This is a genomic window from Vibrio sp. B181a (genome assembly GCF_030248375.1).
Classification (GTDB): domain Bacteria; phylum Pseudomonadota; class Gammaproteobacteria; order Enterobacterales; family Vibrionaceae; genus Vibrio; species Vibrio campbellii.
In genome coordinates, this window is record NZ_JAHGAD010000020.1 from 1 (window position 1) to 57,671 (window position 57,671).

Genomic DNA, 57,671 nt, shown 5'->3' on the forward strand with positions numbered 1-57,671 from the left:
GATTCTCGATTCTCGATTCTCGATTCTCGATTCTCGATTCTCGATTCTCTTACAGCTTATCTGTCAGCTCGATAGCTTGACCGATGTAGTTCGCTGGCGTCATCTCTTTCAGACGTGCTTTCTCGTGCTCAGGAAGCTCAAGACCGTCGATGAAGTTACGCATTGCTTCACCGTCTACACGCTTACCACGAGTTAGCTCTTTTAGCTTCTCGTATGGCTTCTCGATGCCGTAACGACGCATTACTGTTTGTACTGGCTCTGCTAGTACTTCCCAGTTCTTATCTAGTTCAGCAAGAAGTGCTTCGCGGTTTACTTCTAGCTTGCTGATGCCTTTAAGCGTAGAAGTGTAAGCGATGATTGCGTAGCCAACACCAACACCAAGGTTACGTAGAACTGTTGAGTCAGTTAGGTCACGCTGCCAACGAGAGATAGGCAGTTTCTGTGCTAGGTGGCCGAATACAGCGTTCGCAAGGCCTAGGTTACCTTCTGAGTTTTCAAAGTCGATTGGGTTAACTTTGTGAGGCATGGTTGAAGAACCGATCTCACCAGCAATAGTTTTTTGCTTGAAGTGGCCTAGTGCAATGTAACCCCAAACGTCACGGTCGAAGTCAATCAGGATAGTGTTGAAACGAGCGATAGCGTCGAACAGCTCAGCGATGTAATCGTGTGGTTCGATCTGAGTTGTGTATGGGTTCCAAGTAACGCCTAGAGACTCAGTGATGAACTCTTCAGAGAACTTGTGCCAATCTAGCTCTGGGTAAGCAGAAAGGTGTGCGTTGTAGTTACCTACTGCACCGTTGATTTTCGCTAGGATCTCAACGTTTTCGATTTGCTTGAATTGACGCTCCATACGGTACGCCACGTTTGCCATTTCTTTACCCATAGTAGATGGAGAAGCAGGCTGACCGTGTGTACGAGATAGTAGAGGAATATCGCGGTATTCCACTGCTAGTGCTTTGATAGCGTCGATTAGGTTACGGATTTCTGGAAGAATCACGTTCTCACGCGCTTCTTTAAGCATAAGAGCGTGTGAAGTGTTGTTGATGTCTTCAGAAGTACATGCAAAGTGGAAGAACTCGTTTACTGCGTGCAGTTCAGGAACGTCTGCTACTTTCTCTTTTAGGAAGTACTCAACCGCTTTAACGTCGTGGTTAGTTGTACGCTCGATCTCTTTGATACGGCGTGCATCTTCTTCAGAGAAGTTTGCAGCAAGGTCGTCTAGGAATTGGTTTGCTTCTGCGCTAAACGCTGGCACTTCTGCAATTTCAGCAGTAGCAGCAAGCTTTTGTAGCCAGCGGATTTCAACGATAGTACGGTACTTTAGTAGACCGTATTCACTGAAAATTTCGCGTAACGCAATTGTCTTGCTTCCGTAACGGCCGTCTACTGGTGAAACAGCAGTCAATGCTGACAGTTCCATGATGTTCTCCTGAATTGGGTTTCTAAATTTCGTGAGCTTTATACCAATAACTGTGGCAATTGTCACGAATATTGCGCAAACGTTTGCGCGAGATTTGTTTTGGTCTAAAAAAATGAGCTCGCGATAAACGCGAGCTGCTTACTAGATACCTTATTACATTCGAGCAAGAAGGATTTGCGCTTGCTCTACCATCTTTTTGCGTCCGAAGATTAGGTGGCGACGTTTACCGCCAACTTGACGCCAAAGTACTGCACTACGAATACCCGATAACAACAGCGCACGAACTTTGTGCTGGTTAGAGGTTTGTTGCAGTACCGATGGAGTACCAGTTACTTGAATACGAGGACCAATAGGGCTGACTACATCCAAGTAAATGCTTGCTAGGTTGCTGATCATTTGATCATCTAGCAATTCAAAATGTTCCGTTTGACGCTGAGCCATTTGGATGCGATCACCAAGTTGTGACATTGCATCGTTACGACCCGATAGCTTGCGCTCTAATGCCATTAGGCTGATGATGTAGCGAGTGACTTCACTTCCCGATGGGGTGCTATCAATCCCTTTCACCAAGCATTCAAGACCCAGCTTAAGGTCGGCTTCGCGACCGAAAACACCAATGGTGTTCGCTGGGCTAGTATTCAAAATGGCGTTAATTGACGTTTCAAAGGCATCTTGATCACAATGTCCGTCTCTCGCTACCTGTTGAACTAGAGCAACAGCTTGGCAGATACCTGCAAAAGCGATAGTACGGTCATAAAGTGTATTCGCCACGTAACGACTCCTAAGCTTGAGAATATTTAATGCGTTGCTCGATGATGCCGCCACCTAGGCACACGTCATCTTTGTAGAACACAGCTGATTGACCTGGTGTGACAGCAATTTGTGGTTCGTCAAAGATCACTTTAATGTTTTCATCATCGATAGGGATGATTGTACAAGGAATATCTTCCTGACGGTAACGAGTTTTCACTGTGCACTTCATAACATCGCGAATTGGCTCACGATCTACCCAGTGAAGTTGTGATGCAAGTAGACCTTCTGATTTAAGCATTGGGTGGTCTTTACCTTGAACGGCAATCAAAACGTTACGCTCTAGGTCTTTCTCACCAACGAACCATGGGTCTTCGTTACCACCGCCACCTTTGCGGCCGCCGATGTGCAGACCTTTACGCTGACCTAATGTGTGGTACATCAAGCCTTGGTGTTGACCAATCACTTCGCCTTCAGGCGTTTCGATGTTGCCTGGTTGAGCTGGAAGGTAGCGACCTAGGAATTCCGTAAACTTACGTTCACCGATGAAACAAATACCCGTAGAGTCTTTCTTCTTCGCCGTGATCAGATCTTGCTCTTCTGCGATGCGGCGTACTTCTGGCTTCTCTAAATCACCGACAGGGAATAGGCTACGTGCAATTTGCTCGTTGCTTAATGTGTACAGGAAGTAGCTTTGATCTTTGTTGCTGTCTAGGCCACGTAGCATCTGTGGCTTTTCACCGTTCTCTGGGAAAGAGCGACGCACGTAGTGACCCATTGCAATGTAATCAGCGTCAAGCACTTCATCAGCGAATTCTAGGAATGCTTTGAACTTGATTTCTTTGTTACAAAGAATGTCTGGGTTTGGTGTACGGCCTGCTTTGTATTCAGCAAGGAAGTACTCAAATACGTTATCCCAGTATTCAGCAGCAAAGTTGATGGTGTGTAGGTGAATGCCTAGCTTGTCACATACTGCCTGAGCATCAGCAAGATCTTCTGCTGCTGTACAATATTCTTCGTTGTCATCTTCTTCCCAGTTCTTCATGAACAAGCCTTCTACTTGGTAGCCTTGTTGCTTTAGAAGATACGCAGAAACAGATGAATCAACGCCGCCGGACATACCGACGATGACTTTCTTTTGGCTGTTATCAGACATTACTAAACACCACTAAAATTAACGGGACGCAGATTCTACCAGAATCCACTGACCGGGGACAGATCCGAGATCGAAATCACACTTCGATTTTGATGTAAATTTCACCGAAAACAAACCGTGTGTGAGAATTCGATAAGTATAGAAGGGTTATATATGGCATAGTTGGCAAAAATCCAAGAGGAAATATCAAATGACCGAAGAAAACCAATTTATGCAAGAAGCTGAGTTGATTGAAATTGTTGAAAACCAGCTCGAAGATGGCAACCCAATAAAAGTAAAAGAAACCTTAATGCGACTAATGATGACAGGTACGTCACGTGAAGATGCCGTTGCAATGATGGCTTGTGCAATGTCGATTGAGATTTTTGACGTAATGAAAAATGGTGGTGAGTTCAATCTAAAACGCTATACCGAACACCTCGAACAGCTGCCAGATTTAGGTTTCATGGAAGGCGAATAGAGCGTTAGAAAATAAAAAGTAGGGTGCAAACGTTTGCTATACTCGCTTTTATTGCTGCTTTATTGTCAGCGGTATAGAATCCGTTCTCCTTTTCATCCCTTACTCAGACTAACAATATGAAATTTCCTGGACAACGCAAATCCAAGCACTATTTTCCTGTTCATGCTCGCGACCCATTAGTGAGCCAAGCACAAGAAAGCAAGAAGATGACGCGCACTCATATCATCGGCATTGATCAAACGCTGGTTGATATTGAAGCGAAAGTGACAACGGAAGTGATTGAAAAGTACGGTTTGAGTAAAGGACACTCATTGGTAATCGATGATGCGACAGCTGAAGCGCTTTACCAACAATTAAAAGAAGACTGCCTAATTACTAACGAGTATGCAGGTGGTACGATCGGTAATACGCTACATAACTACTCAGTATTGGCAGATGACCGTTCGACGCTTTTAGGTGTAATGAGCCAAGATATCAAAATCGGCAGCTACGGTTACCGTTACCTATGTAACACATCTAGCCGTATGGACCTGAACTACCTACAAGGCGTTGATGGTGCAATTGGTCGTTGTTTCGCTCTTATTACTGAAGATGGTGAACGTACTTTCGCAATCAGCGAAGGCCAAATGAACCAACTTCACCCAGACAATATCCCTGAGAAAATCTTCAAGAGTGCATCTGCTCTGGTTCTTACTGCGTACCTAGTTCGTTGTAAAGAAGGCGATCCAATGCCTGAAGCAACCATGCGCGCGATTGAATACGCTAAGAAACACGATGTACCAGTGGTATTAACACTAGGTACTAAATTTGTTATTCAAGACGATCCAACATTCTGGCAAGAGTTTATTCGCGACAACGTATCTGTTGTAGCAATGAACGAAGATGAAGCAGAAGCGTTAACGGGTGAATCTGACCCATTAGCTGCTTCAGATAAAACGCTTGAATGGGCTGACCTAGTGCTTTGTACAGCAGGCCCTGTTGGTCTATTTATGGCAGGTTACACTGAAGACAGCGCTAAGCGTGAAACGTCATTACCTTTGCTTCCTGGCTCTATTGCGGAATTCAACCGTTACGAATTTAGCCGACCAGCGAAGAAAGATTCATGCGAAAACGCAATTAAAATATATTCGCACATCTCGCCTTACATGGGTGGTCCTGAAAAGATTAAGAACACCAATGGTGCAGGTGATGCAGCATTGTCTGCGGTTCTTCACGATATGGCTGCAAATAAATACCACAAAGAAAATGTGCCTAACTCAAGCAAGCACAATAATGAGTATTTAACTTACTCTTCATTCTCTCAAGTTTGTAAATATGCAAACCGTGCGAGTTATGAGGTGCTAGTACAGCATTCTCCACGTTTATCTCGTGGCCTTCCTGAGCGTGAAGATAGCTTGGAAGAAGCATACTGGGAACGTTAATTTATTATGTTGAATTAGCCAACCTATCACATACGAAAAATGGCGCATTTTGAATGCGCCATTTTTGTATCTATTTATAAATAAAAAGGTTCCACTAGGGAACCTTTTTAAATTTCATAAATCTATTATTAGATTAGGAAATCGTCTAGAGATTTGCCTGCATCAAGTTGCTCTTGGATTGCAGAAGGTGTACGACCTTGGCCAGTCCAAGTTTTTTCTTCGCCGTTAGTATCAGTATATTTGTACTTAGCAGGGCGAGGAGCACGCTTAGATTTTGCTTTAGTTTTTGTTTCACCAGCAAGTGCACTAATTAGCGCTTCAACGTCGATACCGTCTTGAGCGATTTTTTCTGCGATAGCTGCTAGTTTCGCTTCTTGCTCAGCTTGTGCTGCGCGGTCTGCTTCTTCTGCTTCTTTACGCTCTTCAACAACGATAGTTAGTTTATCTAGAGCTTCTTCCAATTGCTCTAGAGTTAGCTCACGAGAAAATGCACGGAGGCTACGGATATTTAGAAGTGTTTTAGTCAGCTCAGACATAACGATTCCTATTAATAGGTTAAAAGTTTCTACATTGCTTATCGAGACGATAAATAAAATGCGAATCTAGATTTAAAAATTAGTGTCCTTATATTTAACTTTATCTTTCTCATATGTGCAAATGCTAATTCATGATTTAGATTAAATTTCTTTAGTTTTTTGGGGAGGAAACAATATTAATTAATCAATTTGAAATCTAATTAGTCATTTCCAACACTTTTCTCTTTATAGATACCATCTTTTTCTCGATCACCTTCATGTTTATTTATCGCTTGAATTTAATTTCTCTTTTTCTGACAGAGAAGGGTGAGATTGTGAATGTTGTTGTCGTCATATTTCTTTCATTTATTGTTACACGTAAAACTATGACGAATTTAATAGTAGTAATAAAGTTTCATAAACGACAACATAGAAGTGATTGCAGTTGCGTAATGTATGATTTGATCACATTCCATTTATAAATCGAAAGTGCGATTATTTATTCATTTAATTTAGTTTGATGTGTTGCATTGGTAGGCCTCATGAGTACAATGGCTGTCACCTGATGCAATATTGCAGACAAATTGTTGTTAATTTGTACAATTGACAGTTAAATGTTTGTTATTGCCGTAGAGGTGCAGTCTCGAAGAGTAGCTATTATTGGGGTGATGCCAATGAATAATAGTGGAAGGCGAGGATTGCCGAAGTAGGTGGCCTATCGAAGCCACTTGCTGGGGTTGTCTCTGAAAGGAACAACACTGCCATAGTATATTTACATTAAACTATGGAGCGCTACTGTAGGGTTGGGTGGAGTGTTCGCTTCCCTGTCGCTAAGTTCAACATGAGCACGTACCGTATGCTACGTGACTTGTCTGCAGTAGATCTCTAGCCAAACTTTGGTTTTTGAAGATCATGAATTTAATAGATTTTGCACATTCTCCTGTTTCGTTATTACCGCCTATTGTCGCACTGACGCTGGCGATTCTAACTCGACGTGTTTTAGTTTCTCTTGGTGTTGGTATCGTACTGGGTGCGGTGCTACTTAACGATTGGTCTATCGGTAACACGGTAGGTTATGTTAGCTCTCAAGTTTCTTCTGTCTTTATTGAAGACGGTGGTATTAATACTTGGAACATGAGCATTGTTGGCTTCCTAATCCTTTTAGGTATGACAACAGCACTGTTAACACTTTCTGGTGGTACTCGCGCTTTCGCTGAATGGGCGCAAACACGAGTAAAAAGTAAACGCGGCTCTAAACTTCTTGCAGCCTTCCTTGGCGTATTCATTTTTGTCGACGATTACTTTAATAGTCTTGCCGTTGGTGCGATCTCTCGCCCAGTGACAGACCGTTTCTACGTCTCTCGCGCCAAGCTTGCGTACATCCTTGACTCAACCGCTGCACCAATGTGTGTGATCATGCCAGCTTCTAGTTGGGGTGCGTACATCATTACCATCATCGGTGGTATCTTGGTGTCGCACGGCATCACTGAGTACTCTGCTCTTGGTGCTTACGTTCGTCTTATTCCTATGAACTTCTACGCAGTATTTGCTCTACTAATGGTATTTGCAGTGGCGTGGTTTGGTCTAGATATCGGTAAGATGCGTGAACATGAAATCGCAGCGTCTCAAGGCCGTGGTTTTGATAAAGATAAAGAGAACGACTCACAAGAAGCACACGACCTAAACGAAGAGCTAGATATTCGTGAAAGCGAGAAGGGTAAGGTTTCTGACCTAATTCTTCCTATCGTAACGCTTATTGTGGCGACTATTGCTTCAATGCTTTACACCGGTGGTCAAGCGCTAGCAGCAGATGGTAAAGAATTTGCGCTGTTGGGTGCGTTTGAAAACACGGATGTTGGTACTTCTCTAATCTACGGTAGTTTACTTGGTCTAGCAGTTGCGTTGTTCACTGTTATTAAGCAAGGTCTACCAATGGTTGAGATTGCACGCACGCTTTGGATTGGTGCTAAGTCAATGTTTGGTGCAATCCTTATCCTTGTTTTCGCTTGGACTATTGGTTCAGTTATCGGTGACATGAAGACGGGTTCTTACCTATCTACAATGGCGCAAGGCAACATCAACCCACATTGGCTACCAGTTATCCTGTTCTTGCTGTCTGGCCTAATGGCGTTCTCTACAGGTACGTCATGGGGTACGTTCGGTATCATGCTTCCAATCGCGGGTGACATGGCTGGCGCAACAGACGTGGCACTAATGCTACCAATGCTAAGTGCGGTTCTAGCTGGTGCAGTATTTGGTGACCACTGTTCACCAATTTCAGATACAACGATTCTGTCGTCAACAGGTGCACGCTGTAACCACATCGATCACGTATCAACACAGTTACCTTATGCATTATCAGTCGCGCTTGTTTCATGCGTGGGCTTTATTGCTCTTGGTATGACAGCTTCAATTGCGTTCTCTTTCATCGCAGCGTCGATTACATTCGTTATCGTTTGCGCGATTTTGTCATGGCTTTCAAAGTCAAAAATGGCATCTTGTCAGAGTGCGTAATTCACTGAATTAAAAAGTAAATTTATAGGAGGCTTCGGCCTCCTTTTTTATTTGTATTATACAATTCGATTTTTTTTAAAATTAAGGGTTGAAAAAAGTAATCAGCTTAGTTAGTGTGGTTACTAACAAAGCAAATGAGAAGAGCCTTGAAATAAGTATGCGTAATTTTGTAATGAACATTCATCACCATCATCACCCAATTTAGTCTTTCGGGAGATGCACGCATACCCGGGAGATAGGAAACTCCCGGAGGTGAAGATCAAAGTGAAAACAGATTTCAAACCCTCGGGAGACCAAAATCTCTCGAGGGTTTTTTAGTTTTACTGGTTTATAAAAATATTCAAATTACCGAATCTGGCACAGGGATAAAGCAATGCAAACACAACGCTTAAGAATTGCAATTCAGAAAAAAGGTCGTCTTAGCAAAGAGAGCCAAGCTCTACTTAAAAAATGCGGCGTGAAATTCAACGTGATGGGTGAGCGCCTAGTGGTTCATTCTGAAAATATGCCAATTGATTTACTTTTGGTTCGTGACGACGATATTCCTGGTCTAATTATGGATGGCGTTGTAGACCTTGGCTTTATCGGTGAAAATGAACTGGAAGAAGTTCGTCTAGATCGTAAAGCTTTGGGTGAACCGTATGAATTTGTTCAACTTCGTCGTCTTGATTTCGGTGGCTGCCGTTTATCTATCGCAATCGACAAAGACGAAGAGTACAACGGCCCTCAAGACCTCGCTGGCAAACGTATCGCTACGACATACCCACAACTGTTAAAAGCTTACATGGATGAAGCGGGCGTTCCTTTCTCAACATGTATGCTTACAGGCTCTGTAGAAGTTGCCCCTCGCGCGGGCCTTGCTGATGCAATCGCTGACTTGGTTTCTACAGGTGCAACGCTAGAGGCGAACGGTCTTAAAGAAGCTGAAATTATCTTCAAATCAAAAGCGACACTCATCCAACGCACTGGTGAATTTGATGCAGATAAAGTAGCGCTAATCGAAAAGCTGTTAACTCGTATGCAAGGCGTACAGCAAGCGAAAGAGTCTAAGTACATCATGCTACATGCACCAGCTGAGAAGCTAGACCAAATCAAAGCACTACTGCCTGGTGCGGAAGATCCGACTGTGTTACCTCTGTCTGCCGACAAGCAAAAAGTTGCGGTTCATTTGGTAAGTACTGAAAACCTGTTCTGGGAAACCATGGAACAACTTAAAGAACTGGGTGCGAGCTCAATTCTAGTACTACCAATTGAGAAAATGATGGAGTAATCGCAATGAGAACAGTCGTATGGCAATCGCTAAGTGAAACGCAGCAAGACTCAATCCTAGAACGTCCTGCAATTACTGAAGGTGCGAATATCACTGCCGCGGTTTCTGAAGTAATCGCAAAAGTTCGCAAAGAAGGCGATGCTGCACTATTGGAACTGACGGAGAAGTTTGACCGTGTGAAACCGGAATCCATCCGTGTTTCCGCTCAAGAAATCGATGAAGCGTCAGCGCGTCTTTCTGAAAAGATGAAAAGCGCATTAGAGCAAGCGTATGAAAACATCACTAAGTTTCACAAAGCGCAAAAGCCACAGCCAATCAAAGTAGAAACTCAACCGGGTGTACTTTGTGAGCAAGTAACGCGCCCAATTCAAAAAGTGGGTTTGTACATTCCCGGTGGCAGTGCGCCATTACCATCGACTGTTTTGATGCTTGGTGTTCCTGCAAAAATTGCAGGCTGTCGTAAAGTGGTGCTTTGTTCTCCACCGCCAATTGCTGACGAGATCCTTTATGTAGCAAAACTGTGTGGTATTGATGAAGTGTACAACGTTGGCGGTGGTCAAGCCGTCGCAGCGATGGCTTACGGAACAGAAACCGTATCTAAAGTTGATAAGATCTTTGGTCCAGGTAACGCTTACGTGACAGAAGCAAAACGTCAGGTAAGTAATGATTTCCGTGGCGCAGCGATTGATATGCCAGCAGGTCCATCAGAAGTGTTAGTGATTGCCGATGAAACCGCAGACCCTGATTTCATTGCTGCAGATCTTCTAAGCCAAGCGGAGCACGGCCCTGACTCTCAAGTGGTACTTGTGACACCTTCACCTGTGATTGCGGATCAAGTGACGGACGCGGTTCAACGCCAACTTAAAGAACTGTCGCGTGCGGATATTGCCGAGCAAGCATTAGCTTCAAGCTTGATTATTATCGCCGAGTCTCTGACTCAATCGGTTTCCATCTCGAACTACTACGGTCCTGAGCACTTAATTGTTCAGACTAAGAATCCACGCGAACTTCTGCCTCTATTAGACAACGCAGGTTCTATTTTCCTTGGTGATTGGTCGCCTGAATCAGCAGGTGACTACGCATCGGGTACTAACCACGTTCTTCCTACTTACGGTTACACGCGTACTTATTCAAGCTTAGGTTTGGCGGATTTCTCTAAGCGTATGACGGTTCAAGAACTGTCTGCTGATGGTCTGAAGAACCTTGCACCAACGGTGGTCACTATGGCTGAAGCGGAAGGTCTGGATGCGCACAAACGTGCAGTGACTATTCGTACTGAAAAATTGACCCGCGTAGAAAAACTGGCAGCGAAGTAAGAGGACAATGAGATGGAAAAGCTAGCGCGTAAACAAGTCCAACAACTTACCCCTTATTTATCGGCTCGCCGAATTGGTGGTACCGGTGACGTATGGCTAAATGCCAACGAATCGCCATTCAATAATGAATACAAAACGGACTTCGCTCGTCTTAATCGTTACAGCGAATGTCAGCCGAAAGAATTGATTTCCGCTTATGCAGCCTATGCGGGTGTAAAGCCAGAACAAACGCTGACTTCTCGCGGTGCAGATGAAGGTATTGAACTACTGATTCGTGCATTCTGTGAGCCGGGTGAAGATGAGATTCTTTACTGTCCACCAACTTACGGTATGTATGCCATCAGCGCAGAAACCATCGGTGTAGAGCGTAAAACCGTGCCACTAACGTCAGATTGGCAACTAGACCTTGCAGGTGTCGAAGCTAATCTGGATAACGTGAAACTGGTTTTTGTATGTTCGCCAAACAACCCAACGGGTAACTTAGTTAAGCGCGAAGATATTGTCTCTCTGCTTGAGATGACAAAAGACCGTGCAATCGTGGTGATGGATGAAGCGTACATTGATTTTTGCCCTGAAGCATCAACGGTAGATTTACTGGCGCAATACCCGAATCTCGCAATTCTGCGTACTCTGTCGAAAGCTTTCGCGCTTGCTGGTCTGCGTTGTGGATTTACGCTTGCGAACGAAGAGCTGATTAATGTACTTCTTAAAGTTATCGCACCGTACCCAGTACCGGTGCCAGTAGCAGAAATTGCGACTCAGGCGCTTTCGGAAGCTGGCTTAGCACGAGCGAAGTTCCAAGTTCTCGATCTGAATGCAAACCGTGCCTACTTGCAAGTTGGTCTTTCAATGATTCCGGGGTTGGAAGTGTTTGAAGGGTGGGGGAACTACCTATTGGTGAAATTCCCAGATGGCGATGGGCTTTTCAAAGCCGCTTGGGAGACGGGGATTATTTTACGTAACTCGCCAATTGAGAACTGCGTACGTATCAGTGTGGGTAACCGTGACGAGTGCGAAAAAACACTTGGATTTATTAGAAACTACTACGCATAAGTAGAGAAAAATTTATCGCTCTTGCTCAATAGCGGGAGCGCCAAAAGAATAGCAATAAGGAAGTTCGAGTGAGCAAACAACAAAAAATCCTTTTTATCGACCGTGATGGCACCTTAATTGTTGAGCCGCCAGTTGATTTTCAAGTCGACCGTTTAGACAAACTAAAGCTAGAGCCATTTGTTATCCCAAGCTTGTTGTCGTTGCAGGATGCAGGATACCGCCTAGTGATGGTAACTAACCAAGATGGTTTGGGTACCGACAGCTATCCACAAGCAGACTTTGATGCTCCACACAACATGATGATGGAGATCTTTGAATCTCAAGGTGTGAAGTTCGATGATGTGCTGATTTGTCCTCACTTTGATGAAGATAACTGCTCTTGCCGTAAGCCTAAATTGGGCTTGGTAAAAGAGTACCTTCAAGGTGGCAAAGTGGATTTCCAAAACTCTGTTGTGATTGGCGATCGTCAAACTGATCTTCAACTTGCAGAAAACATGGCAATTCGTGGCATTCAATACAACCCAGAAGCCATGGGTTGGAAACAGATCCTAAAAGATCTCACGGTGAAGGCACGTGTTGCTGAAGTGGTTCGCACCACGAAAGAAACAGACATCAAAGTTGTAGTTAACCTTGATGAACAAGGCGGCAATGACATCTCTACTGGTCTTGGCTTTTTTGACCACATGTTGGATCAAATCGCGACGCACGGTGGATTCCAGATGGTGTGCAAAGTAGAAGGTGACCTGCACATTGATGATCACCACACGGTAGAAGATACCGCTCTTGCTTTGGGTCAGGCGTTGAAAGAAGCACTGGGTGACAAACGTGGTATTGGTCGCTTTGGCTTCAGCCTGCCAATGGATGAGTGCTTGGCACAATGTGCACTGGACCTATCTGGTCGTCCTTACCTTAAGTTCGACGCGCAATTCAGCCGTGAGCAAGTGGGTGACCTTTCAACAGAGATGGTGGTTCACTTCTTCCGCTCTCTGACTGACACCCTAGCGTGTACGCTGCACCTTTCTTCTGCGGGCAACAATGATCACCACATCATTGAGAGCCTATTTAAAGCGTTTGGTCGTACTTTACGCCAAGCAATCAAAGTAGAAGGCACTGAGCTACCAAGTAGTAAAGGCGTGCTTTAAGGCTCACGTTAGCAAGGAGAAAAACAGTGACAGAACAGAAAGTTGTCATTATCGATACTGGCTGTGCCAACGTCTCTTCGGTGAAGTTTGCCATTGAACGCCTAGGCTATGACGTAACGATTTCAAAAGATCCACAAGTTGTATTGGCAGCTGACAAGCTATTTCTACCGGGCGTGGGAACCGCCAGTGAAGCGATGAAGAACCTAGAAGAACGCGATCTTATCAGCTTGGTAAAACAGGTAGAAAAGCCATTGCTAGGTATCTGTTTAGGCATGCAACTGTTGGGCAAAGTGTCTCAAGAAAAAGGCCAGAAAGCCGACGAGTTAGTCGAGTGTCTTGGACTTTGTGATGGCGAAGTGAAGTTGCTACAAACCGGCGATTTACCGCTGCCGCATATGGGGTGGAACACAGTGTCTGCAAAAGCAGGTAACCCATTGTTCAAAGGCATTGAAGAAGGTGAGTACTTCTACTTTGTACACAGCTTTGCAATGCCTGTCGGGGAGTACACGATTGCTGAGTGTGAATACGGCAACCCGTTCACAGCAGCAGTACAAAGCGGTAACTACTACGGTGTGCAATTCCACCCTGAGCGTTCTTCAAAAGCGGGCGCGAAGCTTATTCAAAACTTCTTAGAATTATAAAAGGGATTTAGTGTGATTATTCCAGCTCTTGATTTAATTGAAGGACAGGTGGTTCGCCTTTATCAAGGTGATTACGGTCAAGTTACCGAGTACAAAGTCGACCCAGCAGAGCAGTTTAATTTGTACCACCAAGCAGGTGCTAACTGGCTACACTTAGTGGATTTAACTGGCGCGAAAGACACCACAGCACGTCAACTTGATTTGATTGCAAAGCTATTAGCAAGTACGCCAGCGAACATCCAAATTGGTGGTGGAGTGCGTACAGAGCAGGACGTGATTGATCTGTTAGAAGCCGGTGCGCAGCGCGTTGTAGTTGGCTCTACAGCGGTAAAACAGCCAGAGCTTGTGAAAGGTTGGATGGAAAAATACGGCGCAGAGAAAATCGTTCTCGCGCTAGACATCAACATCGATCAAGACGGCACACGTAAGGTAGCGATCTCTGGTTGGCAAGAAGATTCAGGCGTGACTATCGAAGCTTTGGTCAACGATTATCTGACGGTAGGTCTACAGCATGTGCTTTGCACGGACATTTCTCGTGACGGTACGCTAGCAGGTTCAAACGTTGAGCTTTACGTCGACTTATGTAAACAGTACCCGCAAGTGCAGTTCCAATCTTCAGGTGGCATCGGTTCATTAGCGGATATCGAAGCACTAAAAGGCAGCGGTGTTGCTGGCGTGATTGTTGGTCGTGCATTGTTAGATGGTAAGTTCACAGCAGAGGAGGCGTTTGCATGTTGGCAAAGCGAATAATTCCATGTCTTGATGTTCGTGATGGACAAGTGGTGAAGGGCGTCCAGTTTCGCAACCACGAAATTATTGGTGACATCGTTCCTCTGGCGCAGCGTTATGCTGAAGAAGGCGCAGACGAGCTTGTGTTCTACGATATTACCGCTTCAAGTGATGGTCGTGTCGTCGATAAAAGTTGGGTCGCTCGCGTTGCAGAAGTGATTGATATCCCGTTCTGTGTGGCTGGTGGCATTAAATCAGCAGAAGACGCGGCGCGCATTCTTGAGTTTGGTGCAGATAAGGTATCTATTAACTCTCCTGCCTTGGCGAACCCTCAGTTGATTACTGACCTTGCTGATAAGTTTGGTGTGCAATGTATCGTCGTTGGTATCGATTCATACTACGACAAAGAGACGGGCAAGTATCAGGTTTACCAGTTTACTGGTGATGAAGAACGCACCAAAGCGACCCAATGGGAAACGCGTGATTGGGTGCAAGAAGTACAAAAGCGCGGCGCTGGTGAAATCGTGCTGAACATGATGAACCAAGACGGTGTACGTAACGGCTACGACATCGAACAACTGAATATGGTGCGTGAAGTGTGTAACGTGCCATTGATTGCATCGGGTGGTGCAGGTGCCATGGAGCATTTCGCAGAAGCCTACCAAAAAGCAAATGTGGATGGCGCGCTTGCCGCATCGGTATTCCACAAGCAAGTCATCAATATTGGTGAACTAAAGCAGTATTTGAAACAACAAGGCATTGAGGTACGACTATGAGTGTGAAAGCCGCCGAAGTAAGTTCGCTAGCTGAGCGAATCAACTGGGAAAAGGTGGATGGTCTGGTACCTGCCATCGTACAAGATTTCCAATCAAGCCAAGTGCTGATGATGGGTTACATGAACCAAGATGCGTTGGCAAAAACGGGCGAAACAGGTCAAGTGACGTTTTTCTCTCGTACCAAGCAACGTCTTTGGACGAAAGGTGAGACCTCTGGCAACGTATTGCAACTAGTGAACATGCAGCTAGATTGCGACAACGATACGCTACTGGTGAAGGTGAATCCCATTGGTCCTACGTGCCACTTGGGTAATACAACTTGCTGGGATGTGGACCCTCAAGAGGAGTCACAAATGGTGTGGCTTCATCAACTTGAGCAGCTATTGGCTGCCCGCAAGAGTGCCGACCCAGATTCCTCTTATACTGCCAGTCTTTATGCCCGTGGCACCAAGCGTATTTCGCAAAAAGTGGGCGAAGAAGGCGTTGAAGTCGCGCTTGCGGCGACGTCGGGCGATAAGGCGGAGTTAGTGTGTGAATCGGCAGATTTGATTTACCACTTAATGGTATTGCTTCAAGACCAAGGCTTATCGATGAATGACGTAGTGAACAAACTGAAAGAGCGTCATAAATAAGTTTGTTGTAGATAAGTGAAAGTCCCTATGCTCTCGAGCCTAGGGGCTTTTTTAGTTTAGTGTTCTTGGTTCGAGGTAAACCCTGACAACAGTGCTGGTGGCGATTAGATTCTGAATCACGCTCGTCCCTCGCTGTTCAGAATGACGGTATATTTTCTAATGGTGTTTGCAGTAGAGTTATTTACTTCAAACAGATACATATATTTACGTCATTCCGACGAGCCTAGGCGAGATCAGGAATCTAATCAAAGCGAGCTCAATAAGCTAAGCGTGGATGATCTTACCCACAACACTTCTTAAACTTCTTACCACTTCCACAGATACACGGATCGTTACGACCTACTTTTAGGCTACTCACTGGCTGGCTTAAGCGAGGATCTTGTTCCGACTCTTCTTCAGGAAATGTGCCTTCAATGTAGTACCAAAGCCCATCTTCTTTCACGAAACGAGAACGTTCTGTCATGCAGTAGCGTTTGCCGTCTTCATCAAAGTAAGCGTTGAATTCAACAAAACCTTCATTCTCGTTGCTACTCGCTTCGGCTTTTATCACCTCAAGCTTGCACCAGTCGCTGTCGATGGATTGGGCAATGCCTTCACGTTGCTCTTCTGCATTACAGCTTGGGTGGTATGTGTTCACCACGTAATCCACCAGACCTAGTACATGCGCACTGTAACGAGAGCGCATTAGCTGCTCCGGAGTGGTGACGTCAGCATGGTTATTGTGGGCAATTTCACAACACTGTTGGTAGGTGCGGTTAGAGCCGCAAGGACAAGAAGAAGCCATAAAATGAAATCTCGATTAATTAAGCGGTAAAAACAAACAACCTCACATAAGTGAGGCTGGAGGTATTCTTTGGGGCATTATAGCGATTTAGGGCGTTTGAGACAGCAGTTCTTGAGCCCAAGCTGTGGATTGGCTGAACGCTTTGGCTAATTGTGGCTCAGTCAGTTTAAGTGCGCTACCGTACTTTTCCGTTGTTTCCCAATCGGCTTTTTCGTAAGCGATGATCATCGAAAGAAGATAGCCTAATACGCCTTTGCGACTTGTGAGCGCTTGCTTGATTTCCTCATCAACTGGAATGTCACTGATCACGTCGCAAAGCGGTTGGTCTAATAGTGAACCTAATAGTGAGAACATTCCTGTTAAAAACGCTTGGCCGGGATCGTATTTAGTGTTCATCTGGCTGAGCAAAATTTCACACATACGCGCGCGCTGAATCGCTAAAGAGTACAAAGAGTCAGGTTTATCTTCGTGCACTGAAGCAATGGCAACAAGAGAAATAAAGCGTCTTAAGCGTTCTTCACCAAGATAAACCAGCGCCTGTCGGAAAGACTTAATCTTAGTGGTGAGCGTGTAACCCGAGTTTACATAAGTCATTAGCTTATAAGACAGGGTCACATCGATTGAAAACAGGCGTTCGACTTCATTGAAATTGATGGGTTTGTCTGCGATCTCTTTACACAGTTGAATAACCGTCAAAAACGCCGGGTTAAGGCGTTTTTTCTGAATCATCTCAGGTTTACTGAAAAAGTAGCCTTGGAAGTAGTTAAAACCAGCATCCATTGCCTGTTCAAACTCTTCATAGGTTTCGACCTTCTCGGCTAAAAAGTCGATACCAAAGTGGCCAAGTGATTGAATGTAAATCGCGGCCTTTTCGATAGGGACTAAGCGAATGTCGAACTTGATGATCGCAACATAAGGTAAAAAACGCTTCCAAGCTTTAGTCGGAACAAAGTCATCTAACGCAACGCGATAGCCAGATGCATGTAGATGTTTGATTGCATGAAGTAACTCGTCTGTTGGCTCACAATCTTCCAATACTTCAACCACGAGTGATTCATTGGGAAACAGAGTAGGGACGAGATTGACCAAGCTTTGGTATGGAAAATTAACAAAGCCGAGCTTATCACCCAGAGTACTGTAGTGCGTGGTGAGGAAATGGTCAGATAGAAGTCGACTAGTAGCCAGCTCAGGTTCTACTTCTGGAAAGGTATTTTTCGGACCGTCACGGAAGAGAAGCTCATACCCGATGGTACGCTTTTCTCTATCCAGTATCGGTTGGCGAGCTACATATGAATACTTCAATGCGGTACTTTGTTCTGTTTAACTGAGTAATACGATGATAGCGATTTTCTGTAAAATTTCTATGCTTTGCGCGTCAATCTTCTACACGCTCGACATGCTTTACTTCAATTCTGTGTCAAACGGTCGTGTTTGCAAGTCAAAATTGCCAGAATCTACTTTTAAAACCGAGCCTTGGCTATACCAATCACCTAAGACAATACGTGTTGTTTTAACACCATTTAATTCAAAAATATGTGTATTTGGGCGGTGCGTGTGACCGTGAATCATCAGGTTGACGCAGTTTTGAGACATAACGCGCTCTACTTCGCCTTGGTTAACGTCCATGATGTCGAGAGACTTGGTTTGTTTGTCGTCTCGAATGTCTGACTGAACTTTAGCGACAATTCTTTTCTTAACGAACCAGGGAATACGATTAAACAACCATTGAAGCCATGGCTTATGAACGGTTTTTCGAAACTCTTGGTATTTCACATCATCAATGCAAAGTGTATCGCCATGCAGAATCACGGCTTTTTGACCATAAAGATCAATTGTGCAGACATCATCAAGCAATGTCATACCGGTTTCTTTGCAAAAGCGTTTACCCAGTAAGAAATCTCGATTGCCTTGGATGAAGAAGGTTGGCACACCAGAATCCGTCAGAGCTTTAAATTCGCTACGGATTTGACTTGCAAAAGGGGTGTTGTCATCGTCACCAATCCAGAATTCGAACAAATCACCAAGCACGTACAGTGCGTCGGCATGGATTGCTTCTGAACGCATGAACGTAACAAAGCACTCCGTGATATCAGGACGTGATGGGGTAAGATGAAGATCAGATATAAATAATGTCGTCATAGAAATAAGGGGAAGCGACGCCTCCCCACAAACTTATCTCTTGGCAGCAATTCTAAAGAATTACTCTTCGATTGTTGTACCAGTGATCACTACGTCTTCTAGAGGTACGTCTTGGTGCATGCCGTAAGAACCAGTGCTCACACCTTTGATCTTGTTTACGATGTCCATGCCTTCGATTACTTCACCGAATACACAGTAACCCCAACCATCTAGGCTTTCGCTACGGAAGTCTAGGAACGTGTTGTTGTTTACGTTGATGAAGAACTGAGAGCTTGCTGAATGCGGCTCCATAGTACGAGCCATAGCAAGTGTGCCAACTTTGTTGCTAAGACCGTTGTTTGCTTCGTTCTTGATTGGTGCACGTGATGCTTTTTCACGTAGACCAGACTCCATACCACCACCTTGGATCATGAAGCCGTCAATAACACGGTGGAAAAGAGTGTTGTCGTAGAAACCGTCGCGGCAGTACTGAAGGAAGTTTGCGCTAGTCTCTGGCGCTTTCTCTTCGTTTAGTTGAATCTTGATGTCACCAAAATTAGTGTGAAGGGTGATCATGCTACTTTCCTTTACTGTGTTGTATTGAAACTGCGATTCTAGCCTAAGTTATTACGCTTTAAAAACTCAGGAAGAACAAATTAATAGTTTTGTGCTTGAAGTTTAGCCGATTATCGTTTTATCCGTGAATTGCTATTACCTAATAAGGTCTGAGTTGTTATACTCGGCCTTCTTGTTATCCATTCACAATCATAGATAGAGATCATGTTAAAGATATATAACACACTCACAAGACAGAAAGAGGAATTCAAACCAATTACAGCCGGCAAAGTTGGCATGTATGTCTGTGGAGTTACCATCTACGATCTCTGTCATATCGGTCACGGTCGTACTTTCGTTTCTTTCGATGTGGTTTCTCGTTACTTGCGTTACCTTGGTTATGACCTAACGTTTGTACGTAACATCACTGATATCGATGACAAAATCATCAAACGTGCAGCAGAAAACGGTGAATCTTGTGATTCATTGACAGAGCGCCTGATTGGCGAAATGCACGCTGACTTCGATGCACTGAACATGAAACGCCCTGACGTTGAGCCTCGTGCAACTCAGTTCATCGCTGAAATCATCGAATTGGTTGAAAAGCTAATCGAGCGCGGTTTCGCATACGTTGCAGATAACGGCGACGTAATGTTTGAAGTAGGCAAGTTCAACGAATACGGCAAACTGTCTAAGCAAGACCTTGAACAGCTGCAAGCTGGTGCGCGTGTTGATATCGAAACGGCAAAACGCAGCCCACTGGACTTCGTACTTTGGAAGATGTCTAAACCGGGTGAACCAACATGGGAATCACCATGGGGGCCAGGTCGTCCAGGTTGGCACATCGAATGTTCTGCAATGAACTCTTCAATCCTAGGTAACCACTTCGACATTCACGGCGGTGGCTCTGATCTGCAGTTCCCACACCACGAGAACGAAATCGCGCAATCATGCTGTGCACACGACACTCAATACGTGAACACATGGATGCACAGCGGCATGGTAATGGTAGACCGTGAGAAGATGTCTAAGTCTCTGGGTAACTTCTTTACTATCCGTGATGTTCTTGGTCACTACGATGCTGAGACGGTTCGTTACTTCCTAATGTCAGGCCACTACCGTAGCCAGCTAAACTACAGCGAAGATAACCTAAATCAAGCACGTGCTTCTCTTGAGCGTCTATACACATCTCTACGTGGTCTCGATCTAAACGCAGCGCCAGCAGGTGGTGAAGAGTACGTATCTCGCTATACTGCAGCGATGAACGACGACTTCAACACGCCAGAAGCTTACTCAGTACTGTTCGACATGGCGCGTGAAGTAAACCGTCTTAAGACAGAAAACCTAGAGAAAGCGAGCGAGCTAGGTGCGCTAATGCGTGAACTGGCTGACGTGATCGGTATTCTTCACCAAGATCCAGAAGCGTTCCTAAAAGGTGACGCTGGTAACGATGATGAAGTGGCTGAAATCGAAGCACTAATTAAGCTACGTAACGACTCTCGTGCAGCGAAAGACTGGGCTAACGCAGATATGGCTCGTGATAAGCTGACGGAGATGGGCATTGTTCTGGAAGATGGTCCAGAAGGCACAACGTGGCGTCGTAAGTAATTGAATCTTTTAAAAGGGCTGATGATTCAGCCCTTTTCTTTACAAGCTTTTATAAATTCTAAACTTTAACGAAGGTAGTGCTCTGTGGCTCAGATGTATTTCTATTACTCAGCAATGAATGCGGGTAAATCGACAACTCTTCTTCAATCTTCATTTAACTATCAAGAACGTGGCATGACGCCTGTGATTTTCACAGCAGCGTTAGATGACCGTTACGGTGTGGGTAAAGTGAGCTCTCGTATTGGCTTGCAATCAGACGCGCAATTGTTCCGTCCAGATAGCAACCTTTACCAAGAGATTGCAGCACTGCATGAGGTTGAAAAACGTCACTGTATTCTGATTGATGAGTGTCAGTTCTTATCTAAAGAGCAGGTTTACCAACTCACAGAGGTGGTGGACAAGCTGCATATTCCGGTTCTTTGTTATGGCCTTCGCACCGATTTTCAAGGCGAACTTTTTGAAGGCAGTAAGTACCTGCTATCTTGGGCAGACAAGCTGGTTGAGCTAAAAACGATTTGTCACTGCGGTCGCAAAGCAAACATGGTTATTCGTACTGATGAGCATGGCGTTGCAATCAGAGAAGGTGATCAGGTTGCAATCGGTGGTAACGATCGTTACGTATCGGTTTGTCGTCAACACTACAAAGAAGCACTTGGTAAGTAAGCCAATCTAGATAAGAGAAAGCCACCGAATTCGGTGGCTTTTTTATTGTCTGGTTGTTAGTCACTGAGCGAGGGGTTACGCGAGACCAAACTCGAACTTTTCTCGTAGGGCTTGATAAGAAGATTCAACGTGTGCAGGAATCTCTTGCTTCGTTTGAAAGCCTTTCTCTGGATAAGTCTTTACGCGAGAAAAATCTTCCATCAATGCTTCCAGTACCATCATCAGAGGCATCTCTTCGTTAATGTATTCAAAGAAAGGATGCGCAGTAGAGGTCACTTGCAGACGTGAATAAGGTGATTGCCACTGTTTTTCGAAGGTCGCGATGGCGCGTCGTTCCATAAATGGTTTTTGAACCAAGATGAGAGACTCGCAGCTAACCCCTTTTTCTATCAACAATTGTTCCGTGAATCGAACGTTCTCACCGCTGTTGCTTGATTGTGTTTCGATTAAGATTGCTTCGTTTGGTACACCAGCAAGTTTTGCTATTTCTGCAAAGGTTTCGGCTTCGCTTTTGTCAAACAAGCCATCCGTAAAACGGCCTTCACCGCCAGAAAATACAATCATAGGCGCAAGCTTTTGGTGGTAAAGCTTTGCGGCGTATTCGGCAACACGTAAATCATTGCTACACATAACAAATAAGCAGTCAGCAGGTGTGAGTTCCTGCTTGAGTTGCATGTAATCCCACAAGGTTTCAATGTGTTGATAAAGCTTCATAGTGCATCCAGCGTTGAGTTGAATTGGAACTGGTAGCCAAGCGCAATAAGCTTGTCTGCAAGGATTCGTTTATCGGCAGTTTCAGTGACTGGCGGAAGGGCAATATCTAAATCACTTCTCGTAATGGCCGCTTGGTAAAACTCGGCTTTGCTTACGGTATTTGGCGTTGTGGCGTTTACCACTTCGTTAGCAATTTGATTGAGCGCGAAAGCTGTCGCGGCTACCGCATCGTTTTGATGCACCATATTTGCTGGGGCTTTACGGCTCACTTGTTTTAATCGCAGTGCAAAGCGAGAAGGATGGCGGTCAGAGCCTATCAAACCACTGCAACGGACGATGGCGTAGTCGATGCAGGAATCAATGACGTATTGCTCGGCTTGTAGCATGATGCGAGCGTTGTCTGAGAAGTGTTCTTTCGTTTGGGCCAATGCCAGTGTGGCGTCTTCTTCTTTCATATCGACGGCTAGGTTTGGGTATACCGTCGTTGAGCTGACCATCAAAATCTTTTCAACGCTACTCGCTTTTGCCGCTTCAGTTAAGCGCTGCCATTGCTGTGCGTACTCTTGTCCATTCCCTTTACGAAAGCCAGGAGGGAAAGCGCCGACAATACGTTCGATATGGTGCTGTTTGATAATATTAATGAGTCGCTGCTCAGAGTTCGATTCATTGAGGTCGAGTAGAGCAGTTTTAACGGAAGGTATTGGAAACTCATCCAATCGAGTTTGACTACGTCGCGTGACGATAACTTGATGCCCTTGGTCAATGAGCGTTTGTGCAAGTGGGGTACCTAGCCAGCCTGCACCTATGATCAATGTATTTGCCATCGGTAATGTTCCTACTGTCAGCCCTGAGTTCATTCAAACAGGGTTTGTAATTCTAATCTGGCTTGTTGGTGTAGGGGATCGGAATGCCATTTCTGATGTTGTATCAAATCAATGTTGACTTGCCATGCCAGTTTTGTTAATTCTTCGCCAAGTTTCACTAAGGTGTTTGGCGCGTAAGACACCAAATGCTCAGGAAGAAAGCACCAGCCAAATCCCTTGTTCGCCAGTTCTAATAATATGTAGTAATCATCAGCGTACCAGATATCTGGGCTGAACGCCTGATTAAGACCACTCACATCTTCATTCTTTGAACGGATCACCAGTTGGCGATGCTGCTTAAGTTCATCGATGTTTCGGATGGGCTGTTTTGCTAAAGAGTGTTCAGATGATACAAACACGTCGAAACCAATATTCCCCAAGTTAGATAAATCAACATTCTTGGGCATTTGTAAATCACTTAGAATAATGCCTGTCGTCGCGCGCTCAGATTTGATGAGCTCGATAATGTCTGGGCTTGATGCCGTGAGACACTCTACCTGAAGGTTAGGGAATTTTTGCTCTAAGTTCTTCAATGCAATAGGGAGGCGAGTTAATGGAATCCCTTCATCAACAGCGAGCACTAACTTGTTTGCTGGCGCAGAGAAAAGTTGAGATGCCTTGTTATTCAGTCGATCCAGTTGACTGAGCGTCGCAAGTGCGTAAGGCATTAGCTCATGACCTTTCTCAGTTAGCTTGGGATAGCGGCCAGAGCGATCAAATAGATCGACACCGCAATCCAGTTCCATGTTCATGATGTGTTGGCTGATCACCGATTGTGCCCGGCCGAGCTTTCTGGCAGCGGCTGAAAAGGAGCCCGCTTCCGACGTGGTCACAAACGCTTGCAGTTGTTCAATAGTAAACATATCGCTTTTACCGATGGTATCTAACTTTTGATTATCTGAATGATAGATAAAATGCCAGTCATTGAGTAGAACTATTTAGGTAAAACATCATGACTCGCAACGAACGTATCTTTCACGCTGTACTATTTGAAATGATTGCTCTCGCGATCATTATCCCTGCTGCTTCTTTGATTACAGGGAAGGGATCCAGTGATTTAGCGGTGGTCGGTATTGGTTTGAGTCTTTACACTGTAGTTTGGAACTACATTTATAACCTGTACTTTGATAAGTGGTTTGGTTCAAACCGAGAGGAACGCAGTCTAGCGATGCGAATTGGTCACACGTTGGGATTTGAAGGTGGATTGATCTTCTTGTCTATTCCTGTGATTGCGTGGTTCTTGGAGAACACTTTGCTGCAAGCATTGGCATTAGAGGCTGGCTTTTTAATTTTCTTCTTATTCTACGCGACGGGCTTTAACTGGGCATATGATAAAATTCAGCCATTTGGAAAAGTGAGAAAACTGATCGCTTAATATAGTGAATCTAGATAAATTTAATTATCAAAAAAGCCACCATTGCGGTGGCTTTTTAAATTCAGATATTGATTTGTCTAAATATCATTATTCAGCAGAAAGCACTCGAAGGATCTTATCCGCGTGTTCTGCAACTTCGATCCCTTCGTCAGTTAGGTAACCGCCATCTGGCTGTGTGCATAGTTGTTTTTCGTACAGACGCGCAACGGCTGCCTGCATTTCTTCAGAAGCTTCTTTGTGGACTTTGATGCCAGTAGCTGCGCTGCTTAAATCGAATTGAAGAAGTAGGTTCAGTTCGGCGATATGGTCAGCTGAATATTTCATAGGTAATTCCTTCGTACTTTTTTAACCAAGCTAGTCTGAAAACTAAGGTTGAGCAATAGAAAAGCCTTAGAAATGTTAAGTGTAGCGCTATAGGCCTGATATAACGCGGAAATTTTATTCTACAGTAAACATTTGAACCAAATATTAATAATGGTTAGGACAATAACTCATTGTTGAATTTTATCGATTACTCTCTCAGCAACAACAAATTTGGTAAACATGAAAAATAGCCCTTGAAAAAGTCTGGAAATGGAGCGATTATCCGCGCCTCGTTAATTGTTTCTAAATGTTACACTTCCATGAACTTCAATCAGTTTGACTCACTATTACCACCTCAGGCTGCTGAACGTGCCGCCGAAGTAGGTGTTGGCAAAGCAACTAAAGCTCCGATGAAATCTTTCCTGCTGGCGATTTCTGCAGGTATCCACATTGGTATTGCTTTTATTTTCTACACAACCGTAACCACTGGTGCTGGTGATCTCCCTTGGGGTATTACACGCCTTATTGGTGGTTTGGCATTCAGCCTTGGCTTGATCTTGGTGGTTGTTACTGGCGGTGAGCTGTTTACCAGCTCGGTTCTTACGCTGGTGGCACGTGCAAGTGGCAAGATTTCATGGAAAGCCTTAATGAAGAACTGGCTGGTTGTATACTTCGGTAACTTGGTTGGTGCGGTCCTACTTGTTGTTTGTATGCTTATTACTAAGCAATACATGTTCGACGGTGGACAAGTGGGCTTGAATGCGATGGCAATTTCGCAACATAAGCTGCATCACGGTTTCTTCCAAGCCGTCGCGCTGGGCATCATGTGTAACGTTTTAGTATGTATCGCAGTTTGGATGACGTTTAGCGGCCGCACCCTGACAGATAAAATCGCAGTAATGATCTTGCCGGTAGCGATGTTCGTTTCTGCAGGTTTTGAGCACTGTATTGCGAACATGTTCCAAGTACCAATGGCGATTGGTATTAAATACTTTGCTCCAGAGTCATTCTGGCAAATGACAGGTGCCAACATTGCAGACTACGCGGATCTGAACATGATCGGTTTCTTGACCAACAACCTGATCCCCGTGACGATTGGTAATATTATCGGTGGTGGTGTCTTCGTTGGCATGTGGTACTGGATGATTTACCTGCGTGATGAAGATAAGCATCTGAAATAATTTTCAAAAAAGGCAAGCTACGTGGCTTGCCTTTCTTTTATCTGAATGTTTTAGCTGTTGCGCTAGACGAGCTCTTCGTTGATACCAAATTCATTTGGGATCCAGTGAGATGTCATTTCTACAGGCTCTTGTGTTAGCCAGTCTACAGGTACTTCTGACACTAAATCATCGAGTTTTTCTCGCGTGATTAACCTATCCATGATGAATTCTCCTTTCGTCGGTTAACTGCACTCTAGAGGCAGTCGATGACGCTTCTATGACCAATCTGTGATCGTTTGATTGATGAGGAGAGGTAAGTCTCAAAGTTGCTCTTATGTTTCTGGTTGCTTATGGGTTTTTGGGGTTTATCCACATTTTCTGTGGATAACCTGTCTCAAAGATCGTGAGTATCTTTTTTGATCGAGAAAAATTCATAAAATGAGACGCTTATGTGATGGCGAAGTGACCAACTTTAAGCTTTATCCTTGTTGATAAACTTCACTCTTATGCGGCCTTCTTTTGTTTGTACACAGCTCAGCGTCATCTCTAAGGTAATCGCCACAGACACACTGAGCATGACAAAAATCGCTAGCATGATGATTAATTGGTACTTGATGGCCACCATCGGGCTAGCGCCACCTAAGATTTGGCCTGTCATCATGCCGGGAAGCGTCACCAAGCCAGTCGTTGCCATGGAGGCGAGAATAGGCGCCAGAGATTTACGAAGCGCTTCTTGAAGGAAAGGGAAGGAGGCGTATTTGGGTGATGCACCTAAAGATATAGCGGCTTCATATTCAGATTTTCTTTGCTCGAAAGCAGTGAATAAGTTCTGCAGGGCAACGATGTTGCTGCTCAAGCTGTTGCCTAGCAGCATGCCTGCTAAAGGGATCATATACTGCGCGTTGTAAAAGGGCTCTGGCTTGACGAGGCCAAAAGCAATCGCCGCAAGCAAAGGGAATAAGCTGCTAGACAATCCTGCGATTAAAGGCCACATGAGAGGTTTTTTGGGTAGATTGGTTTTACTCACAATTGAGCTCGCCCCAACCACAATCATAATCGCTAGCCACAACAAATTTACTGCCAAGCTATTCAGCTTAAAAAGGTATTCCAAATACACACCGACAAGAACCAATTGAACGGTCATACGCACAACGCTAATGACAGTGTCTTTGGCAATGCCAAGTTTGTATCGTTTATTGATGGTGAGTGGAATGAGCAGAATCAAGCTAAAAAGGGCGAGTTCAAACCAATTAATATCCACAACTTGATTCATAAACTTTCTCCGGAAACAAACGTTTTGATTCTAACGAAGAGCGGTTGGTTTATGAATTAGCGAGGTCTGTTTTTTGCAATCTTACGTTTGAAAAAGCACGATGATTTAGTGAAGTTTTCTTAACAAGACGATCACAACTGCTTGTCTTTAGTCGGAAAAAGAGCGATTTAGTAGCACGAAAAAATCCAGAAAATTGTAAACAAAGTTAATCTTGTGTTGTATTCTTAACATGTCTGCAAAAGACTTATTTTTTCACATCCATTAATATTTTTTCACAAAGAATATCAATCAAACACATCTCTGGATGAGCTCAAAAAAGTGTTGGATAACAAGGGGAGGAGCATCAGATTTGATTGAACCTTACTATTAGTATGGTCTAACATTTTCCCATAGAGATTGTAAAAAACTTAAGCTTGGTGACGCGGGCTTTCCAATAACACTAGATACAAAATAGGCAAATGTATGAGTGATGTTAACAAAATTGAGAGTGGTGAAAAACGCTCACTGGAGTGGAAGTCGTTCCTCTTCATTGCAGTTGTTCTCTTCCCAATTCTGAGTGTGGCTTTCGTAGGCGGCTACGGATTTATTGTTTGGGCACTTCAAGTGTTCTTCTTTGGTCCTCCAGGCGCGCACGGCATGTAAGCCGGTGAGCTCATAACCACACTTTAGAAAAGATTTTAAGAGAGCAAATAATGAAATCATTAATCATTAAACTGTGGCGTACGATGACGCGCCCGGCAGTCCATATCAGCCTAGGCGTGCTGACTATGGGCGGTTTCATCGCTGGTGTTATTTTCTGGGGTGGCTTTAACACAGCCCTAGAAGCAACCAACACAGAAGAATTCTGTATTAGTTGTCACACAATGCGTGACAACGTATACGTTGAACTGCAAGACACAGTTCACTGGAAAAACCACTCTGGTGTTCGTGCTACTTGTCCTGACTGTCATGTTCCACACAACTGGACAGATAAGATTGCTCGTAAGATGCAAGCGTCTAAAGAAGTATTTGCACAAGTATTTGGCAACTACGACGAACCGGGTGTTTTCGAAGAGCGTCGTATCGAACTTGCTAAACACGAATGGGATCGTTTCTCTGCAAACAAATCTCTAGAGTGTAAAAACTGTCACAACTACGATTCAATGGACTTCGAGCAAATGTCTCCAACCGCTCGTATCCAAATGAAACAAGCAGCTGAGAAAGATCAAAGCTGTGTAGACTGTCACAAAGGCATCGCACACAAACTACCAGCTGGTATGGACAGCATTGGTGGTATTGTTGGTGACCTAGAAGGTATGACTTCAAACACTGATTACGGTGTAGGTCAGCAACTAGTAAGTGTTCGTCACTTACCAATCTACTTCGATGACAAAGGTGCTAAAGAAGCGGGTCTACTAAACCCAGCATCAACTGTAAAAGTTCTTGAAGACAAAGGCGACTACGTTGAAATTGAAATCGACGGCTGGCGTAAAGCGAAAGGCTTCGGTCGTGTAATTCAAGAAGACTTCGGTAAAAACATCGCAGTAGCATCTCTACTGAAAGAAGCATCAACAGACGCGAACATTGTTACGGCTGGTGAGAAGAAAGTTGATGAGCTAACTGGTCTTCCTTGGGAGAAAGTAGCTGCGAAAGTATGGATCAAGAAAGAATCTATGCTGAACGACATCAACCCTGTATGGGAAAAATCGAAAGAAGCTTACAAAACTAACTGTTCTGTATGTCACACACAACCAGCTGAAGCGCACTTCGATGCGAACACATGGCCAGGTATGTTCGACGGTATGCTAGCGTTCGTTAACCTAGATACAGACAGTGAAGCACTGATCTTGAAGTACCTACAGAAGCACTCTTCAGATTATGCTGAAGGTCACCACTAATAAGCGTCGGATTGGAGTAAAAATAAATGGCTATTACACGAAGAAGTTTTCTTAAAGGTGTAGCAACCACAAGTGCAGCGTCAGTTATCGGTCCAAGCTTATTGGCTTCAGCATCTGCAAACGCAGCTGAGTCTACTGGTACTTGGAAAGTAACAGGTTCACACTGGGGCGCGTTCCGCGCCCACATCTACGCGGGTAAAGTTCAAGAGATCAAACCGCTAGAGCTAGACCAGAACCCAACAGAAATGTTGAACGGCATCAAGGGCATCATCTACAGCCCATCACGTGTTCGTTACCCAATGGTTCGTCTAGATTGGCTGAAGAAGCACAAATACAGCGCTGAGACGCGCGGTAACAACCGTTTCATCCGTGTAACTTGGGATGAAGCTCTAGACCTGTTCTACCGTGAGCTAGAGCGTGTTCAGAAAGAATACGGTCCATGGGCTCTACACGCAGGTCAAACTGGTTGGAACCAAACTGGTGCGTTCAACAACTGTACAGCACACATGCAACGTGCTGTAGGTATGCACGGTAACTTCATCACTAAAGTAGGTGACTACTCGACTGGTGCAGGTCAAACCATCATGCCTTACGTACTTGGTTCAACAGAAGTTTACGCACAAGGTACGTCTTGGTCTGAAATCCTAGAGAACTCAGACAACATCATTCTTTGGGCAAACGACCCAGTGAAAAACCTACAAGTAGGTTGGAACTGTGAAACGCACGAATCTTTCAACTACCTAGCGCAGTTGAAGGAAAAAGTAGCGAAAGGCGAGATCAATGTTCTTTCTGTAGACCCAGTTAAGAACAAGACTCAACGTTACCTAGAGAACGATCACCTATACATTAACCCGCTAACAGACGTAGCATTCATGCTTGCTGTTGCGCACGTACTGTACAACGAAGACCTATACGACAAGAAGTTCATTGAAACTTACTGTCTAGGTTTCGAAGATTTCATCAAGTACGTTCAAGGTGAAACGAAAGATAAAGTTGTTAAAACACCTGAGTGGGCTGCACCTATCTGTGGCGTGAAAGCGGACAAGATTCGTGAATTCGCACGCATGCTAGTGAACGGTCGTACACAGATCCTTATGGGTTGGTGTATCCAACGTCAAGAGCACGGTGAGCAGCCATACTGGGCAGCAGCAGTAGTTGCAGCGATGGTTGGTCAAATCGGTCTACCTGGCGGTGGTATCTCTTATGGTCACCACTACTCAAGTATCGGTGTTCCTTCAACTGGTTTCGCGGGCCCTGGTGGTTTCCCTCGTAACCTAGATACAGGTATGAAGCCAAAGTGGGACAACAATGACTTTAACGGCTATAGCCGTACTATCCCTGTTGCTCGTTGGATCGACTGTCTGCTAGAGCCAGGCAAACAGATCAACTACAACGGTGGTAAAGTTAAGCTTCCAGACTTCAAGATGATGGTGATCTCGGGTTGTAACCCATGGCACCACCACCAAGATCGTAACCGTATGAAGCAAGCGTTCCAGAAACTACAAACAGTAGTAACGATTGAGTTCGCTTGGACGGCAACGTGTCGTTTCTCTGATATCGTGCTTCCAGCATGTACTCAGTGGGAACGTAACGATATCGACGTATACGGTTCTTACTCGAACAAAGGTCTGATTGCTATGCATCGTCTAGTGGACCCATTGTTCCAATCTAAGCCAGACTTCCAAATCATGAGTGAACTGACTCAACGCTTTGGTCGTCGCGACGAGTACACTCGTGGCATGAGCGAGATGGAATGGATCCGCAGCCTGTACAACGATTGTAAGAAAGCGAACGACGGTAAGTTCGAAATGCCAGAATTTGATGAGTTCTGGGAGAAGAGCGTACTAGATTTCGGTCAAGGTAAGCCTTGGGTTCGTCACGCTGACTTCCGTCAAGATCCAGAAATCAACCCACTGGGTACACCTTCTGGCTTCATCGAGATCACTTCTCGTAAGATCGGTCGTTACGGTTACGAACACTGTCAAGAACACCCAATGTGGTTCGAGAAATCAGAACGTTCACACGGTGGCCCTGGCTCTGACAAACACCCGTACTGGCTACAATCTTGCCACCCGGACAAGCGTCTGCACTCTCAGATGTGTGAATCTGAAGATTTCCGTGCAACTTACGCTGTTCAAGGTCGTGAGCCTGTATACATCAACCCAGTTGATGCAAAAGCAAAAGGCATTAAAGACGGTGACTTGGTACGTGTATTTAACGACCGTGGTCAGCTTCTTGCTGGTGCTGTACTTACTGATAGCTACCCACGTGGTGTTATCCGTATCGAAGAAGGTGCGTGGTACGGTCCTCTAAACGAGAAAGTAGGTGCAATTTGTACTTACGGTGACCCTAACACACTAACTCAAGACATCGGTTCTTCTGAGCTAGCACAAGCGACTTCTGCGAACACATGTATCGTAGACTTCGAGAAATTCACTGGTAAAGTTCCACCAGTGACTTCATTCGGTGGTCCGATCGAAGTTGCTTAATCAGAGCACTAAGCTATGAATGAAATACCAGCCCTCGGGCTGGTATTTTTTTGACCAAAATTCAGTGAGCATTCTCTCAATAACCAGTTTGAATAAATTGAGATGCAACGGATTCGTGACGTTGATAACGAATTGGGTCAGAGAAGGGGAGGATAATGCGCTTAATGAAACAATAATAATTAAGTGAGTAGATTCTCTATGGCTCAGACCATTCAATTGGCCAATCACACTGAGATTTCAGTGAGTGATAACGATCTTCAATTTGAAGTCGTAGGCAACCAAATCCATTTTTCTTTTGCCGGGATACACAATAAAACCTTCACCGATCGTGAAGTCTTGTTCCAAATGCCTTTTCTTTATGAGCAAGGTGCAACAGTGCTTGGCGACGGTTTCCAAATGTTGGCGCAGACCAGCGGTACCATTTCTCAACCTATCGATATTGGTCGCTGCCCAGATAACAATAATTCCTACCGTATTTACCCTGAGAGCGAACCTAAGCGTTACTACAACTACTTAGCTGTTGAAGATTCAGCAGGTTACACCTTGTTTGGCTTTACGTCTTGTCATCGCTTTGCAGGCTATTTTGAGGTGCAGACGCACGGTGAACATTGGGTTCTTTCTGCCTCTATTGATGGAGAACATACCCAAGTAGCGGATTGGGAACATAACACACTGGAATCTGTGGCCATATTACGCGGTCAATCTCTGTCTGAGCTTTACCAACAATACAGTGAGATGCTTGCCGAGCATCACCCAGTGCGCAATGGTGTCACTCAGGATGCGCCAATTGGCTGGTGCTCTTGGTATGCCTACTACGCGGATGTGACCGAAGACAACGTTTTAGAAAACGTGGAATGTATGCAAGACAACCTAGCCGAGCTCGAATGGGTGCTGCTAGATGATGGCTACCAAGCATTTATGGGAGATTGGCTAACGCCTTCGGATAAGTTCTCTGGTGGTGTGAAAGAGTTGATTCACAACATTCGCGCGAAAGGCAAAAAGCCAGCCATTTGGATGGCACCATTCATTGCTCAGCCAGAATCAGAAATCTTCAAAAAGCATCCCGATTGGTTTGTGCGTCACGATGATGGCAGCCTACTGAAAGCTGAAGATGTCACTTATGGCGGTTGGCGTTGTACACCGTGGTACATTCTCGATACTTCAAATCCTGAAGTGCAAGATCATCTAACCCACGTCGTGTCCGTCATGCGTCAAGAGTGGGGCGTTGAGTTATTCAAATTAGACGCAAACTACTGGGGCACGTTAAAAGGTAAGCGCAGTCAATCGGGCGTAACCGGTGTAGAAGCCTACCGTATGGGGATGGAAGCGATCGCGAAAGGGGCTGAAGATGCATGGCTATTAGGTTGTAACGCGCCAATGTGGCCTTCTTTGGGCTTAGTCGATGCAATGCGTGTCTCTGACGATGTAGAGCGCCATAGCCATCGCTTTGAACAAATCGCGAAAGAGACCTTTTTCCGCAGTTGGCAGCATCGCAAGTTGTGGCAAATCGATCCAGATTGCGCGACGTTCACTTCATTACCTAACCAAGCAGCTTCGCGTGAAGATTATCAGTTCCACCGTAACGTGTTACTTGCGTGTGGTGGCCTACTGCTTTCCGGTGATCCTCTACCAGAAATCACTCCATTTGCGAGTAAGACGCTAGCGAAACTGATGCTGCGTCAACGCCGTAATCAAGAATCGGCTAAGTTTACCGCGTTAGGTTTAAACCATGCGTTCTTACCACTAACATCTAAAAACGATCTGCACTGTTTGTTCAACTACGCGAACGATGAAGCGACAGAGTTTACGCTTACCGCAGACCAACCAACAGATTGGTATGATTACTGGAACGGGGAGAAGCTCAATCAAGAGCCATGTCAGTTATTGCTGGTCAGTTTGGATAAGGGTCTGAATGCTAAAGCTATCGTGACCGCATAGCCTGATTAGATTGAAAAAGAGCCTCGATTGAGGCTCTTTTTATGTCCATTTACATGTGTATCAGGCGATTAGTATTCAAATAGGAAGAAGTACCCGTAGCCGACAATCAACGCAGGGATGGCCGAGTAGACAGTCGCAACTAACGCCGCTTTCGGTGCCATAGCAATGGCAGGGAATAGGGCATCACCATCATTTGAAATAGCATTTGATAACTGTGCCGATAATGGTACCGCGCCTGAGATATACAGACTGGTAACCAGAATTTGTGGCCCACAGCCCGGCAGCAGGCCAATTGCAAGGCCAATCAGTGGCATCCAAATCCCCCAACCAGAGAACGTAGAGCCTAAATCCAGACCAGAGAAGTACGTGGTGAGCTCAAAAGCGAGGAAAGCCAAAATTACCCATGCGCTAACAAAGTTAGTATCTTGCGCCGCTTTTTGAATTGGGTGGGAGTCGATGATTTTGTCATCTTCCGATACGGTCGACTGGTAGTCGCCAAGTTCCTTGGTCATTGCCCACAGGAACATACTGATCACCGCAAACGTCGCCCCTAACCACTCCATGGTGTTGTCTTTCAAACCAAGCATTTGGTTAATATCGACTTGAAAAGAGCCAAGTACTGCAACGATAGTGACAGGCAAAAGCAACCATTTCCAAAACGCACCTTGCAAGTTAATCGCGCGCTGCTCCATTGGGGTATGTGTGTCGCCATGGCTGTTACAGCACTGTGCTTGAGGTGATTGTTCTTTCTGTTTTGGGCGCAGAAAATCATCGGCATGGAAAGCGTTCACCACCCAGCCAGACAACGTACCAACCACAATGCCCAAAGCGATGATACTAAAACCCGTCGCAGGCTTGGCCGCAAGCAACAAGAAAGCCGCATCGCCCATGGTTGAGGTAAGCACGGCAACGATAGCGCCAAAGCCAACACGTCCGCTGATAAATTGCGTTGTTACAACAATTGCACCACCACAACCAGGAAGCGCACCAAGCAGTGCAGCAAAGAACACTTGATGGCTACGAGAGCGGTGGTAAAGCGCGGTTAATCGATTAGTCTTCGACATGAAGTTCGACAGGTAGTGGTATATCGCGAGCGTTGCAGCAACATAACAAGAAACGGCCCAGAACGAATCCGATAGCGTGGCGACGGTGACATCTCTTGTCGCTTCACTTGCTAATAGCGCGAGCAACGCAACGGGTAGCAAAAGTCGCTTATAAGCAAGGCGAAATTGAGCAGGTTGCAGCAACGGGTGTGCTGAATTAAAAATCTTGGTTGCGTTCATAGTAAGCTTAAATGCAAATGGTAATAATTCTCATTATATGAAAGTGAGAATTATTCGCAATAGGCCGTAACAACTTTTCTTCGTGTCAATCTGCCCCAAATCAGGTAAAGTAAGCGCCTTTGTGAGCAAACCCGCTTCCTCGGTGTAATTCGTTATGCAATTCACCCTGTTAGGAAGCCATCAAATTGACTTGAATAGGAAGAGACATGATTCTAGTTGTAGGTCATAAGAACCCAGACAGTGACAGTATTTGTAGTGCACTAGTTGCAACTGAACTTCTAAAGGCGCGTGGCGTAGAAGCAATGCCAATTCGTCAGGGCGAAATTAACCGTGAAACTCAGCACATCCTAGAAGTAGCTGGCGCAGAAGTTCCTGAGCTACGCACTTCAGTAGCTGGCGAAACTGTTTGGCTAGTAGACTACTCAGATCTAGCGCAAGCACCAGACGACATCGCTGAAGCTGAAATCGCGGGTATCGTTGACCACCACCGTCTAGGTGACGTGATGACAGTGAACCCAATGGAAGCATGGATCTGGCCTGTTGGTTGTACTAACACAGTACTATTCAACATGTTCAAGATTGAAGGTCACGAGATCAAGCCTCAAATCGCTAAACTAATGATGTCAGCTATCCTATCTGACACAGTAGGTTTTGCTTCTCCAACTTGTACTCAAAAAGACAAAGATGCTGTTGCTGAGCTAGCGGCTATCGCAGACGTACAAGACGTTGACGCATTCACTAAAGACCTTCTAATTGCTAAGACAAACATTGAAGGTCTATCTGCGGCTGAACTTGTTGAAAAAGACCTTAAAGGTTACCCATTCAACGGTCGTGACGTAGTAGTAGGTCAGGTTGAACTTGCAACTCTAGAGCAAGTTGACGGCATGATCGAAGCACTAGAAGCCGATCTAGAAGCGCGTTGTGCAAACGACAACCTAGCATTCGCTGCTGTTATGCTAACAGACATCACTACAGCTCAGACTCGTCTTCTTTACAAAGGTGAGTGGGCTGAGAAGCTTGTTAAGCACGAGAAAGACGGCATGCTAATGATGGAAAACACTCTAAGCCGTAAGAAGCAAGGCTGGCCTTGGCTTCAAACTGAGCTTGTGTAATTTCATTATTACCGACGTATACTGTAAATGCCCGCCAATAGGTGGGCATTTTTCTATGGGAATAGGAGACGAACATGTCTGAAGCATTAACCCAAGAGCAAATGGACACCATCAATCGCTACAACGAAGAGCAGCGTTTGAAATACTGTGTGAAGGAAATCGTAGCAAACCGCAAAGTGTGGATTCTGAAGGACGAACACGGCTGCGTGATGTTAAACACAGAAGACGACGATTGTGTACCAGTGTGGCCAAACGAAGAGTTTGCACAGCAATGGGCGACAGGCGACTGGGAAGAGTGTGAGCCAGAGGCTATCTCTTTGAACAAATGGCACAGTCGTTGGACGTCGGGTCTAGAAGATGATGAGCTGTCTGTTGTGGTTTTCCCGAACCAGAATGAAGAAGGCGTGGTGCTGTTTCCAGATGAGTTTGATTTCGAACTGCGTAAGCAAGCGAGCCGTCGTTAAGCATTACCAATTGCGTTCTGAAATTCAGAGACTAAAAAGCCTGCGCTGATGCAGGCTTTGTTGTTTTTAGAGGAAGGCTTTCAGAGGAAGCGAATACTAGAAACTTACTACTCGCTCAATCTTTAGTGGTTTGGCGCTTTGTAGAAGTGGCTCTCTACCAATCGCTGAGTAATCGCATGCTCTGGGTTGGTCAGCACTTGGTTTGTTTCGCCGAACTCCACCACTTCGCCTTCATGCATCACCATTACTTTGTCGGTAATGTGTTTCACGATGCCAATATGCTGAGACACGTAAACAAACGACAAGCCCATCTCTTCTTGCAACTCTAAGAATAAGTTGATGATCTGAGAGCGCATCGCCATGTCTAGACCGTTTAGTGCCTCATCAGCAACGATGATGGAAGGTTGCAGGATAAGAGCACGAGCAAGACATACACGCTGCTTCTGACCTGCTGCAAGCATTTGCGGATAGAAATAAGCATGCTCTGGCAGTAAACCTACGCGCAACAGAGTATCTTTTACACGCTTCATACGTGCATCCGGCGGCATGTTAGTGTTTCGTTTTAACGGACCTTCCAAAATGCGGCCAATCTGAATACGCGGGTTCAAAGAGGTGTTTGGATCTTGGAAAATCATGCGAATTAACTTACAACGCGTCGAGTAATCTTCGTGTTCAAGGCGCTCACCGTTTACACGAATCTCACCGGAACTTGGCTCAACCACACCCGCTAACATTCGTGCTAGGGTTGATTTACCTGAGCCGTTTTGGCCAATAAAGCCAATAGTTTGACCCGGCTCCAGGGTAAAACTAACCGGTTTAACCGCTTCTTTGACTGTGCGTTTAAACAGACCTGAGCGCGTGACAAACTGTTTCGATAGGTTATCGACTTCAAGCAACGCACTCATGAATGTTTCTCCGTGTTCAATGGGAAGTGACAGCTAAATTTATGAGTCTTGATACGTCTCGTATGGGGTATCTCGACACATTGTCTTTGTGCATAAGGGCAACGAGGCCCTAAGCGGCAGCCGATTGGCAAGTGCTGCAAAGGGGGGATTGACCCCGGTAGTGATTGCAGTTTCTGCTTATGAGGAATCCAATCATTAAAGTCGGGCATTGCTTTGAGCAGTGCCGCAGTATATGGATGCTTCGGAGCCTCAACCAACTTCTCGGTGTCAGCGGATTCAACTGATTGGCCGCAATACATTACCGTAATACGATTCGCCCATTGAGTAATTGTGGTCAAGTCATGGCCAATCAACACAATCGTGGTGTTGTTGAGCTGATTCATTCGGCTCAACAAACGCAGGATTTGTGACTGCGTGATTGGGTCAAGGTCGTTGGTAGGTTCATCGGCAATCAAGATTTTTGGCTTGGTTGCAATGGCCATCGCGATCATGACTTTCTGACATTCACCGTCGGTTAGCTCGTAAGGGTAGCTGCCCATCAAGCGTTTGTGATCTTTGATGCCCACTTTGTGGAGTAGGGCAATCGCTTGTTTTTTACGCCATTTGAATCGTTCCCACCATTTTCCTTCGAAAGAGCGAGAAGGGATCGATTCGATCAATTGACGTCCTACTTCTTCAGAAGGATCTAAACAGGTCGAAGGCTCTTGGAAGATCATCGCGATATCGCGAGCTATCACTCGTCGGCGCTCTTTCGGTGTCAATTGAAGCAAGTCAATGTTACCAAGGCGCATTCGGTCCGCGGTGACTTTCCAGTTGTCCTTACAAACGCCAACAATTGCTTTGGCAACCAGACTCTTACCTGAACCTGATTCGCCCACTAGACCACGGATTTCCCCTTCATTTAGGGTAATGCTCATGCGGTCGACGGCTTTCACCAAACCTGATGGCGTTTCAATTTCAATGGTTAAATGTCGAATATCTAGTAACGGCATTATTCGATCCCCGCATTGAGCGCTTGGCGTACACCTTCACCCACTAAGTTTAGAACAACCACGGTAAACATAATGGTGAGACCCGGTAGCGTCACAGTCCATGGTGCGATGTAAATCAGCTCAACGGAGTCGCCAAGGATTGCGCCCCATTCAGTACTTGGTGCTTGAGCACCCAAACCAAGGAAGCCTAGTGCTGTGATATCTAAAATTGCTACAGATAGTGCCAGTGTGATTTCTGCCGCGATAACAGTGAGTACGTTTGGCAGAATCGAGTTCCACAGTAAGTAGAAGTCATTGGCACCATCTAGGCGAGCCGCCATGATGTAGTCTTTTTCTACTTCCGTATGGACCGCGATGTACACAGAGCGAATAAAGCGCGGAATCAAAGCCAAGCAGATAGCCAGAAGGATGTTGAACTCACCAAAGCCAAGGAAAGCCACGAAGATTATCGCCAGTAGTAGAGATGGGATCGACATTACGGTATCGAGCAAGTGGTTCAAAGTACTCGATAACAGACCTTTAGTCATGCCTGCCAAAACACCGATAAAACAGCCAATCAAACCAGCAATGACCGTTATGGCGACGGCTGCACCGAATGTCAGCTGAGAACCCATAATCAGACGCGAAAGGATGTCACGACCCAAGTCGTCTGTGCCAAGAAAGTAGTCCACGGCACCTGCTGGTGCCCATGATGGAGGCACAAGTAGTTCGCCCGATTGAGCTTGTGGATCATAAGGCGCAAGTAATGGCGCAAAGATGGTGATCAGGATGATGAAAATCAGACACCACAAGCCAAACATTGCCAAGCTGTTGGCACGGTAGCTACGCCAGAATCGTTCGAACTGAGTTGGAATGCGTTCTTCCTGATAAACGTTATTTGTTAGCATACCATTCCTTTCTCACCAGAGGGTTAATCATGGCACCAATCAAATCCGAAAGGATGTTGGCAGTTAAAACAAGGGTTGCTAGCACCATTACGCCTGCCTGAATGGAAGCGTAATCTTGATTTGAAAGTGCATCCAACAACCAACGACCAATACCCGGCCAGTTGAAGATAGATTCAGTAATGATCGCTAGCGTGATCATGCTAGAAAGCTGAACACCAACTTTTGGCACAATAGGCGGAATGGCGTTACGTAGCACGTGTTGTGTCACGATCTCGCGGTTGGATAAACCTTTGATTCGTGCAGCACGGATGTAGTTTTGGCTCATCACTTCTGCCACTGATGCGCGCATTAAGCCGATAACTTGGGTAGTAGGAGCAAGCGCTAATACCAAACATGGCAAGATCATGTGTTCGATAACACTTTGCAGCGCGTGTGCTCGGTATTCACCCTTTGCCATGAATGCATCAATGATCGCGAAACCCGTTACGTGGTCAATCTCGTACAGTAAGTCATAGCGGCCAGCAACGGGGAACACGTGATACTGCAACGAGAACATCATGATCAACATCAGCGCAACCCAGAAGATAGGCGCCGAGTAACCAGACATAGAGATAAATGAGATGCTGGTATCTAACCATTTACCCTGTTTCATGCCTGCAATCGTGCCCAGCGGGATGCCGATAAGCAATGAAACGACAAAGGCAAAGAAACACAACTCGAGTGTTGCAGGGAAGACAATGGCTAACTCATCGTAAATTGGATGTCCGTTCTTGCTGATACCAAAATTGAGCTGTGATAGCTCAACAAGGTAGCTTTGCCAACCTGCCCAAAATTCAACGTTTGCCCAATGAGAACTCGGATCCAAACGCAATAGCGAAAAGCCCACTAACGTGAGAATCATCAAAGTGATGACAAATAGATTAAGACGTCTTACGGCGTACCAAAACATTAATGGATTCTCTCAACTCTATCAAAAGGTTGTGCATTGAAAGGGCTCGATTTAAAACCTTTCAGCGATTTGTCGTGGACACGGAATTGAACGCCGTGAGCCAATGGAATAACTGGGAATTCTTCATTGAGAATATTCTGCGCTTGGCGATATAGGTTCAAGCGGTAACGTTGCTGTTGAGTTTCTAGTGCAAGATCCAACAAGAAGTCAAAATCATCGTTACACCACATCGAAACGTTCAAACCAACGCGTTCTGATTCACAAGACAGCAGAGGGCGGAAGAAGTTATCCGGATCGCCCGTATCCCCAATCCAACCAGTGAGCAGCAAGTCTACATCATTGATGTTTTCCAGTTGGGTACGTTCAAAGCGGTCATCAGTCAGCAGTCGTAACTCGACGCCAATGTCTGCGAAGTTTGCTTGAATCAGCTCTGCGGTCTTACGCGGACTTGGGTTAAAGGCGCGTGGTTCCAATGGCACCCACATAGTCAGTTGCAGACCTTTCTCGTAACCCGCCTCTCGAAGAAGGGCTAGAGCATAATTACGGTCATAACGTATTTTCACGCTGTCTTTTTGGTAAGCCCAAGAGTTAGGTGGAAGTAGGGTGTAAGCTTGAGTACCAGTGCCGTAATAAACTGAATCAAGAATGTTCTGGCGGTTGATCGCTAGGTTCAATGCTTGGCGAACACGAGCATCGCGCAGAGCTGGGTGTTCAGTGTTAATCGCGATAAATGAGACGTTATTAGCAGGCGTTGCGGTTAACTCTAGCTCTTCCGTTTCTTGAATGATTGGAATCTGACTCGAAATTGGTGATGCAAGCACATCACACTCGTTTCTCAGCAGCTTAGCGAGCGTGCCAGTACCGCGGTGAGAAATGTCGAACACCACCTGTTCCATCTTGGCTGGTGACTTCCAATATTTAGGATGGCGCTCAAGACGAATCAAGTCGTTCACTTGGTACTCTTTTAGTTGGTAGGGACCAGTACCGATAGGTAACATATCGATCTGTTCTTTCTCATCTTTTACTGCGAGTTGCTGGCCATATTCGGCAGAAAGTAGCACGGCATGACTGGTCGCAATATTGGCTAGAAAGGCAAAATTAGGTTGAGAGAGCACAAACTTCACTGTGTCGTTATCCACAGCGACAACATCTTTCACCAAGTTTTGGAAATCCAAACCTGCAAACCATGGATAAAAACCACCACCGACGTCGTGAAACGGATGGTCTACATCAATGATTCGCTTGAAGCTGAATACCACATCTTGTGCATTAAAAGGTCGGGTAGGTGTAAACCATGCTGTCTTTTGAAACTGAACATCCTGTTTAAGATTAAACGTGTATTCGGTGCCTTCTTCATTAACGGACCAATTTTCTGCAAGATTTGCAACGGGTTGATGGGTTTTGGGATCAAGTGTGAGCAGCGTATCGTATAGCTGAGGGCTAAGTGCTTCGGCAGTGATACCGCTGTCAATGAGCTGAGGGTTAAACGTGGTTGGCTTACCTTGCCCACAAAACACAAAGCCATTCTCTCGAATATCATTGTGATCGATTTCATCACCACATGCGGTGAGTAAGCTAATACCAATCAGGCTCAGCGATAGTCTTATAAAAGCTTTCATAATATGAAATGGTCATTGGACTTTGCTTGCTCCCTCAGCTTTTTGCTTCAAGGATGACAAGCGAAAATGATCTCGCTAATTTATCACCTTTGCCAACTCGCTCCAAACATAAAATCGTTGAGTCGCGGGGTGTTAGATCAAATTACCGTATCATTGTCTGGTTGTTGACCTTATTTGCCTCTCAAATTGCTCACTAATTTGTGTAAAACACTCGCGTTTACTAAAACCGCTTGTTTTCCTTCAGTATAGTGAGCCATTACTCGAGTGAGAGGGCATGTGGCAATTATCCTTGACCGACTAAGCCATATTTTCTGACCATACCTCTAAGCTGGTGGTAGCTTAACCCCAATAATTCTGCGGCTTGGCGTTGGTTAAACTTCGCTTCTTCTAGTGCTCGGTTTAGCAATTCAATATCTTGATCTTCTTGCCACTGCTTGTAGTCCAGAGGGAAGTGGATTGCGGAGTGCGGAGTGGCCTCTGTTGTCTCGGTTTCTTCCTGAGCGGCAGTGTGGCCGAGTGAGTTATCCCAACCAGTTTGAAATGGGTTGAAGATAAGGTGTTCGATAGGATCTGAATTGAGACCGTGACGATAGATTGCTCGTTCAATCACATTCTTTAATTCACGAACGTTGCCCGGCCATTCGTAATCGAGCAGTGACTGTTGTGCCTCTTCCGTAAAGCCAACAAAGTATTCCAACTGCAATTCACGGCACATCTTGATCGCGTAATGCTCGGCAAGGGAAAGAATGTCCTCTTTTCGCTCCCTCAGTGGCGGAAGCATAATGACATCAAATGCCAAACGGTCGAGCAAATCCGCACGGAAATCCCCTTGCTCTGCCAGTTTTGGTAAATCAGCATTGGTTGCACAAACCAAGCGAACGTCTGCAGTTAGTGCAGTGTGTCCACCAACGCGCTCGTATTCGCCATATTCAATCACACGTAGGAGTTTTTCTTGAACGAGGAGTGGCGCGGTCGCCAATTCATCAAGGAACAAGGTGCCACCTTCGGCGCGTTCAAAGCGGCCTTTATGCTTGCCTTTCGACCCTGTAAATGAACCCGATTCGTGACCAAACAGCTCTGAGTCAATCAAACCCTCGCTTAATGTCGCACAGTTTAGAGAAAGCAGTGGCTTATCCCAACGCTTTGATAAATAGTGTAAACGTTGCGCGATGAGCTCTTTACCTGTGCCTCGTTCCCCAATAATAAGAACGGGCCGCTCAATCGGCGCAAGTTGTGATACTTTATCTAATACGGCGAGAAAGGCGGGCGATTCACCAATGAGGTTCTGCTTCATAAAATCCTTCTTATTTTCTGTCTGGCCAAGATTTACAGTATTGAAGTTGGTGAAATTTACCAACAGTTGGTAAAAACCATCATAGCATAACGGTATGCAACAACAACAAAATGCGTAAGCTATTGTTTAATATAGACAATAAAAGTTGGCACGCTACTTGTTATATGTAAAGGAAGACACAAGGTGAATCACCGCCTTGTCGAGTTTTAATAGGAAAAAAGAGGAGTTCCGTTATGGGTATTTTTTCTCGTTTTGCAGATATCGTTAACTCAAACATCAGTGCATTGCTAGACAAGGCGGAAGATCCTGAAAAAATGATCCGTCTTATCATCCAAGAAATGGAAGACACACTTGTAGAAGTGCGTACTAACTCGGCGAAAGCGATTGCAGACAAAAAAGAGTTGGCTCGCAAAGTCGAAGCACTAGAAGAGCAAATCACTGAGTGGGGCCAAAAAGCAAGCCTAGCACTAGTGAAAGAGCGTGAAGATTTGGCACGTGCTGCTCTGATTGAAAAGCAAAAGCTAGAGCAAGTGATTAAAGGTCTTCACACTGAACAAACACTTGTAGAAGAAACGATCGAGAAGCTAACAGGCGAAATCGGTAAGTTAGAAGCAAAAATCACGGAAACTCGTGCGAAGCAACAAGCGCTAGCAATTCGTAACCAAACGGCATCTAACCGTCGTGATGTACAAAAGCAGCTACATGCAGGTCGCACAAACGAAGCGATGGCAAAGTTTGAGCAATACTCTCGTAAGATTGACGAGATGGAAGCAGAAGCAGACCTATACGCGAAAACAGGCAACGCAAAGTCACTAGACCAAGAGTTTGCCGAGCTACAAGCACAAGACGAAATTGAAAAAGAGTTGGCAAAACTGAAAGAACAGATGTCATCGAACGATAAATAAGAAAGGAGCCATTTATGTCGACATTTTTTATTACTGGACCATTGATTGTCTTTTTAATCTTTGTCGCTCCACTATGGCTCTTCTTACACTATCGCAGCAAACGCAAAGCAGATAGTGCACTGTCGAGCCAAGATCTTGAGCGCCTTCAGGTACTGTCTGAAAAAGCGGAAGCGATGCAGTCTCGAGTTGAAACATTGGAGCGTATCCTAGACTCAGAATCCCCAACGTGGAGACGTAAGTATGATTAAACGAGAACTGTATCGTGACCCAGTAAATGGCAAAATCTCCGGCGTGTGTGCCGGAGTCGCAAACTACTTTGGCGCGGAAGTTTGGTTGATTCGTATCGTTGTGATTTCCGCTGCTTTGTTGGGCGGTACTTTCCTAGTCTTGTTGGCCTATATTGCGATGACCTTCATGCTAGAAAAGCAGCCGGTGACCTACACTGAAAACATTAAGTCTCGTCAAGAGCACACGCTGAAAAGTAAGCCTTGGCAGAAAGGACAAAGCCCAGATCAGCTGTTAAGCGTGTTGGAAAATGACTTTAACCGCCTCGATGGAAAAATCCGCAACATGGAAGCGTATGTCACTTCTGATACTTATCGCGTAAACAGAGAGTTTAATAAGCTCTAGTGATTAGTTACTAATTTATTGATAAAGCAGGCTTCGGTCTGCTTTATTTTTGTCTCAAATTGCTATTTTTAAAGAAATTTTTTGCTCTGATGCTCTAGAAGAACACCATAAATTCATCTACTTTAAAAGGAATGGATCTTAAATGGATGAATTAACATGAGAAAAGCGCTCATTCCAATCGCTGTCATGACGGTTCTCTCAGGATGTGGAAAAGAGCTACCACCAGTCCCTGAACCCGAATCTCGGCCCGCCAAACTCTTCACGGTCTCTGTAGGCAATGCTCAGTTTGAAAGACATTTTCCTGCCACCACAGAAGCCGGTGACCGAGCAGTACTCGCATTCCGAGTGCCAGGTTTACTTCAATCAATAGAAGTGAATGCTGGACAAATGGTTAACAAAGGTGATGTACTTGCCGTGCTCAACCCTGACGAGTACTCACTCCTAGAAAAACAAGCTCGCGCGAATTACACCTTAGCCGATGTTCAATACGAACGTTCGAAAAAGCTTCGTAAAGAGCAAGTGGTGTCCGAGCAAGATTTCGACGCAGCAAAAGCCAATCACAACTCGGCAAAAGCACAGTGGAATCAGGCTAAAGCTAACCTGAGATACACTAAACTTGTTGCCCCTTATGACGGCACAATTTCTTATCTTCCTGCTGAAAATCATGAATACGTGGCGGCCAAAGAAGGCGTCATGAACATTCAAACCAATCAAGTGATGAAAGTGCTGTTCCAGCTACCAGACCACTTGCTGAGTAAATTTACTCAAGGAGCCAATGCGTACGCGACGATGACGTTTGATGCGTTTCCTGAGCAGTCGTTTGACCTGACTTTCCAAGAAATTGATACTGAAGCGGACCCAAAAACCGGCAGTTATAAAGTCACCATGGTAATGGCACGCCCTGAAGGGGTAGGTATCTTGCCTGGTATGTCTGGGAACGTACATTTAGTGTCTGAAAATGCGGGCGCAACAAGAATCCCGAGTTCAGCGATCTTCACTGAAGATGGTAAGACGTGCGTTTGGCGAGTCACTGACCAAGGCATTGTCGAAAAAGCGTCTGTCACTCTAAATGAGAAACAACAAATTGAGGCGGGCTTGGATGATGGTGACCAAATCATCGTATCTGGCGTGAATGTCATTGAGCCGGGAATTAAGGTTCGTGAGTGGGTGAAGGAGCGAGGATTGTAATATGAAAGGAGTCTTAGCTTTAACCACTCTATGTTCGGCGATGTTACTTGCTGGCTGTGGTGATAAAGGGCCGGAAAGAGAATTAGAAACCCCTCGTGTTCGCGTTGCTTCCTTGGAAGGAAAAAAGGTTGATGACAACTTGTATTTCCCCGCTGTAGCGAATGCTGCTGATCGTTCACATCTGAGTTTCCGTGTGGCGGGAGAGGTAAGCCGGGTATTAGTCAAAGAGGGCGACAAGGTCATTAAAGGTGACGTGATTGCCACGCTAGACCCAACCGACTACCAACTGGATGTCGATAACGCATCGGCACGTTTTTCTGTTGTAGACAGTCAATATCGCCGTTCAGCGCCTCTAGTGAAAAAAGGCTTACTGGCAAAATCTCAATTTGATGAAATTGCAGCACAACGCCAAATTGCACTAGCAGAGCTGGAGCTTGCAAAACTACGCTTGTCATTTACGGAGCTGAAAGCGCCAGTTGACGGCATCATCTCTCGCGTAAACGTCGACCAGTTTGAGAACATTCAAGTTGGTCAATACATTGTGAACATTCACAGTGTGGACCGCGTTGAGGTTCTGATTCAGCTCCCAGATCGTTTGTATGTGAACCAGCCTCCGACAGAGGAGCTTTTATCGGGTATCAATGCTGTGGTTCGTGTACCTAGTGGTAACGAATATGAAGCGCACATCAAAGAGTTTACAACACAGCCTGATCCAGACACTGGCACCTTTACCGTGACGCTGTCGCTGCCAATGCCTAAAGATGAATATATCCTTGACGGTATGGCAGTGGATGTAACATCAAAAGATGAGAAAACAGGTCTCGATCTCAATATCGGCATCAACGTGCCAATTGAGGCGATCTTCAATGCTGATGGTGATGATCTGAGTCGCGAGAACAAGTTTGTTTGGGTCTTGAATGACGACAATACGGTGACTCGTAAGCAAGTCCGCGCTGGCAAAGCGTCGCAGACCTCGGTACAGATTCTCGATGGTTTAGAGCTTGACGACAAAGTGGTTGTCGCTGGTGTTTCCCGATTAAGAGATGGCATGAAAGTGGAAGTGGTTAAGCAGGAGGCAACTCAATGAGTGAACAAAACAATGTTGCGCCTCAAAAAGATGATGATGAAAACGTAACGGGTATCGCGGCGTATTTCATTCGTAACCGTGTAATCAGTTGGATGGTATCGCTGATCTTCTTGATTGGTGGTGTCTCCGCGTTCTTTGGTTTAGGTCGCCTAGAAGATCCGGCCTTTACGATCAAAGATGCAATGGTAGTGACTTCTTACCCTGGTGCAACCCCGCAACAGGTTGAGGAAGAGGTGACTTATCCACTGGAAAAAGCCATCCAGCAGCTCACTTATGTGGATGAAGTTAACTCGATTTCTAGCCGTGGTTTATCACAAATCACCGTGACCATGAAAAACAACTATGGTCCAGATGACTTGCCGCAAATATGGGATGAGTTACGCCGTAAGGTCAACGATCTAAAAGGCTCATTACCGCCGGGTGTGAACGAACCGTCGGTCATTGATGACTTTGGTGATGTATATGGGATCTTGCTTGCGGTCACTGGTGATGGTTACAGCTATAAAGAACTGCTCGACTATGTTGACTATTTGAGGCGTGAGCTTGAACTGGTTGATGGGGTGAGCAAGGTTTCGGTTTCAGGCCAACAACAAGAGCAAGTCTTCATTGAAATTTCGATGAAGAAGCTAAGCAGTCTTGGTCTTTCTCCAAATACCGTCTTTAACTTACTGTCGACCCAAAACGTCGTTTCTGACGCTGGTGCGATAAGAATTGGTGACGAGTACATCCGCATTCAACCAACTGGTGAGTTCCAAAGTGTTGATGAGCTTGGCGATCTATTGTTGACCGAGTCGGGTGCACAAGGGCTTATCTTCTTGAAAGACGTTGCCGAAATTAAACGTGGCTACGTCGATGTCCCAACCAACATCATCAACTATAACGGCCAATTGGCGCTGAACTTGGGTGTTTCTTTTGCTCAGGGTGTGAACGTTGTTGAAGTGGGCAAAGCATTTGACCGTCGTGTTGCAGAGCTGAAGTACCAGCAACCCGTTGGCGTTGAGATTTCAGAGATCTACAACCAACCGAAAGAAGTGGACAAGTCGGTTAGTGGTTTCGTTATCAGCTTGGCACAAGCGGTTGGTATCGTAATCGTTGTTCTACTCTTCTTTATGGGTTTGCGCTCTGGTTTGCTGATTGGTTTGATCTTGTTGTTGACCGTATTAGGTACCTTCATTTTCATGAAGTACTTAGCCATCGACTTGCAGCGTATTTCACTTGGTGCCTTGGTTATTGCTCTAGGTATGCTGGTGGATAACGCCATCGTGGTCGTGGAAGGGATATTGATAGGTACCCAAAAAGGGCGAACGAGACTGCAAGCAGCAACAGACATTGTCACGCAAACCAAGTGGCCACTATTGGGTGCGACGGTTATCGCGGTCACTGCATTTGCACCGATCGGTTTGTCTGAAGACTCGACGGGTGAGTACTGTGGTACCTTGTTTACGGTACTGCTTATCTCCCTAATGCTGAGTTGGTTCACTGCAATCTCGCTAACGCCATTCTTTGCGGACATCTTCTTCAAAGGCCAGAAAATTAAGAGTGGCGAGGGCGAAGACAATGATCCATACAATGGCATTGTGTTTGTCATGTACAAGAAGTTCTTGAGCTTCTGTATGCGCCGCGCATGGTTCACTGTTGTTGTGTTGGTTGCGGGACTGGCGGCAAGTGTCTACGGGTTTACCTACGTTAAACAAGCCTTCTTCCCATCTTCAACCACGCCTATTTTCCAATTGGATGTGTGGCTGCCTGAAGGGACAGATATTCGAGCGACGAATGACACGCTGAAAGAGCTGGAAGGTTGGCTCGCTGAGCAAGATCACGTTGATCACATTACCACAACGGCTGGTAAAGGCTTGCAGCGTTTCATGCTGACTTATGCGCCAGAGAAAAGCTACGCGGCTTACGGTGAGATCACCACGCGTGTTGAGAATTATGAAGCCTTAGCGCCATTAATGGATCGCTTTAGAGAGCACATCAAAACCAACTACCCAGAAATTAACTACAAGTTAAAGCAAATTGAATTGGGGCCTGGTGGCGGTGCGAAGATCGAAGCGCGTATCATTGGTTCTGATCCTACTGTGCTTCGTACTATCGCAGCGCAAGTGATGGACGTAATGTACGCCGATCCTGGTGCGACTAACATCCGTCATGACTGGCGTGAACGTACACAAGTGCTAGAGCCTCAATTTAACGAGAGCCAAGCTCGTCGTTACGGCATTACTAAGTCTGACGTTGATGATTTCCTATCTATGTCGTTCTCGGGCATGACGATCGGTCTGTACCGTGATGGCACTACACTAATGCCAATCGTTGCTCGACTACCTGAAGATGAGCGTATCGACATTCGTAACATCGAAGGCATGAAGATTTGGAGCCCTGCGCAGAGTGAATTTATTCCTCTACAACAAGTGACCATGGGCTACGACATGCGTTGGGAAGACCCAATTATCGTTCGTAAGAACCGTAAGCGCATGCTAACGGTGATGGCAGATCCGGATATCTTAGGTGAAGAAACGGCAGCAACACTGCAAAAACGTCTGCAGCCAGCGATTGAAGCCATCGAAATGCCACCTGGTTACTCGCTAGAGTGGGGTGGAGAATATGAATCATCAGGCGATGCGAAGGCGTCATTGTTTACGACGATGCCGATGGGCTACCTGTTCATGTTCTTGATTACTATCTTCTTGTTTAACTCAATCAAAGAGCCACTGATTGTATGGCTAACGGTGCCTCTGGCATTGATCGGTGTAACAACCGGTCTACTCGCCCTGAATACGCCGTTTGGCTTTATGGCATTGCTAGGTTTCTTGAGCTTATCAGGTATGGTGCTGAAAAATGGTATCGTACTGCTTGATCAGATTGAGATTGAAATGAAGTCGGGCAAAGAAGCGTACGACGCAGTTGTGGATGCAGCGGTCAGTCGTGTTCGTCCTGTATGTATGGCAGCAATTACTACGATTCTAGGTATGATTCCACTACTACCGGATATCTTCTTTAAACCGATGGCCGTAACCATCATGTTTGGTTTGGGTTTTGCGACCGTACTGACACTAATTGTCGTTCCAGTGTTGTATCGTTTATTCCACAGGGTGGCAGTGCCAAAATAACGGCTGAGTTTAAGTAACATTCTAAAGCGCCTCTGGCTAACGTCAGGGGCGTTTTTATAAGGATTGAATATGGAACAAAATACGTGTGCATGGGCGATGAACCATCCACTTGAGCGTGAATATCATGATGCAGAGTGGGGTGTACCCGTTTATGACGATAACGTGTTGTTTGAGTTCATCACGTTAGAAGGCGCGCAAGCCGGTTTAAGTTGGATTACGATTTTGAAAAAGCGAGAAGGCTATCGCCAAGCATTCGAAAACTATGACTTAGATAAGCTCATTCAACGTGATGAAGTACGTACTGAGTTTATCGTTGAAAATTTCGACGTGGTTAAGCACCGTGGCAAAATTAACTCGGTATTTAGCAACGCTAAAGCGGCAAAGCAACTAATCGAAGAATATGGCAGCCTATCTAATGCTCTATGGCAGTTTGTTGATGGCAAACCTATAGTGAATCATTGGACAGACATGAACCAAGTGCCGGTCTCTACGGAACAGTCCAAAGCAATGAGTAAGTTCCTTAAAAAGAAAGGCTTTAAATTTGTGGGTGAGACGATCTGCTATGCCTTCATGCAAGCAGTCGGTATGGTCGATGACCATATGGTAAGTTGCCCGAAAAAATCCCACTGAGCGGTTTTGCTTATTGAATAGCGAATGTTGAAGGAGGCTGGCATTAGTGAAAGTGTATTGTCTAGAGAGACTTAGCACCAAGTAAAGCCAGTTACCTTTTAAACATTAACTGGGCTGTATCCAAAGCTTGGAAAAGTTACACCAACCAATCGTATTGATTTCAACTCCTGCCACTCTGGAAGGAATCGTTAAGGTTAAATCTTCCGTCGCTAAAATCGATAAAATGTTTTGCTCTGCTAGTTCATGAAGCAAAGTATTGAGCAAGGCTTCTCTTTCCTCAGAACAAGAAGCGTATCGAGCTAGGTTGAGTATTTCTTCCAAACGGCTATGTTGGCGCCAAGTCATACATTGTTGCCAATAAGGGTAGAGTTTGAAAAAAGCGAACAAGCTGGTGCTCTGATCCCCCTCTAAGCGAATCCCACCTAGGGTGATATCTTGATTTGAGATAGCGCGCCCATACTCAACTTGATGTGACTTATTTTGGTCAGAAGATGAAGGCAACGCTGCTTGAAGCTTTGCTGAAAATTGGCGGCTTTCATTATTGTCTTCGTAACTAAAACTGATCGGGAATGGCAAAGCTAAACTGCATTTGTTATCACGACTCATTAGGGTAGAAAAGCCTTGTTTGATTGAGTCAGTTTGCAGCTCTTTATGATTAATAAGCACATAGAAGTGACCGATGTTTTGAGTGCTGACTAGGTAATTCTCCTCTCCTGATTCAAGAAAAAAGAAGTTTTCTGCGCATTTCTTATCCTGCTTCCACTCTTCATGGATCCAAATTTCAATGTGTTTTGTTAATGCAGTTTGTCCACAGTAGTGTTCATTTCGGTTGAGTCTCAAAACCTTATCTGAATTGATATCGACAGAAAATGGGCCAGAACCAATGGGTTGGAACGCCAACTTTTCACTGTGAACAAAACGACTAGGAAGGATAGAAGTTTCGGCTCGACTCAATAACGAAGGAAGTAATGGATCAGCTTCACTAAGGCTGATTTCAATGCAATAAGGTGTCACCGCAAAGATGGTATCAATGTGGTCATACAAACCACGCCAATAATGGGAGTTCACTAGTGCATTTAAGCTAGTTACCACGTCTTCAGCGGTCACATTCGTCTTGTCATGAAACATCGCACTGCTGCTTAAATGAAAGCGCCAGCAAGTGTGGAAGTGTGAACTAGACCAATGGTGTGCGAGATTGGGGTGAATGGCGCTTCCATCGTGGCTTACTAAGGTCTGAAATACCTCGTGGATTAAGTGGCGTTCAGTACGTCCCATCGCAAAGTGGGGATGAAGCCAATCCAGTTTACGATGAAAGGGTGCATAGATGGTGTTTTCGCTGTTGTGGGCGGTATGAGCCAAGTATCGTTTTAAGTTGGAGGCGACACTTCGGTCATGGAAACCAACAAGCTGGTGGGCGAGATCATATCGCTCTTGACCAATGGCATGGTCAACGGCTTGATAGCAAGCGGTGACTGGTTCTTGTAAGCAAACTAATTCACCTTTCTGACCGCGTCCTTTCATGGGAGTCCATGTCAGCCATTTATACTCGCCCATTTGTTTCAATAGCGTGCGAGCGTGACGATCACTGCAATGGAAAGCATCCGCAATCTCGCCAATGTGAATATGGGTTTTTCCGGGACCTACTTTCTTGAATAGATCCTCATACAATTCCAGCTTACGTTTATTCATTGTTTTTATCGTTGTTCTTTTTGAGCTTCCGGATGCGCACTGCCATTGTCTGACACGAGGGAGAGAGCCTCTTCGCTAAATTGGGTTGTATCAAAGACCTCGTCTAAACGTTGGATTCTCTCGGCAGGCGTTAAATAGAACATCTTAGCCAAGAGCCCACGCTTCATCTCGTAATTATGGCTGGTTTGAATAAAGTTTACGATATAACGGAATGCGCTCATTGTTTAGTACCTCTTTGTTTTGGGAACAAACAGGCTAAGTGACGAGATAAAAATAAAACCGGAACAGATTTTTAGTCTGTTCCGGTTTTATCGGATGGAGCACTCAAATTGTCTGTATGCGAAGGGAGTAGAGCGAGTGACTCTCACTAATAAATTGCACCTGACTCCTTGTTTTATCTTTGTTCGCTATCATGAATTCTTTCTAATGCTTCGATGCGACGCCACTGTTTTTCTTCAAAACTCTGTTCTCTTAGTCCGGCAATTTCTAATTTCTTTTCTTCCTCGCCGAGAAAATCGTTGTTCAAGATTTCCGCTCGCTTTTTTAAATAGTCATCGAGCGAGGTATTAAAAGCCGCTCGTTTGTCATCCAGCGCTTGGAGGCGCTGAGCACCTTCTTCACCGACTAAATCAACACGAGTCAAATACTTCTCTTGTGCGTCCATTCCTGAGGCTTGATTAAGCTGCAAGACCAGTGCGTTATTGCGCTCACTTTGTTGAATGTACTCAGGTTGTGCAGCGAGGGTTTCTTCTAGCATTTGTTGATGAGTATTCGCATCTAACTTGGCTGCTTGAATAGCAAGCTTATCAATTGCTAGTTGGCGTAGCCTGTTTTCTTCATCGAACAGTTGGGCAATTTGCTCGTCAGTAAAAAACGTTCTTTGCATCGCTAGGATCGCATCATCGAGCCGCTTTAATTCTTGTAATGATAATGACCCCCCTTCGAAAGGTTCCAGCTTAGAGAGCGCTTCTTTATAAGCGAGATAGGTGTCGAACAACTCTGAACTGATACCGAGGGCGTTTTTCTGTGACTCTCCAGCATTCACAGTCGCTTTTATCGCTTCAAGGTCTTTCTCTCCCAAACTGCTTAAAGAGTATTCGAAGAAATCTTTCTGGGAGGATAGGTCAACAGTGGTGTCTTGTTGTGATTTCGCCTTTATTAGATGTGATGATTGAGGTTGGTACAGGTAAGCCGCTCCTACACTAACCAGTGATACAACGGACAATGTGATAAGAGCGACTTTTTTCATGATGGCTTCCTTATTATAAACCCTGTAGTTTCAGGCGATTAGCATGCTGGCGATATAACGTCACTGGGTCAGTCTCGAAGAGGTGGTGGATACCAAGCAGTCCGTTGATTTCATCCAGATGATTCATCTTGTAATCATCACGAATAACTTTGCCGAGGTGAGTGCTACATGCATCGACAAGACCGTCGTTGGGCCCATCAAATGCCAAGCCTAAAACCACCATTGCACCGTCAGTTGGGTCAAATAGGTTGGTAAAGTTCGAAGAGCCTGTCCATGAATAGTAATACACGCCATTCGATGCCAATAAGTCGCCGTCTCCACATGCACTGGTTGGAATACCTTCAGGATAATATTGGTTGAACTCAAGTGAGCCCTCAGTGGTGAGTGCGGCTAAAGAAGCAAGCGGATCTTGGTCAAGATCGGAACCACCAGACAGTAGGTTGATCAAGGTTACGAGCCCTTCTGCCAACTTTACTGCTACGCCTTCACTGATGGAGCCTTCTGGAACGGTGTTTCTTACGATGTCCGCCACTTTGGAGCCTTTGTTTACACCACCAATGCTAGTAACGGATGCCACTAAATCGGGACGTATTGAAGCAACGTAGCGTGTTGTCGGGCCGCCATGGCTGTGCCCAATCAAGTTCACTTTTTCTGCACCTGTTGCGGCAAGTAGCGTTTCAACTTGAGCAAGAAGCTGCTCTCCACGTGCCTCGCTGCTGTTGGTCGCAGACACTTGCGCGACATAAACCGTTGCGCCATCTTTGGTTAGAGAGTGTGGGATGCCATAAAAGTAATCCACTCCGGCAAGGGTATCGAAGCCGAACAGTCCATGAACGAGGACAATGGGGTATTTGGTTTCTGTGTAACCACTGGCGTTGGCAGATGCAAAGGGTAAGCTGCTTAAAACGAAAAGCATTGTTGTTATGAATTTGAGTTTCAAAACTATCTCCTTGTGGTATGACCTCTTGTCAATTTTATAAATTAGAAGATAAGTTTTGAGGATGAGAAGTTCATTTGTAGCACATTTTCTTGTTCTGTGATTACTCAAAAGAAAATCAACAGATTCAATGAACATTAAACTGGTGAATATTAGAATGTTAGTTAATTCTAATTGAGACAATGACTTAGTTGAGTGATGGTAGAGGGAAGAAAAATAGCCTCGAAGTGCGAGGCTATTTGATAGATATTCTGAATGCTTATAAAGACGTTTCTTTTTCTAGCACTAGCGCGTTGTATCGTGCGAAGCCTGCTTCTAGGTCAGCAATTAAGTCTTCGACATCTTCGAGTCCGATGTGAAGACGCACCAGTGTGCCCTCGAAGTTTGGATTTGCAACGGTACGTAAGCTGTTAAAGCTTTTCGGCTCGTTGGCTAAAATCAAACTCTCATAGCCTCCCCATGAATAACCCATGCTGAAGTGTTTCATGCCATCCAACAATGCTGTAGTTGCTTTCGGGTACGAGCTTTTCAAGACGAACGAGAACAGGCCGTTACCACCGGTAAAGTCACGTTTAAAGAATTCATGGCCAGGGCAGCTCTCTAAAGCTGGGTGGCGAACGTGATCGACCTCGGGACGATTTTCCAGCCATTGCGCTACTTTTAGGCTGTTTTCTGCATGCTGGCGTAAGCGAACATCCAAAGTACGAATACCGCGCAGCCCAAGGTATGCATCGTCAGGAGAAACGCATTGACCCATCAGGTAGCTTTGCTCACGTAATTGGTCCCAATATTTCCCAGAGGCAACTGCTGTACCCAACATCACATCAGAGTGACCAACAATGTACTTGGTTGCTGCCTGAATAGAGATATCGACGCCGTGGTCAAATGGGGAGAAGTTCACGCCTGCGCCCCAAGTATTATCAAGCATCACGATGATTTCACGCTCATGGGCAATGTTCGCCATCGTTGGAACATCCATCACTTCCATTGTGATTGAGCCAGGAGACTCTAGGAAAAGGATTTTGGTATTCGGTTGAATAAGATCGCGAATACCTTCACCAATCATAGGATCAAAGTAAGTCGTTTCGACGCCCATCTTCTTCATGATGGTGTCGCAGAAGTCGCGGGTCGGTTCGTAACAGGTATCGACCATTAGGATGTGATCGCCCGTCTCAACAAAAGACAGGATCGCATTAGAAATCGCAGCGGTACCACATGGGTAAAGGGCACAGCCCGCACCGCCTTCCACTTCAACCATGGCATCTTGAAAGGCAAAGTGTGTGTTTGTGCCGCGACGCCCGTAGAACAGAGTTTTGTTAGTGCGATTGATCATCGCTTGGTTTTTTTCTGCAACGGTATCAAACACGATGGTGGAAGCTCGCTGAACTGGTGGGTTAACCACACCGTTAGTCCACTTCTTGTCACGACCAGCGGTGACGAGTTTGGTCTTTTTGCCTTCTGACATAAAAATTCCCTGTCTAAATTACGATTTTCAATATTTAAAACATGGAGCAAGGGTGGTTTGCAAGGGAAAAATAGAAATGAAACGACTTGTCCGAGCATCACTCGAAAAACAGTGGTATGGGGCGTAAAAAAGAAAACCGACAGCATGAATCTGTCGGTTTTATTGAGATTTAGCGGCTTTATCTTATTTATTACAGTAATGGATTAAATAGATAGAAAACGCGCTCTAAAAAGCGAGAAAAGATACTGCGCTTTGCCCATTCATCTTTGTCGACCGTATGTGACTGTTGGACGTAAGCATCTTGTAGTGATGACATTTGTTTGGTGAACTCTTCATCATCTACCGCAAGCGTCACTTCAAAGTTCAGCCATAAACTGCGCATATCCATGTTTACTGTGCCGACCAAACAGAATTGCTCATCAATAACGACGGACTTAGTGTGCAGCAAGCCACCATAGAACTCATAGATTTTCACACCCGCTGCCATCAGCTCACTGTAGAAAGCACGTGATGCCCATTGCACCATCATGGAGTCGTTTTTATGGGGAATGATAAGCTCTACATCAATGCCTCGTTGTGCGGTCATCTTCAATGTTTCAAGTAGGTCAGAGCTTGGAACAAAGTAAGGTGTTGTGATCCTCACAGATCGATTCGCTTGGTTGATTGCCAAGGTCAACACTTGGTAAATCAAGTACTCCGGCATACCCGGACCTGACGGCACGACTTGAATCGGGTGTTGAAACTCATCATTATCGACTCGGCATTCAGGGTGAGTCGGTAGTTGACGCTCGCCAGTTTCTACTTCCCAATCCCAACAGTGGATAGCACTCAATACGTTCACTGTCGGGCCAGTAATGCGCACCATGATGTCAATCCACTGACCGACACCGCTGCTTTGTTTAAAGAAAGCAGGATCGACCAAGTTCATTGAACCTGTGTAGGCGATCTCGTCATCAATAACGATAATCTTACGGTGCTGACGCAAATCAAGACGGCGCAGAAAGATACGCCACATTTTTACTTCTAATGCTTGCACCACATCGATGCCCGCATCTTTCATCATCTTGTACCAAGGGCTGCGGAAGAAGCGCGGGCTACCAGCTGAGTCGAGCAGCAGCTTAACATCCACGCCACGCTTCGCAGCTTGAATCAATGCAGAAGCAACAGAATCGGCTAAGCCGCCCGGATGCCAAATGTAGAACACCATGCGGATGCTGTGTTGCGCGTTTTCGATGTCTTTAATAATGGAGTGAAGGATCTCATCCGGTGACTGTTGAAGCGAAAGCGTGTTGCCACTCAGAGCTGGAAGGCCCAAACGGTTGTTACACAATTCATCAATGCGGTAGATATGACGCCCCATTGCTTCTGGAACATGTGCGTTACAATCATTTAACTGAGTGAACCATTGTTGGAACGGTGTGAACATCACTTTGGCCCGTTCTGCACGTTTTCGACCAAGGTTAAGCTCACCAAATAAGAAATAACAGGCAACACCTAGCACTGGCAGGATGTAGATGATCATCAGCCATGCAAGGGAGACGCTAACAGCACGACGCTTTAAAACGACGCGAATAGTAACACCAGCAACGAGAAACCAGTAAAGCCCGATGCCAGCGAGGGTGATAAAGTGATAGAACTTGTCCATATACGCCAAAAGTAATAAGCCCAATATGGATATTAAGCGTAAATGCCGGAACGGGAAACTATTTTCATAACCCTAGGGCAGAACGATTTTGTAATGTGAAATGAATTTTATAACGGGGG

Annotated in this window: 55 protein-coding genes, 1 riboswitch and 1 other annotated feature; of the genes, 28 read left to right on the forward strand and 27 right to left on the reverse strand. The window is 45.3% G+C overall.

The features are described from left to right. Positions 1-49: 49 nt before the first annotated feature. From purB to mnmA, 3 genes are all read right to left on the reverse strand, one after another. The gene (gene purB / locus KIO97_RS09240; protein WP_005378198.1) at positions 50-1,420 is read right to left on the reverse strand and encodes an adenylosuccinate lyase; all 1,371 of its coding nucleotides are present in this window, start codon (positions 1,418-1,420) and stop codon (positions 50-52) included. Positions 1,421-1,573: 153 nt separating this feature from the next. Continuing rightward, the gene (gene hflD / locus KIO97_RS09245; protein WP_005427511.1) at positions 1,574-2,191 is read right to left on the reverse strand and encodes a high frequency lysogenization protein HflD; all 618 of its coding nucleotides are present in this window, start codon (positions 2,189-2,191) and stop codon (positions 1,574-1,576) included. A gap of 10 nt (positions 2,192-2,201) precedes the next feature. Next, a complete protein-coding gene (gene mnmA / locus KIO97_RS09250; RefSeq protein WP_005427513.1) occupies positions 2,202-3,326 on the reverse strand; it encodes a tRNA 2-thiouridine(34) synthase MnmA in 1,125 nt (374 codons plus the stop codon). Positions 3,327-3,516: 190 nt separating this feature from the next. Between mnmA and KIO97_RS09255 the strand changes: the two genes are divergently transcribed. Next, positions 3,517-3,786, forward strand: a complete 270-nt coding sequence (locus KIO97_RS09255; RefSeq protein ID WP_285382126.1) for a hypothetical protein — start codon at positions 3,517-3,519, stop codon at positions 3,784-3,786. A gap of 116 nt (positions 3,787-3,902) precedes the next feature. Continuing rightward, positions 3,903-5,207, forward strand: coding sequence for an inosine/guanosine kinase (locus tag KIO97_RS09260; protein ID WP_005427518.1), 1,305 nt, complete (start codon positions 3,903-3,905; stop codon positions 5,205-5,207). A gap of 128 nt (positions 5,208-5,335) precedes the next feature. Here the strand turns inward: KIO97_RS09260 and KIO97_RS09265 are convergent, their stop codons facing one another. Then, entirely contained in the window at positions 5,336-5,743 is a 408-nt protein-coding gene (locus KIO97_RS09265) for an H-NS family nucleoid-associated regulatory protein (protein WP_005427520.1), read from the reverse strand. A 601-nt stretch (positions 5,744-6,344) separates the two neighbouring features. Further along, a riboswitch (Lysine riboswitch) is annotated at positions 6,345-6,525 on the forward strand. A 109-nt stretch (positions 6,526-6,634) separates the two neighbouring features. Here KIO97_RS09265 and tet(35) point away from each other — a divergent pair. The 9 genes from tet(35) (at position 6,635) to hisIE (ending at position 15,795) form a co-directional block, all read left to right on the forward strand. Further along, entirely contained in the window at positions 6,635-8,236 is a 1,602-nt protein-coding gene (tet(35), locus tag KIO97_RS09270) for a tetracycline efflux Na+/H+ antiporter family transporter Tet(35) (protein WP_010646127.1), read from the forward strand. A gap of 180 nt (positions 8,237-8,416) precedes the next feature. Beyond that, positions 8,417-8,555, forward strand: a sequence feature (His leader region). A 54-nt stretch (positions 8,556-8,609) separates the two neighbouring features. Beyond that, positions 8,610-9,506 carry an ATP phosphoribosyltransferase gene (gene hisG / locus KIO97_RS09275; protein ID WP_005427525.1) on the forward strand — a complete coding sequence of 299 codons (897 nt, stop codon included), beginning with the start codon at positions 8,610-8,612 and terminating at the stop codon, positions 9,504-9,506. A 5-nt stretch (positions 9,507-9,511) separates the two neighbouring features. Next, on the forward strand, positions 9,512-10,822 hold the full coding sequence (hisD, locus tag KIO97_RS09280) for a histidinol dehydrogenase (RefSeq protein WP_081234134.1): 1,311 nt from the start codon (positions 9,512-9,514) through the stop codon (positions 10,820-10,822). Between the two features lie 12 nt (positions 10,823-10,834). Then, positions 10,835-11,875: a histidinol-phosphate transaminase gene (hisC, locus tag KIO97_RS09285; protein WP_285382129.1), complete on the forward strand. Its 1,041-nt coding sequence runs from the start codon at positions 10,835-10,837 to the stop codon at positions 11,873-11,875. Positions 11,876-11,943: 68 nt separating this feature from the next. Then, the gene (gene hisB / locus KIO97_RS09290; RefSeq protein WP_285382131.1) at positions 11,944-13,017 is read left to right on the forward strand and encodes a bifunctional histidinol-phosphatase/imidazoleglycerol-phosphate dehydratase HisB; all 1,074 of its coding nucleotides are present in this window, start codon (positions 11,944-11,946) and stop codon (positions 13,015-13,017) included. A 26-nt stretch (positions 13,018-13,043) separates the two neighbouring features. Then, entirely contained in the window at positions 13,044-13,658 is a 615-nt protein-coding gene (gene hisH, locus KIO97_RS09295; RefSeq protein WP_017819522.1) for an imidazole glycerol phosphate synthase subunit HisH, read from the forward strand. 12 nt (positions 13,659-13,670) lie between these two features. Further along, positions 13,671-14,408: a 1-(5-phosphoribosyl)-5-[(5-phosphoribosylamino)methylideneamino]imidazole-4-carboxamide isomerase gene (gene hisA, locus KIO97_RS09300; RefSeq protein ID WP_285382133.1), complete on the forward strand. Its 738-nt coding sequence runs from the start codon at positions 13,671-13,673 to the stop codon at positions 14,406-14,408. After that, complete coding sequence (gene hisF / locus KIO97_RS09305) at positions 14,390-15,163, forward strand: imidazole glycerol phosphate synthase subunit HisF (RefSeq protein WP_004749837.1); 774 nt, start codon at positions 14,390-14,392, stop codon at positions 15,161-15,163. The genes hisA and hisF overlap by 19 nt, the downstream gene beginning before the upstream one ends. Continuing rightward, positions 15,160-15,795: a bifunctional phosphoribosyl-AMP cyclohydrolase/phosphoribosyl-ATP diphosphatase HisIE gene (hisIE, locus tag KIO97_RS09310; protein WP_005533681.1), complete on the forward strand. Its 636-nt coding sequence runs from the start codon at positions 15,160-15,162 to the stop codon at positions 15,793-15,795. The genes hisF and hisIE overlap by 4 nt, the downstream gene beginning before the upstream one ends. Before the next feature lie 280 nt (positions 15,796-16,075). Here the strand turns inward: hisIE and KIO97_RS09315 are convergent, their stop codons facing one another. The 4 genes from KIO97_RS09315 to KIO97_RS09330 form a co-directional block, all read right to left on the reverse strand. Continuing rightward, positions 16,076-16,579, reverse strand: a complete 504-nt coding sequence (locus KIO97_RS09315) for a YchJ family protein (protein ID WP_285382136.1) — start codon at positions 16,577-16,579, stop codon at positions 16,076-16,078. Positions 16,580-16,666: 87 nt separating this feature from the next. Further along, the gene (locus KIO97_RS09320; RefSeq protein WP_005533683.1) at positions 16,667-17,881 is read right to left on the reverse strand and encodes an EAL and HDOD domain-containing protein; all 1,215 of its coding nucleotides are present in this window, start codon (positions 17,879-17,881) and stop codon (positions 16,667-16,669) included. Positions 17,882-17,980: 99 nt separating this feature from the next. Further along, complete coding sequence (gene lpxH, locus KIO97_RS09325) at positions 17,981-18,718, reverse strand: UDP-2,3-diacylglucosamine diphosphatase (protein ID WP_285382138.1); 738 nt, start codon at positions 18,716-18,718, stop codon at positions 17,981-17,983. Positions 18,719-18,778: 60 nt separating this feature from the next. Then, a complete protein-coding gene (locus KIO97_RS09330) occupies positions 18,779-19,273 on the reverse strand; it encodes a peptidylprolyl isomerase (protein ID WP_005533685.1) in 495 nt (164 codons plus the stop codon). A gap of 204 nt (positions 19,274-19,477) precedes the next feature. On the opposite strand from KIO97_RS09330, the gene cysS reads away from it, so the two are divergent. Together cysS and KIO97_RS09340 are read left to right on the forward strand one after the other, a co-directional pair. Then, a complete protein-coding gene (gene cysS / locus KIO97_RS09335) occupies positions 19,478-20,860 on the forward strand; it encodes a cysteine--tRNA ligase (protein ID WP_010646112.1) in 1,383 nt (460 codons plus the stop codon). An 84-nt stretch (positions 20,861-20,944) separates the two neighbouring features. After that, positions 20,945-21,523 (forward strand): thymidine kinase, encoded by a 579-nt coding sequence (locus KIO97_RS09340; RefSeq protein ID WP_285382141.1) that lies wholly within the window; start codon positions 20,945-20,947, stop codon positions 21,521-21,523. 75 nt (positions 21,524-21,598) lie between these two features. Here the strand turns inward: KIO97_RS09340 and KIO97_RS09345 are convergent, their stop codons facing one another. From KIO97_RS09345 to KIO97_RS09355, 3 genes are read right to left on the reverse strand one after another with little or no spacing between them, the layout of a single operon-like run. Beyond that, complete coding sequence (locus tag KIO97_RS09345; protein WP_285382143.1) at positions 21,599-22,237, reverse strand: YdcF family protein; 639 nt, start codon at positions 22,235-22,237, stop codon at positions 21,599-21,601. Then, positions 22,234-23,061 carry an NAD(P)H-binding protein gene (locus tag KIO97_RS09350; protein ID WP_285382145.1) on the reverse strand — a complete coding sequence of 276 codons (828 nt, stop codon included), beginning with the start codon at positions 23,059-23,061 and terminating at the stop codon, positions 22,234-22,236. Before KIO97_RS09350 ends, KIO97_RS09345 begins: the two co-directional genes overlap by 4 nt. A 29-nt stretch (positions 23,062-23,090) precedes the next feature. Beyond that, a complete protein-coding gene (locus KIO97_RS09355) occupies positions 23,091-23,963 on the reverse strand; it encodes a LysR family transcriptional regulator (RefSeq protein WP_285382148.1) in 873 nt (290 codons plus the stop codon). 89 nt (positions 23,964-24,052) lie between these two features. On the opposite strand from KIO97_RS09355, the gene KIO97_RS09360 reads away from it, so the two are divergent. Next, positions 24,053-24,475, forward strand: a complete 423-nt coding sequence (locus tag KIO97_RS09360; protein ID WP_285382149.1) for a PACE efflux transporter — start codon at positions 24,053-24,055, stop codon at positions 24,473-24,475. A gap of 87 nt (positions 24,476-24,562) precedes the next feature. On the opposite strand, the gene KIO97_RS09365 is transcribed toward KIO97_RS09360, so the two are convergent. Further along, positions 24,563-24,799, reverse strand: coding sequence for a TIGR02647 family protein (locus KIO97_RS09365; RefSeq protein ID WP_005430269.1), 237 nt, complete (start codon positions 24,797-24,799; stop codon positions 24,563-24,565). A 299-nt stretch (positions 24,800-25,098) separates the two neighbouring features. On the opposite strand from KIO97_RS09365, the gene focA reads away from it, so the two are divergent. Further along, positions 25,099-25,959 (forward strand): formate transporter FocA, encoded by an 861-nt coding sequence (gene focA / locus KIO97_RS09370; protein ID WP_038889509.1) that lies wholly within the window; start codon positions 25,099-25,101, stop codon positions 25,957-25,959. Positions 25,960-26,021: 62 nt separating this feature from the next. Here the strand turns inward: focA and KIO97_RS09375 are convergent, their stop codons facing one another. Continuing rightward, positions 26,022-26,159, reverse strand: coding sequence for a hypothetical protein (locus tag KIO97_RS09375; RefSeq protein ID WP_005430270.1), 138 nt, complete (start codon positions 26,157-26,159; stop codon positions 26,022-26,024). A gap of 251 nt (positions 26,160-26,410) precedes the next feature. Continuing rightward, positions 26,411-27,211, reverse strand: coding sequence for an ABC transporter permease (locus KIO97_RS09380; protein WP_285382151.1), 801 nt, complete (start codon positions 27,209-27,211; stop codon positions 26,411-26,413). A gap of 462 nt (positions 27,212-27,673) precedes the next feature. On the opposite strand from KIO97_RS09380, the gene torE reads away from it, so the two are divergent. The 4 genes from torE (at position 27,674) to KIO97_RS09400 (ending at position 33,515) form a co-directional block, all read left to right on the forward strand. Next, positions 27,674-27,853 carry a trimethylamine N-oxide reductase system protein TorE gene (gene torE / locus KIO97_RS09385; protein ID WP_005450728.1) on the forward strand — a complete coding sequence of 60 codons (180 nt, stop codon included), beginning with the start codon at positions 27,674-27,676 and terminating at the stop codon, positions 27,851-27,853. A 50-nt stretch (positions 27,854-27,903) separates the two neighbouring features. Continuing rightward, positions 27,904-29,088: a pentaheme c-type cytochrome TorC gene (gene torC, locus KIO97_RS09390; protein WP_005430271.1), complete on the forward strand. Its 1,185-nt coding sequence runs from the start codon at positions 27,904-27,906 to the stop codon at positions 29,086-29,088. Positions 29,089-29,114: 26 nt separating this feature from the next. Further along, complete coding sequence (gene torA / locus KIO97_RS09395) at positions 29,115-31,577, forward strand: trimethylamine-N-oxide reductase TorA (protein WP_012127641.1); 2,463 nt, start codon at positions 29,115-29,117, stop codon at positions 31,575-31,577. Between the two features lie 198 nt (positions 31,578-31,775). Beyond that, positions 31,776-33,515 (forward strand): glycoside hydrolase family 36 protein, encoded by a 1,740-nt coding sequence (locus tag KIO97_RS09400; RefSeq protein ID WP_285382154.1) that lies wholly within the window; start codon positions 31,776-31,778, stop codon positions 33,513-33,515. A 68-nt stretch (positions 33,516-33,583) separates the two neighbouring features. Here the strand turns inward: KIO97_RS09400 and KIO97_RS09405 are convergent, their stop codons facing one another. Further along, a complete protein-coding gene (locus KIO97_RS09405; protein ID WP_285382156.1) occupies positions 33,584-34,798 on the reverse strand; it encodes a putative manganese transporter in 1,215 nt (404 codons plus the stop codon). Positions 34,799-35,004: 206 nt separating this feature from the next. On the opposite strand from KIO97_RS09405, the gene KIO97_RS09410 reads away from it, so the two are divergent. Together KIO97_RS09410 and KIO97_RS09415 are read left to right on the forward strand one after the other, a co-directional pair. After that, positions 35,005-35,910, forward strand: a complete 906-nt coding sequence (locus tag KIO97_RS09410; RefSeq protein WP_038889496.1) for a manganese-dependent inorganic pyrophosphatase — start codon at positions 35,005-35,007, stop codon at positions 35,908-35,910. Between the two features lie 74 nt (positions 35,911-35,984). Next, positions 35,985-36,374 (forward strand): DUF2750 domain-containing protein, encoded by a 390-nt coding sequence (locus KIO97_RS09415; RefSeq protein ID WP_005425781.1) that lies wholly within the window; start codon positions 35,985-35,987, stop codon positions 36,372-36,374. Positions 36,375-36,496: 122 nt separating this feature from the next. Here KIO97_RS09415 and KIO97_RS09420 read toward each other — a convergent pair whose 3' ends face one another. From KIO97_RS09420 to pspF, 6 genes are all read right to left on the reverse strand, one after another. Beyond that, positions 36,497-37,279, reverse strand: a complete 783-nt coding sequence (locus KIO97_RS09420) for an ATP-binding cassette domain-containing protein (RefSeq protein WP_005425767.1) — start codon at positions 37,277-37,279, stop codon at positions 36,497-36,499. After that, the gene (locus KIO97_RS09425; RefSeq protein ID WP_005425745.1) at positions 37,276-38,271 is read right to left on the reverse strand and encodes an oligopeptide/dipeptide ABC transporter ATP-binding protein; all 996 of its coding nucleotides are present in this window, start codon (positions 38,269-38,271) and stop codon (positions 37,276-37,278) included. Before KIO97_RS09425 ends, KIO97_RS09420 begins: the two co-directional genes overlap by 4 nt. Next, positions 38,271-39,158, reverse strand: coding sequence for an ABC transporter permease subunit (locus KIO97_RS09430; RefSeq protein WP_005529315.1), 888 nt, complete (start codon positions 39,156-39,158; stop codon positions 38,271-38,273). The genes KIO97_RS09425 and KIO97_RS09430 overlap by 1 nt, the downstream gene beginning before the upstream one ends. Further along, on the reverse strand, positions 39,145-40,107 hold the full coding sequence (locus tag KIO97_RS09435) for an ABC transporter permease subunit (protein WP_005425783.1): 963 nt from the start codon (positions 40,105-40,107) through the stop codon (positions 39,145-39,147). The genes KIO97_RS09430 and KIO97_RS09435 overlap by 14 nt, the downstream gene beginning before the upstream one ends. Next, the gene (gene sapA / locus KIO97_RS09440) at positions 40,107-41,726 is read right to left on the reverse strand and encodes an ABC transporter substrate-binding protein SapA (protein WP_285382160.1); all 1,620 of its coding nucleotides are present in this window, start codon (positions 41,724-41,726) and stop codon (positions 40,107-40,109) included. Before sapA ends, KIO97_RS09435 begins: the two co-directional genes overlap by 1 nt. 283 nt (positions 41,727-42,009) lie before the next feature. Further along, the gene (pspF, locus tag KIO97_RS09445; protein ID WP_005425749.1) at positions 42,010-43,020 is read right to left on the reverse strand and encodes a phage shock protein operon transcriptional activator; all 1,011 of its coding nucleotides are present in this window, start codon (positions 43,018-43,020) and stop codon (positions 42,010-42,012) included. Positions 43,021-43,253: 233 nt separating this feature from the next. On the opposite strand from pspF, the gene pspA reads away from it, so the two are divergent. From pspA to KIO97_RS09480, 7 genes are all read left to right on the forward strand, one after another. Continuing rightward, positions 43,254-43,925 carry a phage shock protein PspA gene (gene pspA / locus KIO97_RS09450; RefSeq protein WP_005425704.1) on the forward strand — a complete coding sequence of 224 codons (672 nt, stop codon included), beginning with the start codon at positions 43,254-43,256 and terminating at the stop codon, positions 43,923-43,925. A 14-nt stretch (positions 43,926-43,939) separates the two neighbouring features. After that, positions 43,940-44,173: an envelope stress response membrane protein PspB gene (gene pspB, locus KIO97_RS09455; protein ID WP_005425720.1), complete on the forward strand. Its 234-nt coding sequence runs from the start codon at positions 43,940-43,942 to the stop codon at positions 44,171-44,173. After that, on the forward strand, positions 44,166-44,555 hold the full coding sequence (gene pspC / locus KIO97_RS09460) for an envelope stress response membrane protein PspC (protein WP_285382163.1): 390 nt from the start codon (positions 44,166-44,168) through the stop codon (positions 44,553-44,555). Before pspB ends, pspC begins: the two co-directional genes overlap by 8 nt. Positions 44,556-44,711: 156 nt before the next feature. Next, on the forward strand, positions 44,712-45,743 hold the full coding sequence (locus KIO97_RS09465; RefSeq protein ID WP_050910059.1) for an efflux RND transporter periplasmic adaptor subunit: 1,032 nt from the start codon (positions 44,712-44,714) through the stop codon (positions 45,741-45,743). Between the two features lies 1 nt (position 45,744). Continuing rightward, positions 45,745-46,830: an efflux RND transporter periplasmic adaptor subunit gene (locus KIO97_RS09470; RefSeq protein WP_045368577.1), complete on the forward strand. Its 1,086-nt coding sequence runs from the start codon at positions 45,745-45,747 to the stop codon at positions 46,828-46,830. Continuing rightward, positions 46,827-49,937, forward strand: a complete 3,111-nt coding sequence (gene vmeI, locus KIO97_RS09475; protein WP_038889491.1) for an efflux RND transporter permease subunit VmeI — start codon at positions 46,827-46,829, stop codon at positions 49,935-49,937. Before KIO97_RS09470 ends, vmeI begins: the two co-directional genes overlap by 4 nt. Positions 49,938-50,006: 69 nt before the next feature. Continuing rightward, positions 50,007-50,567, forward strand: a complete 561-nt coding sequence (locus KIO97_RS09480; RefSeq protein ID WP_285382165.1) for a DNA-3-methyladenine glycosylase I — start codon at positions 50,007-50,009, stop codon at positions 50,565-50,567. Between the two features lie 105 nt (positions 50,568-50,672). On the opposite strand, the gene KIO97_RS09485 is transcribed toward KIO97_RS09480, so the two are convergent. From KIO97_RS09485 to cls, 6 genes are all read right to left on the reverse strand, one after another. Beyond that, positions 50,673-52,256, reverse strand: a complete 1,584-nt coding sequence (locus KIO97_RS09485; protein ID WP_285382166.1) for an SgrR family transcriptional regulator — start codon at positions 52,254-52,256, stop codon at positions 50,673-50,675. 5 nt (positions 52,257-52,261) lie between these two features. Continuing rightward, positions 52,262-52,477: a hypothetical protein gene (locus KIO97_RS09490; RefSeq protein ID WP_005425706.1), complete on the reverse strand. Its 216-nt coding sequence runs from the start codon at positions 52,475-52,477 to the stop codon at positions 52,262-52,264. 173 nt (positions 52,478-52,650) lie between these two features. Further along, entirely contained in the window at positions 52,651-53,505 is an 855-nt protein-coding gene (locus tag KIO97_RS09495; RefSeq protein ID WP_285382167.1) for a lipase secretion chaperone, read from the reverse strand. Positions 53,506-53,518: 13 nt separating this feature from the next. After that, a complete protein-coding gene (locus tag KIO97_RS09500; RefSeq protein ID WP_105065104.1) occupies positions 53,519-54,445 on the reverse strand; it encodes a triacylglycerol lipase in 927 nt (308 codons plus the stop codon). Between the two features lie 256 nt (positions 54,446-54,701). After that, positions 54,702-55,907, reverse strand: coding sequence for a cystathionine beta-lyase (locus tag KIO97_RS09505; RefSeq protein WP_285382168.1), 1,206 nt, complete (start codon positions 55,905-55,907; stop codon positions 54,702-54,704). A 190-nt stretch (positions 55,908-56,097) separates the two neighbouring features. Continuing rightward, positions 56,098-57,552 carry a cardiolipin synthase gene (cls, locus tag KIO97_RS09510; protein ID WP_038889485.1) on the reverse strand — a complete coding sequence of 485 codons (1,455 nt, stop codon included), beginning with the start codon at positions 57,550-57,552 and terminating at the stop codon, positions 56,098-56,100. Positions 57,553-57,671 lie beyond the last annotated feature (119 nt).

Coding starts and splice junctions, on each gene's coding strand:
- hisC (WP_285382129.1), top strand. CDS start 10,835: ATGGAAAAGCTAGCGCGTAAACAAGTCCAACAACTTACCCCTTATTTA.
- KIO97_RS09315 (WP_285382136.1), bottom strand. CDS start 16,579: ATGGCTTCTTCTTGTCCTTGCGGCTCTAACCGCACCTACCAACAGTGT.
- torC (WP_005430271.1), top strand. CDS start 27,904: ATGAAATCATTAATCATTAAACTGTGGCGTACGATGACGCGCCCGGCA.
- KIO97_RS09505 (WP_285382168.1), bottom strand. CDS start 55,907: ATGTCAGAAGGCAAAAAGACCAAACTCGTCACCGCTGGTCGTGACAAG.
- pspA (WP_005425704.1), top strand. CDS start 43,254: ATGGGTATTTTTTCTCGTTTTGCAGATATCGTTAACTCAAACATCAGT.
- KIO97_RS09495 (WP_285382167.1), bottom strand. CDS start 53,505: ATGAAAAAAGTCGCTCTTATCACATTGTCCGTTGTATCACTGGTTAGT.
- KIO97_RS09375 (WP_005430270.1), bottom strand. CDS start 26,159: ATGGATAGGTTAATCACGCGAGAAAAACTCGATGATTTAGTGTCAGAA.
- hisF (WP_004749837.1), top strand. CDS start 14,390: ATGTTGGCAAAGCGAATAATTCCATGTCTTGATGTTCGTGATGGACAA.
- KIO97_RS09410 (WP_038889496.1), top strand. CDS start 35,005: ATGATTCTAGTTGTAGGTCATAAGAACCCAGACAGTGACAGTATTTGT.
- mnmA (WP_005427513.1), bottom strand. CDS start 3,326: ATGTCTGATAACAGCCAAAAGAAAGTCATCGTCGGTATGTCCGGCGGC.
- KIO97_RS09485 (WP_285382166.1), bottom strand. CDS start 52,256: ATGAATAAACGTAAGCTGGAATTGTATGAGGATCTATTCAAGAAAGTA.
- KIO97_RS09350 (WP_285382145.1), bottom strand. CDS start 23,061: ATGGCAAATACATTGATCATAGGTGCAGGCTGGCTAGGTACCCCACTT.
- KIO97_RS09430 (WP_005529315.1), bottom strand. CDS start 39,158: ATGCTAACAAATAACGTTTATCAGGAAGAACGCATTCCAACTCAGTTC.
- KIO97_RS09345 (WP_285382143.1), bottom strand. CDS start 22,237: ATGAAGCTTTATCAACACATTGAAACCTTGTGGGATTACATGCAACTC.
- torE (WP_005450728.1), top strand. CDS start 27,674: ATGAGTGATGTTAACAAAATTGAGAGTGGTGAAAAACGCTCACTGGAG.
- KIO97_RS09480 (WP_285382165.1), top strand. CDS start 50,007: ATGGAACAAAATACGTGTGCATGGGCGATGAACCATCCACTTGAGCGT.
- KIO97_RS09360 (WP_285382149.1), top strand. CDS start 24,053: ATGACTCGCAACGAACGTATCTTTCACGCTGTACTATTTGAAATGATT.
- lpxH (WP_285382138.1), bottom strand. CDS start 18,718: ATGACGACATTATTTATATCTGATCTTCATCTTACCCCATCACGTCCT.
- hisIE (WP_005533681.1), top strand. CDS start 15,160: ATGAGTGTGAAAGCCGCCGAAGTAAGTTCGCTAGCTGAGCGAATCAAC.
- purB (WP_005378198.1), bottom strand. CDS start 1,420: ATGGAACTGTCAGCATTGACTGCTGTTTCACCAGTAGACGGCCGTTAC.
- KIO97_RS09490 (WP_005425706.1), bottom strand. CDS start 52,477: ATGAGCGCATTCCGTTATATCGTAAACTTTATTCAAACCAGCCATAAT.
- torA (WP_012127641.1), top strand. CDS start 29,115: ATGGCTATTACACGAAGAAGTTTTCTTAAAGGTGTAGCAACCACAAGT.
- KIO97_RS09400 (WP_285382154.1), top strand. CDS start 31,776: ATGGCTCAGACCATTCAATTGGCCAATCACACTGAGATTTCAGTGAGT.
- KIO97_RS09465 (WP_050910059.1), top strand. CDS start 44,712: ATGAGAAAAGCGCTCATTCCAATCGCTGTCATGACGGTTCTCTCAGGA.
- pspF (WP_005425749.1), bottom strand. CDS start 43,020: ATGAAGCAGAACCTCATTGGTGAATCGCCCGCCTTTCTCGCCGTATTA.
- KIO97_RS09380 (WP_285382151.1), bottom strand. CDS start 27,211: ATGAATCAAGTTGTGGATATTAATTGGTTTGAACTCGCCCTTTTTAGC.
- KIO97_RS09415 (WP_005425781.1), top strand. CDS start 35,985: ATGTCTGAAGCATTAACCCAAGAGCAAATGGACACCATCAATCGCTAC.
- KIO97_RS09330 (WP_005533685.1), bottom strand. CDS start 19,273: ATGATCACCCTTCACACTAATTTTGGTGACATCAAGATTCAACTAAAC.
- vmeI (WP_038889491.1), top strand. CDS start 46,827: ATGAGTGAACAAAACAATGTTGCGCCTCAAAAAGATGATGATGAAAAC.
- hisD (WP_081234134.1), top strand. CDS start 9,512: ATGAGAACAGTCGTATGGCAATCGCTAAGTGAAACGCAGCAAGACTCA.
- pspC (WP_285382163.1), top strand. CDS start 44,166: ATGATTAAACGAGAACTGTATCGTGACCCAGTAAATGGCAAAATCTCC.
- KIO97_RS09260 (WP_005427518.1), top strand. CDS start 3,903: ATGAAATTTCCTGGACAACGCAAATCCAAGCACTATTTTCCTGTTCAT.
- pspB (WP_005425720.1), top strand. CDS start 43,940: ATGTCGACATTTTTTATTACTGGACCATTGATTGTCTTTTTAATCTTT.
- KIO97_RS09405 (WP_285382156.1), bottom strand. CDS start 34,798: ATGAACGCAACCAAGATTTTTAATTCAGCACACCCGTTGCTGCAACCT.
- KIO97_RS09365 (WP_005430269.1), bottom strand. CDS start 24,799: ATGAAATATTCAGCTGACCATATCGCCGAACTGAACCTACTTCTTCAA.
- KIO97_RS09420 (WP_005425767.1), bottom strand. CDS start 37,279: ATGAGTGCGTTGCTTGAAGTCGATAACCTATCGAAACAGTTTGTCACG.
- cls (WP_038889485.1), bottom strand. CDS start 57,552: ATGGACAAGTTCTATCACTTTATCACCCTCGCTGGCATCGGGCTTTAC.
- KIO97_RS09255 (WP_285382126.1), top strand. CDS start 3,517: ATGACCGAAGAAAACCAATTTATGCAAGAAGCTGAGTTGATTGAAATT.
- KIO97_RS09355 (WP_285382148.1), bottom strand. CDS start 23,963: ATGTTTACTATTGAACAACTGCAAGCGTTTGTGACCACGTCGGAAGCG.
- KIO97_RS09265 (WP_005427520.1), bottom strand. CDS start 5,743: ATGTCTGAGCTGACTAAAACACTTCTAAATATCCGTAGCCTCCGTGCA.
- KIO97_RS09470 (WP_045368577.1), top strand. CDS start 45,745: ATGAAAGGAGTCTTAGCTTTAACCACTCTATGTTCGGCGATGTTACTT.
- hisG (WP_005427525.1), top strand. CDS start 8,610: ATGCAAACACAACGCTTAAGAATTGCAATTCAGAAAAAAGGTCGTCTT.
- KIO97_RS09435 (WP_005425783.1), bottom strand. CDS start 40,107: ATGTTTTGGTACGCCGTAAGACGTCTTAATCTATTTGTCATCACTTTG.
- cysS (WP_010646112.1), top strand. CDS start 19,478: ATGTTAAAGATATATAACACACTCACAAGACAGAAAGAGGAATTCAAA.
- sapA (WP_285382160.1), bottom strand. CDS start 41,726: ATGAAAGCTTTTATAAGACTATCGCTGAGCCTGATTGGTATTAGCTTA.
- KIO97_RS09425 (WP_005425745.1), bottom strand. CDS start 38,271: ATGCCGTTACTAGATATTCGACATTTAACCATTGAAATTGAAACGCCA.
- focA (WP_038889509.1), top strand. CDS start 25,099: ATGAACTTCAATCAGTTTGACTCACTATTACCACCTCAGGCTGCTGAA.